Annotated in this window: 51 protein-coding genes (2 of these 51 running past the window's edge); 29 read left to right on the forward strand and 22 right to left on the reverse strand. The window is 72.6% G+C overall.

Annotation, left to right across the window (positions count from 1 at the left end):
* On the forward strand, positions 1–175 hold the end of the coding sequence (locus tag QSK30_RS08290; RefSeq protein WP_285500972.1) for an alpha-amylase family protein. Its footprint begins 1457 nt before the window's first position; only the last 175 of its 1632 coding nucleotides appear in the window; its start codon lies off the left edge, out of view; the stop codon is at positions 173–175.
* Positions 172–387, forward strand: a complete 216-nt coding sequence (locus QSK30_RS08295; protein WP_285500976.1) for a hypothetical protein — start codon at positions 172–174, stop codon at positions 385–387. The genes QSK30_RS08290 and QSK30_RS08295 overlap by 4 nt, the downstream gene beginning before the upstream one ends.
* A gap of 503 nt (positions 388–890) precedes the next feature.
* On the opposite strand, the gene QSK30_RS08300 is transcribed toward QSK30_RS08295, so the two are convergent.
* A complete protein-coding gene (locus QSK30_RS08300) occupies positions 891–1430 on the reverse strand; it encodes a CGNR zinc finger domain-containing protein (protein ID WP_285500978.1) in 540 nt (179 codons plus the stop codon).
* 25 nt (positions 1431–1455) lie between these two features.
* Between QSK30_RS08300 and QSK30_RS08305 the strand changes: the two genes are divergently transcribed.
* The 10 genes from QSK30_RS08305 (at position 1456) to QSK30_RS08350 (ending at position 10025) form a co-directional block, all read left to right on the forward strand.
* Positions 1456–1935, forward strand: coding sequence for a GNAT family N-acetyltransferase (locus QSK30_RS08305; RefSeq protein WP_285500980.1), 480 nt, complete (start codon positions 1456–1458; stop codon positions 1933–1935).
* A gap of 298 nt (positions 1936–2233) precedes the next feature.
* On the forward strand, positions 2234–2377 hold the full coding sequence (locus QSK30_RS08310; RefSeq protein WP_285500982.1) for a hypothetical protein: 144 nt from the start codon (positions 2234–2236) through the stop codon (positions 2375–2377).
* Positions 2378–3329: 952 nt separating this feature from the next.
* A complete protein-coding gene (locus QSK30_RS08315) occupies positions 3330–4094 on the forward strand; it encodes a YqcI/YcgG family protein (RefSeq protein WP_502871805.1) in 765 nt (254 codons plus the stop codon).
* Positions 4091–4909: an arginase family protein gene (locus QSK30_RS08320; RefSeq protein WP_285500985.1), complete on the forward strand. Its 819-nt coding sequence runs from the start codon at positions 4091–4093 to the stop codon at positions 4907–4909. The genes QSK30_RS08315 and QSK30_RS08320 overlap by 4 nt, the downstream gene beginning before the upstream one ends.
* A gap of 55 nt (positions 4910–4964) precedes the next feature.
* Entirely contained in the window at positions 4965–5966 is a 1002-nt protein-coding gene (cysK, locus tag QSK30_RS08325) for a cysteine synthase A (protein WP_285500987.1), read from the forward strand.
* Positions 5967–5971: 5 nt separating this feature from the next.
* Positions 5972–7087 (forward strand): homoserine O-acetyltransferase MetX, encoded by a 1116-nt coding sequence (gene metX, locus QSK30_RS08330; protein ID WP_285500989.1) that lies wholly within the window; start codon positions 5972–5974, stop codon positions 7085–7087.
* Positions 7088–7120: 33 nt separating this feature from the next.
* The gene (locus QSK30_RS08335; RefSeq protein ID WP_285500990.1) at positions 7121–7867 is read left to right on the forward strand and encodes an SDR family oxidoreductase; all 747 of its coding nucleotides are present in this window, start codon (positions 7121–7123) and stop codon (positions 7865–7867) included.
* Positions 7864–8763 (forward strand): D-cycloserine synthetase, encoded by a 900-nt coding sequence (gene dcsG / locus QSK30_RS08340; protein ID WP_285500991.1) that lies wholly within the window; start codon positions 7864–7866, stop codon positions 8761–8763. Before QSK30_RS08335 ends, dcsG begins: the two co-directional genes overlap by 4 nt.
* A 27-nt stretch (positions 8764–8790) precedes the next feature.
* Positions 8791–8982, forward strand: coding sequence for a hypothetical protein (locus QSK30_RS08345; protein ID WP_285501193.1), 192 nt, complete (start codon positions 8791–8793; stop codon positions 8980–8982).
* A gap of 140 nt (positions 8983–9122) precedes the next feature.
* On the forward strand, positions 9123–10025 hold the full coding sequence (locus QSK30_RS08350) for a DMT family transporter (protein WP_285500993.1): 903 nt from the start codon (positions 9123–9125) through the stop codon (positions 10023–10025).
* 300 nt (positions 10026–10325) lie between these two features.
* Here the strand turns inward: QSK30_RS08350 and QSK30_RS08355 are convergent, their stop codons facing one another.
* Positions 10326–11234: a LysR family transcriptional regulator gene (locus tag QSK30_RS08355; RefSeq protein WP_285500996.1), complete on the reverse strand. Its 909-nt coding sequence runs from the start codon at positions 11232–11234 to the stop codon at positions 10326–10328.
* 106 nt (positions 11235–11340) lie between these two features.
* On the opposite strand from QSK30_RS08355, the gene QSK30_RS08360 reads away from it, so the two are divergent.
* The 3 genes from QSK30_RS08360 (at position 11341) to QSK30_RS08370 (ending at position 12589) form a co-directional block, all read left to right on the forward strand.
* The gene (locus QSK30_RS08360; protein ID WP_285500997.1) at positions 11341–11478 is read left to right on the forward strand and encodes a hypothetical protein; all 138 of its coding nucleotides are present in this window, start codon (positions 11341–11343) and stop codon (positions 11476–11478) included.
* 96 nt (positions 11479–11574) lie between these two features.
* On the forward strand, positions 11575–12072 hold the full coding sequence (locus QSK30_RS08365; protein ID WP_285500998.1) for a pyridoxamine 5'-phosphate oxidase family protein: 498 nt from the start codon (positions 11575–11577) through the stop codon (positions 12070–12072).
* Between the two features lie 52 nt (positions 12073–12124).
* Positions 12125–12589, forward strand: coding sequence for a VOC family protein (locus QSK30_RS08370; RefSeq protein ID WP_285500999.1), 465 nt, complete (start codon positions 12125–12127; stop codon positions 12587–12589).
* 36 nt (positions 12590–12625) lie between these two features.
* On the opposite strand, the gene QSK30_RS08375 is transcribed toward QSK30_RS08370, so the two are convergent.
* The 6 genes from QSK30_RS08375 to QSK30_RS08400 form a co-directional block, all read right to left on the reverse strand.
* Complete coding sequence (locus QSK30_RS08375; protein WP_285501001.1) at positions 12626–13006, reverse strand: hypothetical protein; 381 nt, start codon at positions 13004–13006, stop codon at positions 12626–12628.
* Positions 13003–14004 (reverse strand): metallophosphoesterase family protein, encoded by a 1002-nt coding sequence (locus QSK30_RS08380; protein WP_285501003.1) that lies wholly within the window; start codon positions 14002–14004, stop codon positions 13003–13005. Before QSK30_RS08380 ends, QSK30_RS08375 begins: the two co-directional genes overlap by 4 nt.
* Positions 14001–14306, reverse strand: a complete 306-nt coding sequence (locus tag QSK30_RS08385; RefSeq protein WP_285501004.1) for a plastocyanin/azurin family copper-binding protein — start codon at positions 14304–14306, stop codon at positions 14001–14003. The genes QSK30_RS08380 and QSK30_RS08385 overlap by 4 nt, the downstream gene beginning before the upstream one ends.
* 132 nt (positions 14307–14438) lie before the next feature.
* On the reverse strand, positions 14439–15110 hold the full coding sequence (locus QSK30_RS08390) for a QcrA and Rieske domain-containing protein (protein WP_285501006.1): 672 nt from the start codon (positions 15108–15110) through the stop codon (positions 14439–14441).
* Entirely contained in the window at positions 15110–15718 is a 609-nt protein-coding gene (locus QSK30_RS08395; RefSeq protein ID WP_285501008.1) for an RNA polymerase sigma factor, read from the reverse strand. The genes QSK30_RS08390 and QSK30_RS08395 overlap by 1 nt, the downstream gene beginning before the upstream one ends.
* 186 nt (positions 15719–15904) lie before the next feature.
* Positions 15905–16885, reverse strand: coding sequence for a LysR family transcriptional regulator (locus QSK30_RS08400; RefSeq protein WP_285501010.1), 981 nt, complete (start codon positions 16883–16885; stop codon positions 15905–15907).
* 779 nt (positions 16886–17664) lie between these two features.
* On the opposite strand from QSK30_RS08400, the gene QSK30_RS08405 reads away from it, so the two are divergent.
* Complete coding sequence (locus tag QSK30_RS08405) at positions 17665–19116, forward strand: amidase (protein ID WP_285501012.1); 1452 nt, start codon at positions 17665–17667, stop codon at positions 19114–19116.
* 190 nt (positions 19117–19306) lie between these two features.
* Here QSK30_RS08405 and QSK30_RS08410 read toward each other — a convergent pair whose 3' ends face one another.
* The 3 genes from QSK30_RS08410 to QSK30_RS08420 form a co-directional block, all read right to left on the reverse strand.
* Positions 19307–21145 (reverse strand): hypothetical protein, encoded by a 1839-nt coding sequence (locus tag QSK30_RS08410; RefSeq protein WP_285501015.1) that lies wholly within the window; start codon positions 21143–21145, stop codon positions 19307–19309.
* Positions 21146–21692: 547 nt separating this feature from the next.
* On the reverse strand, positions 21693–25097 hold the full coding sequence (locus QSK30_RS08415; RefSeq protein ID WP_285501018.1) for an NACHT domain-containing protein: 3405 nt from the start codon (positions 25095–25097) through the stop codon (positions 21693–21695).
* Positions 25098–25420: 323 nt separating this feature from the next.
* Positions 25421–26287 (reverse strand): DUF4394 domain-containing protein, encoded by an 867-nt coding sequence (locus QSK30_RS08420; RefSeq protein WP_285501020.1) that lies wholly within the window; start codon positions 26285–26287, stop codon positions 25421–25423.
* A gap of 152 nt (positions 26288–26439) precedes the next feature.
* Between QSK30_RS08420 and QSK30_RS08425 the strand changes: the two genes are divergently transcribed.
* A complete protein-coding gene (locus QSK30_RS08425) occupies positions 26440–26841 on the forward strand; it encodes a hypothetical protein (protein WP_285501024.1) in 402 nt (133 codons plus the stop codon).
* A gap of 3 nt (positions 26842–26844) precedes the next feature.
* Here the strand turns inward: QSK30_RS08425 and QSK30_RS08430 are convergent, their stop codons facing one another.
* Complete coding sequence (locus QSK30_RS08430; RefSeq protein ID WP_285501026.1) at positions 26845–29964, reverse strand: AfsR/SARP family transcriptional regulator; 3120 nt, start codon at positions 29962–29964, stop codon at positions 26845–26847.
* Between the two features lie 440 nt (positions 29965–30404).
* Here QSK30_RS08430 and QSK30_RS08435 point away from each other — a divergent pair, with 440 nt between their 5' ends.
* Entirely contained in the window at positions 30405–31040 is a 636-nt protein-coding gene (locus QSK30_RS08435) for a hypothetical protein (protein ID WP_285501028.1), read from the forward strand.
* A gap of 148 nt (positions 31041–31188) precedes the next feature.
* Positions 31189–31695 carry a hypothetical protein gene (locus QSK30_RS08440; protein ID WP_285501030.1) on the forward strand — a complete coding sequence of 169 codons (507 nt, stop codon included), beginning with the start codon at positions 31189–31191 and terminating at the stop codon, positions 31693–31695.
* 271 nt (positions 31696–31966) lie between these two features.
* Here QSK30_RS08440 and QSK30_RS08445 read toward each other — a convergent pair whose 3' ends face one another.
* Both QSK30_RS08445 and QSK30_RS08450 read right to left on the reverse strand, forming a co-directional pair.
* Positions 31967–32779 (reverse strand): maleylpyruvate isomerase family mycothiol-dependent enzyme, encoded by an 813-nt coding sequence (locus tag QSK30_RS08445; RefSeq protein ID WP_285501032.1) that lies wholly within the window; start codon positions 32777–32779, stop codon positions 31967–31969.
* A 269-nt stretch (positions 32780–33048) separates the two neighbouring features.
* Complete coding sequence (locus QSK30_RS08450) at positions 33049–34026, reverse strand: alpha/beta fold hydrolase (RefSeq protein ID WP_285501034.1); 978 nt, start codon at positions 34024–34026, stop codon at positions 33049–33051.
* Positions 34027–34195: 169 nt separating this feature from the next.
* Here QSK30_RS08450 and QSK30_RS08455 point away from each other — a divergent pair, with 169 nt between their 5' ends.
* Positions 34196–35155, forward strand: a complete 960-nt coding sequence (locus QSK30_RS08455; RefSeq protein ID WP_285501036.1) for a helix-turn-helix transcriptional regulator — start codon at positions 34196–34198, stop codon at positions 35153–35155.
* An 18-nt stretch (positions 35156–35173) separates the two neighbouring features.
* Here QSK30_RS08455 and QSK30_RS08460 read toward each other — a convergent pair whose 3' ends face one another.
* The 4 genes from QSK30_RS08460 to QSK30_RS08475 form a co-directional block, all read right to left on the reverse strand.
* A complete protein-coding gene (locus tag QSK30_RS08460; protein ID WP_285501037.1) occupies positions 35174–35380 on the reverse strand; it encodes a hypothetical protein in 207 nt (68 codons plus the stop codon).
* Positions 35381–35484: 104 nt separating this feature from the next.
* Positions 35485–36693, reverse strand: coding sequence for an MFS transporter (locus QSK30_RS08465; protein ID WP_285501038.1), 1209 nt, complete (start codon positions 36691–36693; stop codon positions 35485–35487).
* A 17-nt stretch (positions 36694–36710) separates the two neighbouring features.
* The gene (locus QSK30_RS08470) at positions 36711–38024 is read right to left on the reverse strand and encodes a preATP grasp domain-containing protein (protein WP_285501041.1); all 1314 of its coding nucleotides are present in this window, start codon (positions 38022–38024) and stop codon (positions 36711–36713) included.
* Positions 38025–38068: 44 nt separating this feature from the next.
* Entirely contained in the window at positions 38069–39346 is a 1278-nt protein-coding gene (locus tag QSK30_RS08475; RefSeq protein WP_285501043.1) for an amino acid deaminase, read from the reverse strand.
* A gap of 103 nt (positions 39347–39449) precedes the next feature.
* Here QSK30_RS08475 and QSK30_RS08480 point away from each other — a divergent pair, with 103 nt between their 5' ends.
* From QSK30_RS08480 to QSK30_RS08490, 3 genes are all read left to right on the forward strand, one after another.
* Positions 39450–40358: a TauD/TfdA dioxygenase family protein gene (locus QSK30_RS08480; protein WP_285501044.1), complete on the forward strand. Its 909-nt coding sequence runs from the start codon at positions 39450–39452 to the stop codon at positions 40356–40358.
* Positions 40359–40448: 90 nt separating this feature from the next.
* Positions 40449–41543 (forward strand): fatty acid desaturase family protein, encoded by a 1095-nt coding sequence (locus tag QSK30_RS08485; protein WP_285501046.1) that lies wholly within the window; start codon positions 40449–40451, stop codon positions 41541–41543.
* Positions 41543–42658 carry an aminotransferase class V-fold PLP-dependent enzyme gene (locus QSK30_RS08490; RefSeq protein WP_285501048.1) on the forward strand — a complete coding sequence of 372 codons (1116 nt, stop codon included), beginning with the start codon at positions 41543–41545 and terminating at the stop codon, positions 42656–42658. Before QSK30_RS08485 ends, QSK30_RS08490 begins: the two co-directional genes overlap by 1 nt.
* 90 nt (positions 42659–42748) lie before the next feature.
* Here QSK30_RS08490 and QSK30_RS08495 read toward each other — a convergent pair whose 3' ends face one another.
* A complete protein-coding gene (locus QSK30_RS08495) occupies positions 42749–43981 on the reverse strand; it encodes an MFS transporter (RefSeq protein WP_285501050.1) in 1233 nt (410 codons plus the stop codon).
* Between the two features lie 126 nt (positions 43982–44107).
* Here QSK30_RS08495 and QSK30_RS08500 point away from each other — a divergent pair, with 126 nt between their 5' ends.
* Positions 44108–44959: a GNAT family N-acetyltransferase gene (locus tag QSK30_RS08500; protein WP_285501052.1), complete on the forward strand. Its 852-nt coding sequence runs from the start codon at positions 44108–44110 to the stop codon at positions 44957–44959.
* Between the two features lie 308 nt (positions 44960–45267).
* On the opposite strand, the gene QSK30_RS08505 is transcribed toward QSK30_RS08500, so the two are convergent.
* Genes QSK30_RS08505 through QSK30_RS08515 form a run of 3 tightly spaced genes read right to left on the reverse strand, consistent with a single transcriptional unit; the run spans position 45268 to position 50685 of the window.
* On the reverse strand, positions 45268–46458 hold the full coding sequence (locus QSK30_RS08505; RefSeq protein WP_285501054.1) for a hypothetical protein: 1191 nt from the start codon (positions 46456–46458) through the stop codon (positions 45268–45270).
* A gap of 25 nt (positions 46459–46483) precedes the next feature.
* Entirely contained in the window at positions 46484–47665 is a 1182-nt protein-coding gene (locus QSK30_RS08510) for a cytochrome P450 (RefSeq protein ID WP_285501055.1), read from the reverse strand.
* Positions 47662–50685, reverse strand: a complete 3024-nt coding sequence (locus tag QSK30_RS08515) for a non-ribosomal peptide synthetase (protein WP_285501056.1) — start codon at positions 50683–50685, stop codon at positions 47662–47664. The genes QSK30_RS08510 and QSK30_RS08515 overlap by 4 nt, the downstream gene beginning before the upstream one ends.
* A gap of 119 nt (positions 50686–50804) precedes the next feature.
* Between QSK30_RS08515 and QSK30_RS08520 the strand changes: the two genes are divergently transcribed.
* The 5 genes from QSK30_RS08520 to QSK30_RS08540 form a co-directional block, all read left to right on the forward strand.
* Positions 50805–53723 (forward strand): type I polyketide synthase, encoded by a 2919-nt coding sequence (locus tag QSK30_RS08520; protein ID WP_285501059.1) that lies wholly within the window; start codon positions 50805–50807, stop codon positions 53721–53723.
* 92 nt (positions 53724–53815) lie between these two features.
* The gene (locus tag QSK30_RS08525) at positions 53816–55843 is read left to right on the forward strand and encodes a non-ribosomal peptide synthetase (protein WP_285501061.1); all 2028 of its coding nucleotides are present in this window, start codon (positions 53816–53818) and stop codon (positions 55841–55843) included.
* The gene (locus QSK30_RS08530) at positions 55840–56586 is read left to right on the forward strand and encodes a thioesterase II family protein (protein WP_285501063.1); all 747 of its coding nucleotides are present in this window, start codon (positions 55840–55842) and stop codon (positions 56584–56586) included. The genes QSK30_RS08525 and QSK30_RS08530 overlap by 4 nt, the downstream gene beginning before the upstream one ends.
* A gap of 29 nt (positions 56587–56615) precedes the next feature.
* Entirely contained in the window at positions 56616–57599 is a 984-nt protein-coding gene (locus QSK30_RS08535) for an alpha/beta hydrolase (RefSeq protein ID WP_285501064.1), read from the forward strand.
* A protein-coding gene (locus tag QSK30_RS08540) for an ATP-grasp domain-containing protein (protein WP_285501067.1) crosses the window boundary here: on the forward strand, positions 57596–57671 show its 5' portion. It continues 1145 nt past the right edge of the window; the window shows 76 of its 1221 coding nt (coding positions 1–76); its start codon is at positions 57596–57598; the stop codon falls past the right edge of the window. The genes QSK30_RS08535 and QSK30_RS08540 overlap by 4 nt, the downstream gene beginning before the upstream one ends.

The following is a 57671-nucleotide window of genomic DNA, read 5'->3' on the forward strand; positions in this document are numbered from 1 at the left end:
CGATGGCGTCTCCATCACCGCCATCCACAACTTCACCGAGCACGAGGCAACCACAGCCCTGCCCCTGCCCGAGGGGCCTCACCTCGACCTCCTCACCCAAACCCCGATCCCCTTCCCCAACGGCGAGCTCACCGTCGCCCCCTACGGCTCCCTCTGGTTCCGTCACCCCGCTTGACGGGATCCGTTCACGACCTCACCCGGCGCGTGGCCGCGGGTAGCTGCTGCGCGCCGGTCGGGTGTGGTAGTCACGGCATCACCCGCCTCACCCCCGACCACCGGGGCGCCGTGGTGATGGACATCTGGCGGATCCAGGACGGCCTCCTGGCCGAACACTGGGACGTCGGACAACAGGTACCCGACGACATCTCCCCCGACGACATGCTCTGAGCCCCGACACGCGATCCCGTCGGCGAGGCGTGGTCGGCGGGTGGTTCGAGTACGGGTCGGCGGGCCCCGCTCCAGGGTGGAGGGCGACGGGTCCAGCCGGCGGGTGCCCGATCCGGGCACGTGTGGCTGGATGCGGTGCGTGTGACCGGTATCGGGTGCGGCTAGGGACGTGCATGACCCGGGATGGTCGGGTATGGGCGTGTGCGACGTGGGCCGTGTGCAGACCTGGGATGGCCGGGGCGGCGGTGGTGATCACCGTGGTGGCGCGCTGGTCCTCCCGACAGGACCGGCGCGCTGGTCCTCCCGACAGAGCCGGCGAGATACCGCTAGCGCGGGTTCGCATGGCGGGTGCAGCGAGATCTCGCTAGGGGATTCTCCCGGCAGGACCAGCGAGATCCCACTGGCGGGATCTCGGCGGGGATCCCGCTCCGGGAGATCCGCTGGCGGGTCCTACTTGCTGGCGGGTCCTACTGGCAGGGCCGGCGGGATCTCGGCGGGTCCGGTCAGTCAGCCTGGTCGTTCGCCGCGCTGGTTCGGGTGCGGTGTCTGCGCACGGCGTCGCGGTTGGCGCACTGGTGGGTGCAGTAGCGCTTCCGGCCGGTGCGGGTAGTGTCGGCGAAGATCGTGTCGCAGTCGGTCACGGCGCAGCGTCGTAGTCGGTGGATGCCTCGTCCGGTCAGGTGCAGCGCGGTGCCGACGGAGATGATCGCGCACAGCACGGAGCCGAGCGGAACGCCGTGGTCGCGGTAGTGCAGGTGCCAGCCCGCGTCCCCGTGGTCGGTCAGCCGCGGGTGTGCGGCCGATTCGCCGAGCATGTGGTTGAGGAGCCGGGCGCGCTCGTGCTCGGTGGTGGCGTCCACGACGCTCTCCCACGCGTTCAGCATCGCCTGGGTGCGAGTCAGGTCGTTGCCGGTCGCGGCCTGTTCCACCACCAGGCCGGCGGCGCGGCAGCGGTCGACAAGCTCCTCGACGGTCGTGGGACGTCGGTTGGCGAGCTCGGCGGCCAGGTGCACGACGTCCGCGCCGTAAGGGTTGAGGTGCACAAGCCCATTACAACACGCTGGTGGGATGCGGGAACAGATCGCGGTGCGGCAGGCGTGCGAGAACGACGTCGGAGAGTTGGTGCGCCTACGGGCCTCACTGTTCGACGACCTAGGTGGCGACTTCTTCAACCCCCCGGCGGCCGATGGCGCCTGGCGGGCCGCGCTGGCCAAGGTCCTGACCAGGAAATTAGCCGCCGACGACGCGCGGATCCTCGTCGTTGACGGCGAGGCGGGCCTGGCCGCCTGCGGTATCGGGACCATCGAGGAGTGGTTCCCCGGCCCGCACTCGCGCAATGGCCGCATCGGCCACGTCATCGGCGTCGTCACCGACCCCGCCTACCGGCGACGCGGCTACAGCCGCGCGATCATGCACGCCCTACTCGACTGGTTCACCGCGGGCGATGCCGCGCGGGTGGACCTCTACGCCTCACCCGAGGGCGAACCGCTCTACCGCGATCTCGGCTTCACCGAACACCCCGACCCCGCCCTGTGGTGGCGCCCCTGACAGTCCCACCCCCGATGGGCGATGCTGTGATCACACCAGCCGGGGTTGCGTTGACTCGCGTTCTCTTTGGTGGACAAAGACTTAAGACCATCAACCCTCCACAATAGACGGAGTATCGGCGTGCCCGGACGCATGCCGGGGCCGACCCGGGCGGGGTGCGTACCAACCCCCGCACCAGGCCGAACAGTCGGCGCCGCCGAGAACCTGGGGGGCCAAGAAGCCGGTGTGTGAGCCGTCCGGCGGTTGGGCTCGGTGGTGGCCGGGTATGTCCGGAAGGAGAAGAGCGAAGGAGACGCCAATGGCAGGGTTGTTGAACCGGATCAAGTCCTTCCTGCGCAGCCCGCGCGGTCAGCAGTTGACGACCAAGGCGCGCGACCTGGCCCGAGACCCGCGCAACCGCGAGCGGGCCCGCCAGGCCGCGCAGAAGTTCCGCAAGCGCTGACCCGAGCGCACCTCAGACCAGACGCCCCGTTGACCACCTCACCCGGTGGTCAGCGGGGCGTGGTGGTTCCAGACCCGCACAACATCGCCACTCTCCACAAACGCTTGCGCTGACAAGGCCGCCACCTCGGTCGCGAGGGGCGGCCTCCTCGTGTCCGGCAGGCGTGGAGCGGTCTCGGACCGGGCGCCGGACGAGTCCGCCGGGGACCTTGGTGGTGCGGATGGGTGCCGCTGGTGCGGCGCTTGGACGATCGGTCGGGTCGAGTGCGGCACCCGGGAGCGGATCGCCCATTCCGCAAGCACTTCCGCGTTCCACCGCGCTCGCCTGCCCTCGTCCGGACGATGTCCTCGCGCGCTCCCGGCGTCCCGGGGTGGGGCCGGAGTGGACAACGCCGCGCGCACCGCCGCGGCCACCCGGCAGGCCCGCCACCGGTGACGCGCCGCTGTCTCCCCGTCACCCGTTCAGCGGTACATCGAGAAGTGCGCGGAACCCAATAATAATTCGCTGGCACACGATGATTTGTGCACGCAGGGTAATCGGCGGGGGCTTTTGGGCAAGCGACTCGTTTCATCTTGGGAGAATGGTGAAAATCTGCGGGTTGTCGCGCGCGTCCTTGATCGCACCGGTGCGGGCCGCGTCGGTGGGCGGGTCGTCCCGCGCGCACTCGCCCGCGCTGTTGTGACTGTGGCAGTTGTTGTGACTGTGGCATAAGCCTTCTGGTGACTGGTGGCGCACACCGCGCGCGCCCCGTCGCCGGGGGACGATCGGATCTCCGCGCGGCGGAACACCGTCGTGCTTCCCGGTCCTGCCTTTTCCGCCTGGGTCCGCCAGGTGGTTCGGTGGGCGTCGAATCCCGGCCGGACTCTGGCGACCCGGCGTCCGCGGATCCGCACGACTCGGTATCGCGAAGGTGACCGCACCACATTCTTTCGGTGATGAATGGATGTATCAGGTGATCGAGACGGATGCGAAACTAATCTCCCAGGAGCAGGTCGGCGCGAGCGGGCCGGACTGGCACCTCGACGCTCTGCGCGACCTCGAGTCCAGGCTCCTCGACCCCGGGTTCCCGTGCGTGTTCGCCAAGAACGCGGCGCGGAAGAAGATCGTCACGATGCTGTTCGTCGAGGACACCGGGAGCAGTGGCATCAGGCACCTGGCGGCGGGCCTGGCCGACTTCGTCGAGCGGTCGCGCGACTGGGACGGCAGGTTGGACTCCGCGCCGCCGCTGGTCGTGGCGTTCGCGCCGGACGCGGTGTACGCGCGGACGGTCGGCGAGTACCACTCGTTCGGCTGGCGGGTGCTGCGCTCCCTGCACGCCCTCGACCCCCGGCCGTGGCCCGCGGCGATCAGCCGGGACCCGGACACCGACTCGTGGTCCATGTGCTTCAACGGGATGGCGCTGTTCGTCAACATGAGCAGCCCGGCCCACCACGTCCGCCGCAGCCGCAACCTCGGCAGGCACTTCGTCCTGGTGGTCAACCCGCGGGAGCGGTTCGACGTCTTCGCGGGCGACACCCCCAGCGGGCGCAAGGTGCGCGCCAACATCCGGGCCAGGATCGGCCGCTACGACGGCGCGCCGCACGCCTGGCAGCTGGGCTCCTACGGCACCGGCGCGCTGGAGTGGCGCCAGTACGGCCTGGTCGAGGAGAACGTCGAACGCGCGGACCGCTGCCCCTTCCGGCTCCGCACCCCCGATCCCCGAGGAGGTACCCCGTGATCGACCTCATCGTCTCCCAGGGCCGCGTCGCCGACCGCGCGGCCAGGATGATCGAGGGCGCGGCGCGCACCGCGCGCGCCCTCGAGGACCGCTACGGCACCAAGGGCGACTACATCGGCGTGCCCGCGCCCGCCGAGCGCGACGACTGGACCGCCAGCCTCCCGCAGGCGCGCGAGACCCTGCTCGGCCTCGGGGCGGCCGTCGGGGCGAGCCTGCGCGGCGGCAACACCCCGGTGATGGTCGCCAACACCTGCTCGGCGAGCCTGGCCACGCTGCCGGTCGTGGCCGGTGAGCGCCCGGACGCCGTGGTCCTCTACATCGACGCGCACGGCGACTTCAACACCCCGGACACGACCGACTCCGGCTACCTCGGCGGCATGGTGCTCTCCGCCGCCTGCGGCCTGTGGGACAGCGGCCACGGCAGTGGCCTGCGGCCCGCGCAGGCCGTCCTGGTCGGCACCCGCGACATCGACGACACCGAGCGCGAACTGCTTCGCGCCAACGGGGTCCGCGTCATCCCGCCCCAGGAGGCGAGCGCGGCGAACGTGCTGGCCGCGGTCGGCGACGCGCCGGTGTGGGTGCACATCGACTGGGACGTGCTCGACCCGCGGTACCTGCCCGCCGACTACGTGGTCCCCGACGGCATGTCGCCCGCGCAGATCCGGGCGATCCTCGAGGCGATCCCGCCCGCCCGGCTGGTCGGCCTCGAGGTCGCCGAGTTCAACGCCCCGGTCGACGAGCGCGGTACCGCCGAGGCGGTGGCGACGATCCTGGACATGCTGGCCCCCGTCTTCGAGACCGCCGCGAACACCTGATCCCCCCGGCCCGCACCGAGATCCCGGCCCGACCCACCCGCGAAGGACGACCACCGTGCCCCTGTACGACAGCATCCTCGACACCATCGGCCGCACCCCCATCGTCCGGCTGCACCGGCTCGCGCCCGCGCACACCACCGTCTACGTCAAGGTGGAGTCGTTCAACCCCGGTGGCTCGGTCAAGGACCGCCTCGCGCTGGCCGTCATCCTCGACGCCGAGCGCAAGGGTCTGCTCAAGCCGGGGGACACCATCGCGGAGTGCACCTCCGGCAACGTCGGCATCGCGCTGGCCATGGTGGCCGCGGCCCGCGGCTACAAGTTCGTGGCGCTCATGGGCGACACCTACTCGGTCGAGCGGCGCAAGCTGATCCGCGCCTACGGCGGCAAGATCATCTTGTTCCCCGGGGCCGAGGGCAGCTCGGGCGGCAACCGCCGGGCCGACGAATTGGCCGCCAAGCACGGCTGGTTCCGGGCCAACCAGTTCGACAACCAGGCCAACCCGGCCTACCACCGGGAGACCACCGCCGCGGAGATCCTCAGCGACTTCGCGGGCAAGCGGCTGGACTACTTCGTCACCGGCTTCGGCACCACCGGCACCCTGACCGGGGTCGGGCAGGTGCTCAAGCTCGCCCGACCCGAGGTGCGCGTGGTCGCCGTGGAGCCGGAGAACGCCGCCGTGCTCGGGGGCAAGGAGTGGAACGTGCACCGCATCCAGGGCTGGGCGCCCAACTTCGTGCCCAGCGTGCTGGACCAGACCGTGATCGACGAGCTGCGGACCATCGGCGAGGTGGAGGGCCGCGACACCGCCCGCCGCCTCGCCGAGCAGGAGGGGATCTTCGCGGGCGTCTCCGCGGGCGCCACCCTCGCCACCGCGCTGCAGGTGGCCGAGACCGCCCCCGAGGGCTCGGTGCTGCTGGCGATGCTGCCCGACACCGGCGAGCGCTACCTGTCCACCTTCCTGATGGACGGCGTCGAGGAGGGCTCCGACGACGAGTGGCTGGCCTCCCTGGACACCGAAGACACCGAAGACACCTTGGACACCGTCGGAGGGGAGTGAGTCGGATGGGGGAGTTCATCCCCAGGGCGACCCGGTTCGTCGACCTGCCCACCCCCTTCCCGATGCACCGCGGCGGCGCGCTGCACGGGGCCCGGATCGCCTACGAGACCCACGGTGAGCCGAACGCGGCCCGGGACAACGTCGTCCTGCTGCTCACCGGGCTCTCCCCGAACGCGCACGTGGCCGCGCACCCGCTCGACCCCACCCCCGGCTGGTGGGAGGCGATGGTCGGCCGGGGCAAGCCGGTCGACACCGACCGGTGGCACGTGGTGTGCGTGAACTCGCTGGGCAGCTGCAAGGGCTCGACCGGGCCGCCGTCCACCGACCCGGCGACCGGCGAGCCCTACCGGTTGACCTTCCCCGACCTGTCCGTCGAGGACATCGCCGACGCGGCCGCGTTCACGGTGCGGGCGCTGGGGTTCGAGCGGGTGGCCTGCGTCATCGGCACGTCCATGGGCGGGATGAGCGCGCTGTCCCTGCTCACCCGCCACCCCGGGTTGGCGCGCAGCCACGTCAGCATCTCCAGCGCGGTGCACTCGCTGCCGTTCTCGATCGCCATCCGCTCCCTGCAGCGCGAGGCGATCCGGGCCGACCCGGGGTGGCGGGCGGGCGACTACGCGGACGAGGCGTACCCGCACCAGGGCATGCTGGCGGCGCGCAAGCTGGGCATGGTCACCTACCGCTCCGCGGGAGAGTGGGACGTGCGGTTCGGCCGGTCGCGGATGGCCGCGGAGCACCGCCCCGGCGGCGACCCGTTCGGCCCGGAGTTCGCGGTCGAGGGCTACCTCGAGCGCCAGGCCCAGCGCTTCGCGCGCCAGTTCGACCCCAACAGCTACCTCTACCTGAGCCGCTGCATGGACTGGTTCGACCTCGGCGAGTCCAGCGGGTGCGCCACCGCGGCGGCGCTGGCGCGGGTGGAGGTCGAGAAGGCACTGGTGGTCGGCGTGCAGACCGACATCCTGTTCCCGCTGCGCCAGCAGCGCCAGATCGCCGACGGCCTCGGCGCCGGGCGCGCCGACGTGCAGTTCCTCGCGCTGGAGTCGCCCGAGGGGCACGACGCGTTCCTGGTCGACACCGCCCGCTTCAGCCCACCGCTGGCGAAGTTCCTCTCGGAGCTGTGACCCGGGCCCACCACCCACGAGTCGGGAGACGAGTTGAGCACACCACAACCCAGGCTGGCGCTGGTCACCGGCGCCACCCGCGGCATCGGTCACGAGATCGCCCGCCAGCTCGCCGAGCAGGGCGTGCGGGTGCTGCTCAGCGGCCGCGACCGGGCCGCCGCCGAGGCCGCCGCGCAGGCGATGCGCGGCGAGGGCCTCGACGTCGAGGGTCTCGAACTCGACGTCACCAGCACCGCGGGCATCGCCGCCGCGCTGGCGGTGGTCGAGCGCGAGCACGGGCGGCTCGACATCCTGGTCAACAACGCCGGCATCCGGGTCGAGCAGTACGGCAGGCAGCCCTCGGAGCAGCCGATGCGGCACTGGCGCGAGACCTTCGAGACCAACCTGTTCGGCCTGGTCGAGGTCACCACCGCGTTCCTGCCGCTGATCCGCCGGTCGGACGCGGGCCGCGTGGTCAACGTGTCCAGCCTGCTCGGCTCGCTGACCGCGCACAGCGACACCGGCTCCTACACCTACAGCGACGCGTTCAAGTCGCTGCCCGCCTACAGCGCCTCCAAGAGCGGGGTGAACTCCTGGACCGTGCACCTGGCCTACGAACTGCGCGACACCCCGGTCAAGGTGAACTCCGTCCACCCCGGCTACACCAAGACCGACCTCAACGACGGCGCGGGCGAGTTCGACGTCACCGCGGGGGCCAGGACCAGCGTGCGGATGGCGCTGCTCGACGACGCCGGGCCGAGCGGGACCTACCAGCACCTGGGGGAGGTGCTCCCGTGGTGAGCCCGGCCACCGCGCTGGTCACCGACGTGGCGAGCCTGCCGATCGACTTCGACATGCCGCTGCTGCTCGAGGCGTGCCGGGAGGCGGGCGTGCGCACCGAGGTGTGCCAGTGGGACGACCCGTCGGTCGAGTGGTCCGGCTTCGCGGCCGTGCTGCTGCGCTCGCCGTGGAGCTACGTGGACCGGCTGCCGGAGTTCCTGTCCTGGTGCGACCGGGTCGCCGCCGAGACCCGGTTGTTCAACCCGGTGTCGGTGGCGCACTGGAGCCTGGACAAGACCTACCTGGCCGACCTCGCCGCGCGCGGTGTCGCGGTCGTGCCGACCACCTTCCTCGGACCGGATGACGATCCGCGGGAGGTGCTCGCCCAGTTCCTCGCCGAGCACCCGGGGGCAGGCGAGATCGTGGTGAAGCCGACCGTCGGCGCGTACTCCAAGGACGTCCAACGCTTCGCGCGGCTGTCGGCCGACGAGGCCGCCCACTACGCGGCCCGCCTGCGGGACAAGGGTTCCGGGGTGATGCTCCAGCCGTACCTGGCCGCGGTGGACCGCGACGGCGAGACCGACATGATCTTCTTCGACGGCGTCTACAGCCACGCCATCCGCAAGAGCCCGCTGCTCCTGCCGGACGGCACGGTGAACGTCCCCACCCAGGACGCCCGCAGCCCGCGCGCGGCGGACGCGGCCGAGCGCGCGCTCGGCACCGCCGCCCTGGACGCCGTCGCGGCGCACCTGGGCCTGGACGCGCCCCTGCTCTACGGCCGCGTCGACCTGGTCCGCGACGACGACGGCGCGCCGGTGGTGCTCGAGGTGGAGCTGTGCGAACCCTCGCTCAGCCTGCCCTTCACCGACCTCGGCGCGACCCGCTTCGCCCACGCGCTCGCCCGGCGGTTGGACTGATCTCCCAGCGCGGAACCGGGTGTGGACGTGTCGGAGCGCGATCCCGGCTCGGCGACGGGCGGCGCGCCCGGTCGGATACCGACCGAACAACCGTGGGTCCCACTCCGCCTGGAACGTGTCGTCGAGGTCGCCTACGAGCACACCGAGGGCGGCTACCCGAGCCGATTCCGGCACGCCGCCCCGCTACGCCTGAACTCAGTCCTGCGCCGCGCTTGGTGAGTGGGGGCAGCGCGGGCGAGAGCGCAGTAGCGCTCACCCCCTGAGCACTAACCGGCGCTGACCGCTGTTTCCCCTTGTCAGGCAAGGGTTCTCTCGTTTAAGGGGTGTCGGCGACAGCGCGCGCGTTGCTACTGTCCGACATGGGATCCAACAGCAGCGCTGTCATTGAGCGGCGAGTTTCAGCACGGTCGAGCGGGACGCTGCTCGCCGCGCTCGGTGTGGTGGCCTTCTCCTTCAGCTTCCCCGGCACGGTGTGGGCGCTCGACGGCTTCGGCCCTTGGAGCGCCACCGGTGTTCGCGGTGTCCTGGCCGCCGCCATCGCGGTCGTCGCCCTCCTGGCCACCCGCTCCGAGCTCCCCGACCGTGCCGACTGGCCCGCGCTCGCGGTGGTGGCGGGCGGCTGCGCCATCGGTTTCCCGCTGTTGACGACCCTGGCGCTGCAGACCTCGACCACGGCCCACTCCGCTGTCGTCATCGGCGCGCTCCCGATGGCCACGGCGGTGATCTCCGCGCTGCGCACCCGCGTGTACCCATCGAAGGTGTTCTGGGCCGCCGCGGGTGCCGGTGCGGCCACCGTGATCGCCTTCACCCTCGCCCAGAACGGTGGCACGCCCACCGTCGCCGACCTCTACCTGTTCGCGGCATTGCTGGTCTGCGCCGCGGGGTACGCCGAGGGCGGCAGGCTCTCCGCCCGCCTGCCGGGCTGGCGCGTCATCGCCTGGGGCGTCGTGCTGGCGGCCCCGGTGAACGTGGCCGTGTCCGTGCTCGCCCTGGCCGAGGAACCGGTCGAGCTGACCGCCAAGGCGGTCGCGGGCATGGCCTACATCGCCGCCGTGTCCCAGTTCGGCGGGTTCGTGGTGTGGTACCGCGGCATGGGCCTGATCGGTGTCGCCAAGGCCAGCCAGCTGCAACTGGCCCAGCCCCTGCTGACCCTGCTGTGGGCCGTCCTGCTGCTCGGCGAGGAGCTCACGCCCGCGGTTCCGGTGACCGCCGCGATCGTCCTGGCCTGCATCGTCGTCACCCAGCGGTCCCGGGCGTCCTGACCGCGGGCCGCCGAATCGTCCACAGTGGAATTTCCGGACGTGGGCCCGCGGTCGTGGACTGCGCGTGGTCGGTGTTGTGGGGCATCGACCGCTTCCGCGCGGCGGGGGCCAGCCGTCGCCCTGGCGGCGGCGGCGATCGAGCCCCAGTGCCCCACGGCGGATTCGAGGGTGGCCGGGTTGGCCGGGTCGAGTGGGAGGTGGCGCACCCGGGGACCCGGGACCGGATCGCGGCCGCGAACAGCACCGGCAGAGCCGAATCGGTCAGCGGCCGTCCGGCATCGCCTGGTGGACTCGGTGGATCTACTCGCCTCGCTGGTCGGGCGTGGGGGGACTGGGCTTGCCTGGTCGGGTCTGGTCGACGGCGTGGCGCAGCGCGGTGACGAAGGCGGTGGTCGCGGGTGGGTCCGGCGGGTCGCCGTAGGTGGCCAGGTAGACGTGCCGCTGGAAGTCGCGCAGGAGGCTGGCCTCGATCCCGGGGGCGTGGTGGGTGCGCAGCGCCAGTCCCGGCATGGTGGTCACGCCCATGCCGGCGGCGACCAGCGCCTGCTGGACGATGATGTCGTCGCTGGTGTAGGTGATCGGTGGGACGAAGCCCGCCTTGTCGCAGGCGTCGAGGAACTCGCGGCGGCAGTTCTCGCAGCCCGCGATCCAGGCGGCGTCGCGGTTGCCCGCCAGTGTCTGGCCGGGTTCGAGGCTGAGCAGGTACACCGGGTCGTCGAACAGGTGCGTGGCGCGGATGTCGTCCGGTGGCGGGTCGTCGTAGTGGAAGACGACCGCGACGTCGACCTGCCCGGCCCGCAGCAGGTCGAGCGCCACGCGCGGGTGGGCCTCGACCAGGTGCAGCTCGACGCCGGGGTGCGCACGGCGCAGGGTGCCCGCGGCGGGTGGCACCAGGGCGGCGAGTGCCGACTGGAAGCCCGCGACCCGGACCCGGCCGGTGCGCAGGCCCACCATCGCGGACAGTTCCGCGGCGGCGGTGTCGACCCGGCCGATGATCTCGGTGGCCCGGCGGGCCAGGTGCTCGCCCTCCGGGGTGAGCCGGATGCCCCGGCCGACCCGCTGGACGAGCCTGGCCCCGGTCTCGGCCTCCAGCCTGGCCAGGTGGTGGCTGACGGCGGGCTGGGAGTAGTTCAGGTGCTTGGCGGCCTTGGTGACCGAGCCGTGCGCGGCGATCGCCGCGATGACCCGCAACCGCAGGATGTCCAGCATGTATAAAGCATACGCATGGGTCAGCCCAAGTATTGTCATTGGACGAATGAGTCGACTCGCGAGAGGCTGTGCGGGACGCACCCGCTCGGCGCAGGAGGACGCGACCATGCCCCGGTCACTGGTGACGCTCACCGATCTCGTCGCGGCCGTGCGCCAGGCGGTCGACGCGCGGACCGACTGGGCGGACACCGCGGGGCTGGTCGCCGACCAGCCCCGCGCGCACCTGCCCGGCCCGGGATCCTGACCCCCGACCAGCGCCTCGGCCTGCTCGACCGGGTCGCGGGCCACACCCGCGTCGGGTCCAGCGCCCGCCGCTACTACGACTGAAGGGCACGACACCGTGGACCAGCACGCCATCGACGAGGTGCTGAACCGCCCGCTCAGCCGGGAACTGCTGGCCCGCGACCTGGCCAGACTGGCGTTCATCGCGCTGGACGGCACCCCGAGGGCGATCCCGATCGGGATCGTCTGGAACGGCACGGAGATCGTCATGTGCACCGCGACGAACGCGCGGAAGCTCCCCGCGTTGCGCCGCGATCCCACGGTCGCGCTGACGATCGACACCGAGTCGCACCCGCCGAAGGTCCTGCTCCTGCGCGGCAACGCCGAGTTGGACGTCGTCGACGGCATCCCGGACGAGTACTTCCAGTGGAACGGCACCTACGAGATGACGCCCGAGCAGCGGGCCGAGTGGGAGGTGGGCGTGAAGTCGCTCTACGACGGCATGGTCCGGGTCGTGGTGAAGCCGACCTGGGCCAAGCTGATCGACTTCGAGACCACCCTGCCCACCGCCATTGAGGAGCTCATGCGGCGGCAGCGGGAACGCGACCGCGCCTGAACAATCGCCCGCGCCGCCGACCGGGCGGCGCTCGCCACTGAAGGAGATCACCATGACCGACATCGCCCCCGGGCGCGGGACGATCCGGCGGATGGACAACATCGCCGTCGTCGTCGACGACCTCGCCGCCGCCAAGGCGTTCTTCGCCGAGCTCGGACTGGAGCTGGAGGGCGAGGCGACGGTCGAGGGCGACGCGGTGGACCGCCTCGTCGGGCTCGCGGGGGTCCGCTCGGCCATCGCGATGATGCGCACCCCGGACGGCCACGGGCGGATCGAGCTGACCAAGTACCACTCGCCGTCGAGCCGGGACGGCGACCCGCGCGCCCCGACGAACACGCTGGGCGCACATCGCGTCATGTTCGCCGTCGACGACATGGACGACATCCTCGACCGCCTGCGCCCGCACGGGGCCGAGCTCATCGGTGAGCTGGTGCGGTACGAGAACAGCTACCGGCTCTGCTACCTCCGCGGCCCCGCGGGCATCGTCATCGCGCTGGCCGAGCAGATCGGCGGTTGACCACGACCGGACGCCCCTACCCTCCACAGTGGAGGTTCAGGCGCGTCTACCGTGAGCGGCGAACAGCACCGGCAGGGCCAACAGTGCCAGCGCCACCACCTCGACCACGACGCTGACCAGCGCCTGCGGCGCGGGTTGCCAACCGTGCTCGGTGAAACCGAACAGGCCGGTGGTGCGGGACAGGGCGAAACCGCCCAGGGCGCCCGCCATCAGCCCCGCGGCCGCGAACCGCAGGACCGGCGGGTCGGCGAGCAGCACGAGCAGCGCCAATGCGAAGGAAGCACCCGCCTGCCAACGGAACGACTCCCCGATGACCGGGATTACCCGGTAGCCGTTGACGTAGAGCTCCGCGTGCACGTATCCGCTCACCGCCAGGCATAGCGCGAGGGCGAACCGGGTGATGGTGGCGGCGCTCACGCGAGTCTCACATCCTTCACCGCGAGCAGTCCACTTCCCTTGCGGTAGGTCACTTCCCGGATGCCGAGCGCGTCCTTGAGCTTCCCGGCGGGCAGCGTCACCGGCGCGGGTGCGGTGCCCTGGCCGGGCGGCGGGAGCGGGTAGGCGGTGGTGGTGGCGCTGTGGAAGGTCACGTTCCCCTCGGTCTTGGTGAACAGCTGGTGCACGTGCCCGTTCAGGCAGGTCACCGAAGCGAAGCGGCGCAATAGGTTGAGCACCGCGGCGGCGTCGTCGGTGCCCCAGCCCCAGGCCGGGTACATCGCGAACAGCGGGATGTGGCTGAACACCACGATCGGCGTGTCGCTGGACAGGCCCGCGACGTCGGTGCGGACGAACTCGATCTGGTCGGCGCCGAGGTGGCCGAGCTTCTCCAGGCTCAGGGTGTTCACCAGTGCGATGAAGTGCACGCCGCGCAGGTCGAAGCTGTACCACCCGTCGCCCCGGCTGCCCGCGCCGAACGCCTGCCGGTACTTCTGCCCGGTGTCGTCGACCGAGTCGTGCTCACCGGGGACGGTGAGCACCTTGCCGGTGCGCAGCTCGCCCATCATCTGCTTGACCTGGTCGAACTGGGCCGGGGTCGACAGGTGGGTGAGGTCACCGGTGTGCACCACGAAGTCGGGCCGCTGGGGCAGCGCGTTGATCTGCCTGATCGCGGCCGCGAAGGAGTCCTCGACCGCGGTGTTCGCCGCGCCCTTGAAGCCGAGGTGGCTGTCGCTGATCTGCGCGAACCGCAGGGCGTTCGGGTCCTCGGGTGGCACCGCGACCGCGTCCGGGGTCGCGACGTGGCTGATCACCTCACCGCCCACCACGGTGAGCACCACGGCGGAGCCGAACCACGCCGTGTGCCGCAGGAGCTGCCTGCGGGTCATGCCCTCGGGACCGAGGTCCTGCTCGTCGGCGCTGCTGTTCTCAGTGGCGCTGTCTTTCTCGGTCGCGCTGTTCTCCTCGGTGGCGCTCACGCGGTCACCACCACGGTCGCGGTCATGAACGGGTGGATGGTGCACAGGTACTCGTACTCGCCGGGGCTGGTGAAGGTGTAGCGGTAGGTGTCGCCGGTGTTCATGGTGGTGGACTTGAGCGGGCCACCGGTACCGGAACTGGTGACCGTGTGCGGTTCCTGGTCGCTGTTGGTCCAGGTGATCGTGGCACCCACCTTGACCGACACGCGCGCCGGTGCGAACGCGAAGTCCTCAATGGACACCGCGTCGGTGGTGACCGGCGCGGTGTCCGCGGCGGCGGTGCCCATCGGCATGCCGGACATCGGCGGTCCCGCCGCGGGCGGGGCGGTCGTGCCACAGGCGGCGAGCAGGGCAAGGCCGGCGGTGGCTATCGGGATCCGCTGCGCAACAAGGGAAATCCTCATGCCAACAGATACGCGGGTGGGTTACGGTGATCAGGTCTGGTCGGCGGGCACGAACACCTGGACCACCCCGCCGGACTCCCGCACGAGCACCCGCGGCAGCGGTGGCAGCGGGATCGGCAGCCGGTGGTGCAGCACCGAACCGTCCACAGCGAACGCGGCCCGGTGGCACGGGCAGTCGAGCCTGCGGGCGGGCGCGTCGAGGGTGAGCTTGCACCCCAGGTGTGTGCACGTCCCGGACACCGCCCGCACCTCGCCGCCGGTGCGCTCGACGAACCCGACCACGGTCCCGAGGTCGAACGGCCGCACCCCGCCCTCGGGCAGGTCCTTGGTCGCCACCACCGGTCGCCACTCACCCGCGTCCGGCACGACCGTCGCCCGCGCCACCGGATCGCCGGAACCGCCGCTCTGGTCGCCGAGCACCCGGTCGGCCGCCACCCCGAGCGCCGCGGCGGCCGCGGCCACCGAGGTCGCCCGGACGAACCGGCGCCTGCTGCCGCCCCCGGGCTCGACCCCGGCCCGCTCGGCGGCGACGCGCCCGCGCAGCCGCTCGACGAACTCCGGGTCCGCCGCGCCGCTGTCCGGCCCGGCGGCCCGCAGCTCGATCGCCGCCCGCAGCTCGGCCGCCTCACCCGGGGTCGCCCGGAAGGCGCGGGGCCTGCGCTGCCGCAGCAGGTCCTTGACGAACCGGGGCACCCCGCGCATCACGTCTCCACCCTGTCCGCCACGGCGGCCGCGTGGCGCAGCGCCCGGTGTTGCAGCACCTTCGCGTTGCCCACCGTCACCCCGAGTTCGGCCGCGGCCTCCTTGAGCGAACGGCCCTCGAGGAACCGCAGCCGCAGCACCCGCCGGTAGCGCTCGGGGAGCTCGGCCAGGATCGCCTCCGCCCGGATCACCGGCGCGGTCGAGGGCTCGACGGGGACACCGGTGACGAACTCGGCCGCCACCCGCTCGTCGTCGAGCGTGGTGACCTCGCGCCCGAGGGTGCGCCGCCAGTAGGTGGCGAGCACCGTGCGCGCGGTCGCGAGCAGGTAGGTGCGCACCTCGCCCACGCTGGCCGAGATCCGCATCGGCCGCAGCGCCGTGAGGAACACCTCCGCGGTCAGGTCCTCCGCGTCGGAGCGGTTCCCCACCTTGGCGAACATCAACCGATAGACCCGGTCGACGTTGTCGCGGTAGACCGCCTCCCAGTCCGGGTAGGCGTCAGCGGAGACCACGCGCAGACGCGCGGGCACGTCCACAGGCTGCCCGGTCTCGGTCCGCTCGGTCTCGTTGTCCGGTTTGCGCCGAACCCGGAACCGTTCTCCCCCCACGTGCCTCCCCCCATCGCGGACGACCTCCTCCAGTGATACGCACCCGGGTTACACGAGGGCGAGAAAAGATCGTCGAACGGTGGCCGTCCCTGGGTGCGGGTGCACTCCTTTGGCGCCCGGCACACCCCACCCGATGCGCTACCAGCGCGCACCGGTCGGCCGATCGCGGTGTCCGGCCCATCAACACTATCCGCGCTGGACTGTCCTCTTACTACTATCCACTAAGGACTTTCGAATGCCTCCCGCCACGGAGCCCGGCACCAAGCCGCTGGTCGCCATGGCGACGGCGAAGCGGCAGAAGGCGTCGACGATCGGGCGGTGGTCGTCGTGGCGGCGCGCGACCACGGCCGTGCTGGCACCGGCCTCCGGGAAGTCCAGGAACCGCAGTGGCGCCCCCGGTGCGGGTGGGAACCGGCGCGCGATCTCCGAGCACATCGCCACCACCTCCGGGTTGTGCACCACGGTCTGGGCGATCTCCGGCACCAACCACGCCTCGGTAATGCGACCGTCGGCCGCCATGCCGTTGCGGAACTCGTTGAGCAGGCAGTGATCCGTGACCTCCGGCGGTGTCCGCTCGGGACTGGTCGACAGGATCGGCAACGGCAGGACATCGTTCAGCGTGACCGAGTCGGCGTCGGCGAGGTGGTGGTTGTCGTGGACCACCAGCACGCGCTGCTCCTGGTACAGCGCCGACCAGGCGTGCCGCTCCGGGTGCAGGGGCAGCCGGGTGAACGCGACGTCCACCTCGCCGTCCAGGAGCGCGGTGTAGGCCTGCGCCACCGGCAACTCGGCCCGGAACTCGAGCCGGAAGGCCGGGAACGCGTCCGCGAAGGCGATCAGGATGGGCTGGGTCACCACCCCCGCGCCACCGTAGATCAGCCCCACCCGCAGCGGACCGGTGGCGCCCTGCACGGCTTCGCGGGCGGCGCGCAAGCCGTCGGCCACGACCGCGATCGCCGTCCTGGCCGGCTCCAGCAACGCGTATCCCGCCGGTGTGAGCGCGGCGCCGGTGGGCGTGCGGTCGAACAACGGGCCACCGACCGTCTTCTCCAGGGCACGGATCTGCTGACTGATCGCGGGCTGGCTGACGTGCAGCCGGGCCGCGGCCCGGGTGAACCCGCGTTCCTCGGCCACGGCCAGGAAACAGCGCAGGCGATGCAGTTCCACCAGGATGACCCCCTCCAGGAGTGCCCGGACGCCGATACTAGCGGCCGTCGGCGCGAATAAGCTGGGCTTATCAGGTCATTGCGATTGCCTCTTGGACTGTGGGCCAGGTGATGGTCGACCCTTGCTGTGGCAACCCGCGCGTCGGCGCGAATGTATGGACATGAAACGGTAAAGTGGTGAGGAGATGTCACTGGTCCGCAGATCTCTGAAGTACGCGGCACCCGCGGTCGCGGCCCTGGTGCTCGGCTTTGCCTTCGACACATAGGAAAATCCCGACGTACACCCGTTTCTGGATACTGTTGGTACAACAGCGGGAGGTGACATGCAGCGTTCGGTGCGTGCGTTGGCGGCGGTGGTGGGGGTTGCTTTGATCGGGGCGGCCTTGGTGGTGTGGTGGGCTGCTGAGAGTGCGCTGCCGCGGGCACCGGAGGTCCACTGGTCGTCGCGGGGTGGCATGTCGTGGTGTGCGGGGGCGACGGACTGCGCTCCGCCGGTGATCTCCGGCGGGACGGTTGCGGTGATCGTGGTCTTGGCTGTCCTGGGTGTGGCTTTGGTGGCCGCCGTCGTGGTGGACGTGGCGGTGCGGCGGAGGGCTGGGCCTGCCGCAGCTGGATGAGCAGGCGCTCGGCACCGGATTCGTGGCTGAACCGCCGGAGACAACGCGTGGATCGACGGCCGGAAACGGTGTCGGCACCGCGCTCGGCATGAGTTGAGACTTCTATCCCGTTGTGCGGATCGGTATTTTATGGCCGGCTTGGGAGGTCGGTAGCGTCGGATTCATGGAGTGGACCTTTCAGACAGCTGAAGCGTTGGCTGCCGCGTTGCGTGCCGGTGAAGTGACCTCGGTGGAACTGGCCGAGGAGGCGATCGCGCGTATCGAGCGCGACGACAAGGTGATCAATGCGATCTGCGTGCCGGACTTCGACCGTGCGCGGGACGCCGCGCGCGGTGCAGATCAGGCGCGCGCCCGCGGCGAGGTAGGGCCGCTGCTCGGTATCCCGGTGACGGTCAAGGAGTCCTACAACGTGGCAGGCCTGCCCACGACCTGGGGCATGCCGCAGCACCAGGATTATGTGCCCGCCGAGGACGCGGTGCAGGTGTCGCGGCTCAAGGCCGCGGGCGCGGTGGTTCTGGGCAAGACCAATGTTCCCTTTGGGCTGCAAGACATCCAGAGCTTCAACGAGATCCACGGCACCACCAACAACCCGTGGGACCACGACCGCACGTCGGGCGGATCCTCCGGCGGATCAGCCGCGGCCCTGGCGTCCGGATTCGGTGCGCTGTCCATCGGGTCCGACCTCGCCGGTTCGTTGCGCACCCCCGCGCACTTCTGCGGGATCTACGCGCACAAGCCGACGCTCGGACTGGCGGCGACCCGCGGCATGGTCGCGCCGGCCGGGCCTGCGTTGCCGGTCGACCTCGACCTCGCCGTCGTCGGTCCGATGGCGCGCACTGCCCGCGACCTGGCGCTCCTGCTCGACGTCATGGGCGGGCCGGACCCGCTGACGCTCGGCAAGGCGCACGACTTGACGCTGCCGCCCGCGCGGCACGAGCGGCTCGGGGACTTCCGGGTCCTGGTCATCGACGAGCACCCGCTCATTCCGACCGGGTCCGCTGTGCGGGCGGGCGTGCGGCGGGTGGCCGACGCGCTCGCCGACAGTGGCGCCCGCGTCGAACGGCACAGTCCCCTGCTGCCCGACCTGACCGAAGCCGCCACGCTCTACACGCAGTTGCTGTTTTCTGGCTCTGTCGCGCGTTTTCCCATCGACGCCTACGAACAACTGCGGACCCGCGCCGCCGGACTGAGCGCAGGCGACCAGAGTCTCGACGCGGCGCGGTTGCGTGCCATGGTGTTCACCCACCGCGACTGGATCGAGGCCGACAACCGCCGCGAACTCCACCGCCACGGCTGGCGGCGACTCTTCGCCGAGTTCGACGCCGTGGTGTGCCCGATCACGCCCACGCCCGCGTTCCCGCACGACCACAACCCCAATCCGCTGGAACGCCGGATCGACATCGACGGCGTCGAACACCCGTACTTCGACCAGCTGGTCTGGGCCGGTGTGGCCACCATGCCCGGCCTGCCCGCCACCGCCATACCGGCGGGCCGGTCCCCCGAGGGCCTGCCGGTGGGGGTGCAGCTCATCGGCCCGATGTTCGAAGACCGAACCCCGTTGCGGCTGGCCGAACTGCTCGAGCAGGAGATCGGTGGCTTCCAGGCACCGAGGTAGGGCGCGCCACCACGCGCCCGCCGACGACGAGGTGCGGCGGGCCGGCTGGACCAAGAAGGCCTGGCACCCCGCGTGGTCTGACCCGCTCGGACAAGGTCGTCGAGCGGGTCAGACCACCACGTACACCGAACCCCGCCGGCGGCGCCGAGCACCATCCCGGAGGCGGCGGTGTCCGGAGCCACTTCTCGTGTCAGGGGCGGATGTAGAAGGGCATCTCCGGGGTCAGTTCCTTGTTGTCGTAGGCCTTGACCGTCACCTCCAGGTCGCCGCCCGCGATGCAATCGGTCGACTGGCCAACGCTGTCGCAGTAGCCGGGCGTGGTGCGGTAGTAGAGGTCGATCCAGGCGGCTTTGTCCTTGGTCACCTTGACCGCCTTCGGGTCGGCCGGTGCGCAGGAGTAGACGCCGCCGATACCGCCGACGCAGTTCGTCTTGACCTTCTTGCCCGCGTACCAGATCTGGCCCTCGAGCAGGTCCACCGGCGACTGGCCCAGGGCCGCGCTCCCGGCCAGCCGGGTGAAGGTGAACTCCCGCTTGTCCGTGCGCAGCCGGACCGTCTGGGTCTCCACCGAGTAGGACGGACCCGCCTGGATGAACCCGTCCTGGTCGGCGCGCTCCCACTCGAACCGGGCGCCGTCCTTGACCAGGTCGGCGACCGTGGGGGGTTTGGGTTCGGTGACGGTGCCGACGATGGCCTCGTAGATCAGTTTCCCGATGCCGTAGAGGGCGGCGCCCAGCGCGATGCCCGCGCCGCAGGGTGGGCAGGTGATGCCGACCGCGAGGGCACCGAGGGCGACGGTGGCGAGGATGATGCCCTCGATGTCGCCCTTGCGGGCGGCGTTGCCGAAGGCGACGATCGAGCCGAAGATCGGGATGATGTCGGCGACCACCTCGGCCACGTCCAGGTAGTCGATCTTGCCGCTGACGATGTCGTCGTAGTTGGTGGCCAGCAGCACCATCCCCACGCCCCAGGACGCGAACCCACCCGCGTCCGGTTTGACCTTGCTCAGGGCCTTGACCGCCTTGAAGGTGGTCGCCTTGCCCATCCAGTTCTTGAACACCCGCTTGGCCGCTCCGGGGGTGGCGCTCTGCAGGACCTTCTTGTTGGTGTCCTTGAACTTCTTGAGCTCCTTGGCGAGCTGGTCGCCCTCGGCGAGGGACTCGGTGACGGACTTGACCTTGTCCTGGGTCTCCTTCCAGTCCGCGTCCGACAGCTTGCACGCGGGGTTCTTGGGGTTCTTGGCGCAGTCGTTCTTGACCTTCTTGAGGTTGTCCCGGGCACCGGCGACCGGGTCGCCGTTCGCCCTCGCCCGGAAGTCGCGGTAGCCGCCGAAGACGAAGTCCACGGTCACCTTCCCGGTGGCCCGCACCTTCACCCCGTCGGGCACCGGGTCACTGGCCGCATTGGTCTCGGCGAGGTTCCACGGGACGAGGATCCGCTCCTCGGCGTCGTTCTTGCCCGTGTAGCGGACCAACCGCAGGACCGTGTTCTTCTTCCCGAAGAAGTCGAGCAGCGATTCCCCCGCCTTGACCCCGCGGTGCCTGCGCAGCTCGGAGATCACCTTCTCCTCAGTGGCGAAGTCGGCGCCGTACTCCACCCGGTAGACGTTGCGGGGCACCCGGTAGACGACGCGGGCGACACCACCGGCCTCCATCCGCTTCTTCCCGTCCTTGTGCGTCACCACCTCGACACCCTCCGGCGCGGCGTCGCGGGCCGAGGCCGCCAGTTCCAGGCCGTCGCATTGCTTCTCCAAGCCACCGCAGGCTTTTCCTGTCGGACGGGTGAGCAGACCGCTCTTCACCCGGTCGACCTGCGAGGGCGCGATCCCGCGATAGCCGTACAAGCTGGTGGACGTGCCCTCGTAGTAGCTGGTCGGGGTACCCGCGCCGAACTCCGCCAGCTGCGCGGACGCGCTGGGGGCCGGGACCGTGGTCAACGCCAGGGCCAGCGACAACAGGACGAGGGCGACGATGGCGCGGCGCAGTGCGGTGGCGAAGGGGGTTCTGGCGTGGTGGTGGACAGCGGGCATGGCGGTATCCATTCTGGTGCGGGAGATTTCGGCGGATTCAGTGCGTGCCGAAACCTATCGACCACCCGGAAATGCGGTCAATTCCTCGAACGGGCCCAAGATCTTCACCAATGAGATTTGTCAGTGGTCCCCAGAGCCACGAACTACCGCCAGCCGGTATCGGGAGGGTGAACCGGTTGATCTCACGGGCGGACTCGGGCCCGGAGACGTTTACCGCCGACACCGAACGATCCTGGGGCGTGCCGACCGGAAGTGAGTGGAACTCCGCACCTTGACGTCGACAGGCGAGCCGCTCGCGACAGTGGTGGGCGCGGTGATCGTGGCGATGAGGTCGGCCCTGGGCGGGCCGGGGGGCGGTGACCGTCGCGGTGAAGGTCACCGGGGCACCCACGACATCCGCGAACTGACCGGATCCCCCCGGGCTTGTCCAGGCGGCCTCTCGTCGGGAGTGGGGTGGTTCGGCGTCATCGAAGACCAGGATTCCCGTGCGCCCGTCGTCAGGCTTCTCGATCCATAGTGGACTGATCCGGGTGAGTCGCGCCCGTTCTCACCGCGCGGACGGGAAGGGGTCGGGCCCGCGCTCGCCTTCGGCCGCGAGCCTTACGGCGTGGTGGCGCACAGCGGGGGTGAACCGCTCGGTGTCCGCGACCCAGGCAGCGAGCGTGCGGCCGGGTTCGGGCAGCCGCGCCGCCAGTTCGCCTGCCGCCCCGAGCGCCAACGGGCCGTCCGCGGCCTCCGCGATGGCGACGTAGAGCGCGCAGATCTCCCCAGGCCCCAGCGCTTCCGCCACGTGCGCCGCCGCTCGCAGTCGGCACGCGGCCGAGCGAGTGGGCGATACCGATGGGTCGGCGACCCGGCGAGCGGCCTGCGCCGGGTCGACCTTCCGCAGCGCCAGCACGACCTCCAGATACCGGTCGTCGTCGAGTACGCAGCTGTCGAGGACGCTGCCGAGTACTCGGGCGCCCGCCGCGCGGTCGACCTCCGCCACCGCGCGCCCCACCCGCGTCCGCAGGTCCGCCGAGAGGCCCCGGCGCAGCCCGATCCGGGTCAGCAGAGCGGTCCTCCGGGTCGCGGGCTCGACCCGGAGGACGAGGTCGAGCCGGACCTCGTCGGGCACGGTGTGGTCCCGGATCATCAGGTCCCTCGCGTATCCGGCGCGTTCGGCGTCGAGTCGGTCGAGCAGGGCCAGCGCGCGCAGCCGCAGGTGGATCGGTGGCTCCCGATACCGGGGGTTCACCTGGGCGTAGGCGAGTTCGACCGCCCACCGGGCGTCGACCCCGCACAGGTGCTCCGCGACGGTCAGGTGGATCCGGGGGTCGTTCTCGTGCCGGGTCAGGAACGTCCGGAGCGCCTGCCAGGCGCTCCGGGCGCCCGGCCAGGTCGCGTAGGCCAGGTGCACCAGCTCGTCCGGCGCGTCCGCCAGCTCCGCCGCAGGCACCCGGTACACACCCATCGCCGGGTCGCGCGCGAGTTCCCGCAGTAGGCGGGGACCGTCCGAAGTGTGTCTGTTGAGCAGGTCCGCGCTCTGCAGCCGTCTGACCGGAGGGGTCGCCGGGTCGGTGGCCAGGACGGCCATCAGCTCGACACCGCCAGCCGGGTCCTGCGCGTGCACCTCGGTCACCGCCGCCCACCACCGCGCGCTGTCCCCCCGCTCCGCTCGTCGGGCGATGGTCCGGATCTCCGCCGCCGCGCCCGCGGGATCGATCATCCACAACTGGCGGATGGTGACCCGCCAGTCCTCGTTGCCCTGTGCCCGCCTGATCAGCGCCAGCAGGTGTTCGACGCAGCCGCGGTGCACGTCCTCGGGCAGATCCACGCCGCGCCGCACCAGTTCCACGAGGAACTCCACGTTCGCCGGGCCGCCGCGCCGCCACATCCGCCGCAGCGCGGGGTCGACCCGGGCACCGGAACGTGCCCAGCGCGCGGTGAGGAACATCCGCACTTCCAGGTGTGGCCACGGCAGCTCGGACCTCGGCGCCAACCACCGGCGGCTCGCGGGGCTCGACCAGGTCGGCCCGACCGGGTAGCGCGCGGCGAGGTGGTCGGCGGCCAGGTACTCCTCGATGGTGTAGTGCAGGAACTGGAATCCGCCCCGCCGCTCGGTGACCAGCCCGCACGAGCGCAGCACCTCGGCCAGGATGGCGCGCCGCTCCGGCTTCGCCACCGCGTCCGGCCAGGTGATTCCCCGCCACCGTTCGGCCAGCTCCAGCATCGGCGCGGCGCGCACACGATCGTCGAGGCCCTGCCGTTGGAAGGCGATCTCCCGCACCAGCGGCAGGACCCGGTCGCACAGCCGCGCGACCACGTCGTCCACCCCGCGGCCCCGGCCCAGCCCGCGCGTGATCTTGTCGCGGTGCTCGGGGTGCGCGAGCTTGCCGGTGGCCCAGTCGATGAAGCGGCCGAACAGCTCGTCCTGCCCGCGCGGCAGCCTGGCCCGCGGGTCGTGGTCGAGCAGGATGCACAGCATGGTGGCGAACAGCGGGATGCGGCCGAGTTCGTGGGTCCGGTGGTCGTCGAGGCCACGCACGAGCTGGGCGGCCATCGCTGCCGGGTCGGACCTGCCCAGCGCCCCGAACCAGGCCACGGCCAGGCTCACCAGGTTCTCCGTGCTGAACGGCTCGATGGTGTAGGTCGGGCACCGGCTGCCCACCGGGCTGGTCAGCGCCTGTGCGAGGTCGATACCGAGTGGCCTGCTGGTGACCAGGAACCGGTAGCGCGAGTCCAGCCGGTGGTCGGCGATCGCGCGCAGCGCCCGGCCCCGGCCAGGGTCGAACACCTCGTCCATCCCGTCCACCAGTACCAGCCACGGCACGCCGGGGATCGGCTCGTTCCGGAACAGCCGCACCAGCTCGGCGTGGTCGAGGCCGACGCTGATCTCGTTGGCGACCCCGTGCGCCAGCGCGTCGGGCAGGCCGTGCCCGCGGGCGAACGCCGCCGCGGGCACCGGCACCGGGACGAAGTCACCCGCCCCCTCGGCCAGCCACCGCCGTGCCTGCTCGGCCGCCAGATACCGCACGAGGCTGGACTTCCCGGTGCCCGGGGCGCCCTCCACCTGCGCGCCGCCCGGGTGGTTCCGCAGGATGTCCTCTGCGGGCATACCGTGCACCACGGTGTGCAGGCGCGGATCCCGGTCCGGCGGCGGCTCCCACGTGGTGGCCGTGGTCTCGCGCCCGCTCACGTACACAGTCGACAGCGAGGGTGCGTTGTCGACCAGGTGGCTGTAGGGGTGCCGGTGCCCCGCGCGCAGCACGGAGGTCAGATACCGGCGCACGGCGTCGCCGGGGTACCGGTGCGCGCCCGCGCGCAGGCGGGCGTCGTCGAGCAGACCAAGCCACGCCGGGTTGACCGCGGGGAGCAGCAGCGCGGGGAACCGCCCCACGACCTCGGTCACCGGGACCAGGCGCGGGCCCCGGTCGAGCAGGCCGCAGATCACCCCGGTGCGCTGGTCGAGCACCGGGGCGCCGATCGCCGAGGCCGGGACGTGCCCGCGCAGCCGGACGCCGTCCGCCGCCTCCGCGCCGCGGTCCAGGGTCAGCAGCTCGGCGCCGTCCGGCGTCGGTGCCCAGGCCTCCAGCGGGTCGCCCGGGACCGGTGGCGCCCCGATCCAGCCGTGGAACCCGTCCCCTGCGGGGAAGTGCAGCAGGGCCCAGCCCGCGAGCTCGAGGTAGACCGTGGCAACCACGTCCGAGCCGGCGACTCCGCGCACCGACACCTCGGTACCGGGTGTTCTCGAGCGCGCGGGGGCCAGCACGGTCCCTGGCGCGACGAGGAACCCAGCCGTCGGGCCCGCGGTGACCGTGACCCGCCGCAGCGCGTCGCGCAGGCGCAGACCCGCCTCGTCCGGCGTGCCCGGGCGGCCCGTGTACAGGTGGACGTGGTCCACTCGCCCCGCCATGACCGGGTTGCCGATGACGGTGCCGGAGATCTCGTTGACCGTGGCCGAGTCAGCCATGATGGTGCACGATAACCGGTCGTGCCCACCCGTCCGCGCCAGGATCGTCGGAGCGGGGTTCGAGGCTGTCGATACCCGCGAACGCCGTGTCGCGCAGGCGTTGGAGGGTGCGTCGTCGTGCGTTCACCCCAGGACGCTGTCGGCGAAGCGGACGGGGCTCTCGGTCCCCTCGTCCTCGTCGTCTCCCTACCGACGAGCAGGACACCGAGGTGGCGGCAGGCTGCCGCCACCTTGGTGTCCGATGTAGACGCTTTCCGGCCGCGTCGGTGCCGTGGTCGGTGGCGGGCCTGTCCCGGCGTCCGGGGCGGGGCGTCGCCGGGGGTTCAGTTGGTGTCGAGGGCGATGGCGATGTCGGTGATGCCCAGCGGGAACTTCCCCACCGCGGTTGCCGCGCCGGTCAACAGGTTCACGTTGTACAGCGCGGTCTCGTTGCTGTTCCCGGAGGTCAGGGTCGCGAACGCGGTCGCCGAGACCGGCTTGCCGTTGACCAGGTCGCTGTAGATGTCGAGGCCCGCGTTCGGGCCCGCGTCGATGCCGAGGGCGCCGGTTGGGGCCAGGGTGCCGTTGTTGGCGGGGGACTGGACGACCACCTGGTCGGTGGCCGTGTTGATGTCGAAGAGCGTCGTCGCGGTGTCCGGGTTCAGGTCGTTGTTCGTGTACGCGGCGGCCGTGACGCCCCGGGTCGGCCCGAGGGACGGCGGGGTCGTGAGGATGGCGTCCTCGGTGGTGCTGCCGTCGGTGAGGTTGTGCCGCAGGTTCTGGCCCTGGTCGCTGATCACCCGCAGCCGGTCGGCGGCCGGGTTGAAGTCGACGTCGAAGTTGTTGCCCCACAGCGGAACGCTCAGCTGCGAGACCTTCTTGACCACGACGTCGGGGGTCGTCGGGGGAGTGGTGATCGCGTAGACGCCGCCCGCGTTGCCGACGCCGTACAGCAGGCCGTTCTGGACGCGGAAGTCGATGCCGATCAGCGCCGTGTCGCCGTTGAGGCCGGTGACGACCCGGACCCAGTCGAGCACCTGCGGCCGGTCGGTGCTGAACACGACCATCAGCGTGCCGTCGGCCGTGATGCCGAACGCGCGCAGACCCGTGGTCTGGGCCGCGCTGCTGCCCGCGGCGCCCACCGAGACCGCGCCGACGACCGACAGGAGCGCGGCCGTGGCGGCGATCCTTCTCTTGAGCCTTACCTTCATCCTTCGTCCCTCCCAGGGCTCCGTAAGCCATCCGACGCTATCCACGCGAACTGGACAGCCATTGGACGTCGACTGGACTCGCCACATCGGCGCCTTGCGGACCCCGCGCGCAGCCAGGACATTCGCAGTGACAAGGAAATGAGGGGGTAGTCATGCGAAGAGCAGGGGCACTCACGGCCGGATTGCTCGCCGTCGTCCCGTTCATCACGGGTGCGGCAGCGGCGCGGGACGGGTGCTGGTCCACCGCGCCGATCGAGCTGACCAACCAGGGGGTGTGGAAGTACACCAACCAGATCTCGTGGTGCGCGCGGGGATCGGGGATCACGTCGGTGGCGATGACCGTCACGCACCAGGTGCTCGACCAGGCTTGCCGGTGGGTGGGCCGGGTCGAGGAGTCGGACGCGCCCGCGAAGGACGGCACCGGCCGGACCGTCTACGACCAGAGCGAGTTCGAGTGCTCCGGCACGATCGGCACCGGCGGCGTGAACCCGTGGGTGGTGGTCACCGTCCAGCCGAACGGCACCTACACGGTGGACATGAGCGGCATCGGGTGACAGTCACCTCGCCAGTCGCAGCCGGGCGAGCAGGGAGAGCGTTCGCGTCTCGCCCAGCCCGTGCCCGGTCTCCAGGTGCACGGCGAGCGCGCCCCGCGCGTGCTCGGTGGCGGCACCGGGTTCGCCGCGGCTGAACAGGGCGCCCGCCAACGTCGTCAGGGCCTGACCCTGCAGCGCCCGGTAGCCCGCCTGCTCGGCGAGCGCGAGAGCCTGCCGGGCGCGCCCCGGGTCCGCGGTGACCGCCGCCAAGCCGATCAGCGCGTCGACCTCCGGGTAGCGGTCGCCGGTCTCGCGGATCAGGTCGAGGGCCTGGCCGTACCGGCGGACCGCTTCCGGCCGGTCGCCGAAGCGGGCGAGCACTGCCGCCAGGGCGGCCAGCGCCTCCGCCTCGGTCCGCGGGTCGCCCGCCTCCCGGGCGAGCGCGAGGCCCGTGCCCGCGCACTCGAGGGCCACGGCCCGGTGGCCGCGGTCGCCGTGTGCCAGGGCCAGCCTGCTGCGGGTCTCGGCTTCGCCGCCCCGGTTCCCCGCCTCGCACTGCAGGTCCAGGGACCGGCAGAGCAGCTCCACCGCCTCGGCGGTCCGACCGCGGGCGCGCTGCGCCTGCCCGAGGTTGGCGAGGTTGATCGCCTCGCCGTACCGGGACCCGATCCGGCGGTACCGGTGCAACGCCTGGGTGTAGTGGGTGGTGGCCTCGGCGAGCCTGCCCATCTCCCAGTGGACGAGCCCGAGGTTGCCGAAGGCGACGGCCTCGCCCGCGGGCTGGCCGATCCGCCTGCTCAGGGCCAGTCCGCGACCGAACCGGGACGCGGCGTCGGCGAGCCGCCCGGACTGCCAGTAGACGCACCCCAGGTTGCCGAGCACCGCGGCCTGCGCCTCGACCCAGCCCGCCTGCCGCGCGAGCAGCAACGCGGCCGTGTACTGCCGGACCGCCTGCCGGTACTGCCCCTGGCGGAAGTGCAGGTCGGCGAGGCTGAGCCGGGCGGCGGCCCGCGCGCGGGGCGAACCGTCGGCGTCGGCGGCGCTCCGGCCCGCTTCGGCGACCGCGAGCCACTCGACGCGGCGCATGCACATCCAGAAGTAGCCGCGCAACGCGTCGGCGAGCCGCCACGCCATGGAGCGCGGGCCGTGGTCCGCCGCGAACCGCACGGCGGCGACGAGGTTGGCGCGTTCGCCGTCCAGCCACGCCGTCGCCTCGCCCAGGCCGGGGAAGGCGGGCGGGACGCCGGACACCGGCAGTCGCAGCATGTGCGGGTAGAGGAGGCGGGCGGCGCCGTCCACCGCCGCCAGGTACCAGTCGTAAAGCCTGCCCAGTGCCCGCTCGCGGTCCGCGGCGGGCTCCAGCCGTCCGGCTTGCTCGGCGGCGTAGCGGCGAAGCAGGTCGTGGAAGCGGTACCGGCCCGGCGTGTGGTGCTCGACCAGGTGCGCCGCGGCGAGCCGGTCCAGCGGCGCGAGCACCCGCGTGGGCTCGGTACCGGCCAGCGCGGCCACGGCCTCGGCGCCTACATCCGCACCGGGGACCAGGCTCAGCAACCGGAACAGCCGCTGGGCGTCGGCGGGCAGGGCGGCGTGGGACAGGTCGAACGCGGTCCGCACCGCCGTCTGCTCGTCACCGGGCACCGCGAGGGCGGCGAGGAGGTTGCCCTCGCGCAGTTCCGCGACGTAGTCCTCGATGCCGTCGCCGGGCCGATCGGCGAGGTTGGCCGCGGCGATCCGCAGCGCGAGCGGGAGGTGGACGCACAGCTTGGCGAACTCGAGGACCGCCCCCGGCTCGGCGCGGACGCGCCCGCGGCCCAGGACGCCCGCGAGCAGTTCGACGGCGTCGTCGGGGCTGAGCACGTCGAGCGTGAGCTGGCGTGCCCCGTGCACGGCGACCAGGCCGGTGAAGCGGTCGCGCCCGGTCACCACGACCAGGCACTCGGGTCCGGCGGGCAGCAGCGGCCGGACCTGGTCCGGGCCGACGGCGTTGTCCAGCAGGACCAGGATCCGCCGGTCGGCCGTCAGCGTCCGGTACAGGGCCGCCGCCGTTTCCTCGTCAGCGGGTACGCGGTCGGGCGAGATCCCCAGCGCCACCAGGAACTGCGCGAGGATCTCCACCGGTGTGGCCGGGGCGCCCGACGAGTGGCCGCGCAGGTTCGCGTACAGCTGCCCGTCCGGGAAGCGGGACCGGACGCGGTGGGCCCAGTGCACGGCCAGCGCCGTCTTGCCGACGCCCGCCGTGCCGGAGACCGCGACGATGCCGCCGGTCACCGTACTGTCCAAACTGGACAGTACGGCCGTCCGGCCGGTGAACCCGCGCGGTTCGGCGGGTAGCTGCTTCGGGACCCGGTGCGCCTGCCGGGGCTCGGCGGCCACCGCGGCGACGGGTTCGCGCAGCACGGCCGCGTGCGCGGCCAGTAGTTCCGGTCCCGGGTCGATCCCGAGTTCGTCGACGAGCCGCGTTCGCACTCTGCCGTAGAGCCGCAACGCCTCGCCCCGTTGCCCGAGGGCTTGGTGGGCGCGGATCAGGAGTGCCTGCGCGGCCTCGTCGAGGGGCTGTTCCGCGGCGGCTTCGGCGATGCCGGACAGGACTTCCGCCGCGTCGCCCGCGTCGATCATCGCCCCGGCGTACCGGGAGAACACCTCCCGGCGCTCGGCGACCAGCGAAACGACCTTGGGGTGGCTGGTGAGCGGCGGCAAGTCGGCCATCGGCCTACCGCGCCACAGCCTCAGCGCGGCACCGAACGAGGCCACGGCGCGGGCGGCGTCGGCGGCGCGGTGCGCGTCGTTCGCCTCGGCGATGAGCTCGCGGAACCGCCACAGGTCGACCTCGACGGCGTCCCGCCGCACGGCGTAACCCCCACCGAAGTGCGGCAGGACCCCGCTGCCCGCCCGCGGCGCGCGCCCGGGTTCCAGCAGCCGCCGCAGGTGCTTGACGTGCGTCTGGACGATGTTCACCGCGCTCGGCGGCGGCCGGTCGCCCCACAGCGCGTCCACGAGGTCGCGCCGGGCCACGGCGTCGCCGCCCGCGAGCGCGAGCAGCCCGAGGACCGCGCGCCTGCCGGGCGGGCCGAGATCGAGTTCGGCGTCGTCGTGCCACGCCCGAAGCGAACCCAGCACCTGGATGCGTACCGACCTCGTTGTCACCGCGGGTCCCCCGCCATCGGCTGCCGACCACCAAAAAAGTAGTGGGGCCGGCCGCCGACGCACAAGGAAGTCGCACCGCTCGGGCTAGGGGCGCCGGGCAGGTCGACCAGTGCGACCAGACATTCGCGCCGTTCGAGGCAGGCAAGGGGCGCCGGTAGCACCAGGATCGCTCGATCACCACGCTGATCACCACCTGATCACCGCCCCGGTGCCCGCCGGGCCGCCCCCGGACCCGTCGTCCCACTGCCGCGCGCTTTCGTCAAACCCTTCGCGGGTAACGTATTCCCGCAGGCAGCAGGTCGCTGTCCAGTCGCGGTCCAGTCGCCATCCAGTGCTTCCTGATGAGGTGTGTGGCGACGGCGCAAGTCGTTGAACGCCCGTATCCAGAAAGGCGCGGCCCAGCGGGTCCGCCACACCCCCCGGATATGAAAGAGGCAGACATGGGCAACCGTGCATGGAAAGCGTGCACCCGAGCAGCGCTGGCGATCGCCGTCAGCGTCGTGACCGTGGCCACGAGCGGAGCCGTGGCCTCCGCGGGTCCGGTCGGCGCCGTCGGCACGCCGGGCTCGTTCACGATCGCTCCGAACCTCGGCCAGTTCACCCTCATCTCCCCGACCGTCCAGCTCTCCGGGGTCCCCGGCGTCAACGGTGATGTCGCCGCGTACCACGGTTTCAGCACCCTGCAGAACCTCAAGATCCAGTCGCAGGGCTTCGACCTGGAGGGGCGCATCCAGGGCAGGCTGCGCAGCTACGACTTCAAGAGCCTGTGGCAGGTCTACAACCTCCCGTCGTCCTCCGGCTGGAGCCTGTGGGTGCTCAACTTCAAGCGGGACACCAGCCAGAGCGTGCTGAAGGAGACCTTCCGCAGTGAGCAGCTGATCGACGTCAACATCGACATCAAGTTCAAGGTCTCGGCCGCCAACCTCCGGGGCGTGTCGACCCTGCGGGTCGGTTTCGAGACGCTGCGGCTGACCTTCGACGGGACGACCAAGGACTTCACGGTCGTCAACGGGGCGTCCGGCGGTGCCCGGGACCAGAACAACAACGAGGTCCCGGTGGACTTCGAGCCCGTCTGACCGAGGACTCCCGGTCATCGGGCCAACCGCTGAGGCGTTGACGATGGAAGCGAGTGGCGCCGGGCGGACACCGCGCCGGCCGGCGCCACCTTCCCGCAGTGATACCGGACAAGGGGCCAGCGTGCTTTCCAGCAGAGAGACTCGTGCGTTGATCACCAGGCGTCCGCCGGGTGTTCCGAGCGACCGCGGACCGTCGGGAGCGGCACGGCGGGGTCTGGCACGACTCGCCGCGGCCGCCGCGACAACGGTGGCGCTCCTGCTCGGTGGCTCCGGCACCGCGCTGGCGGCCACCGCGCACTTCGTGCCGGAGGCCACCGAAGTGAGCTGGGACGGCGCCGTCGCCACCGTCTCGTTCCAAGAGGTGGACGTGGCGGTCGGCGGCGACGCGACCACGATCTCGGTCAAGGTGACCGTCGACGTGCGGGTCGTCTGCACGCGGGACCAGTCGACGCTCAACATCCGCAAGTCCACGACCGCCTTGGAGGTGACGGAATATCCGATCGGTGACGTCGGCACCGTCACGGGTACCGCCAAGTTGCCGCTCGAGTTGACCGGACTGCAGGTCCCCGGCTACACGTGCGCGACCAAGCACTTGTCGATCACCGCGGTCCTGGAGGACTTCTGGACCGGCGCGATCCTGGTCCACAAGACCTGACCAGCAGGCACCTGCTCGCAGACGGTCCTGGCACGGGCATCGGTGCCACGACGACGACCCGCACCGGTGCCCGCGCACGCACGAAACCCGCGCCAGAGCGCAAAATCCCGCTCTGGCGCGGGTTCCATGGTCCAGCGACCAGGAGCGCAGTTGCCCTTGGCGGCGCCGCGCACGCCCCAAGATGGCGGCGGTCCGGCCGGAGCTCTCCGCTTGTCGAGGACGCCGGTCCGGCATGGCGAACGTGCTGGGTCCGGCCTAGTACCGGTGCCGGTCAGTCGCTGGCGTGGGCGGTGTTGTCGAGCCAGTGCTGGGCGAGGTCGGTGTCGCCCTGGACGGTGATGTCGGTGATGTCGGTGGCATCGCCGGCGGTGAGAGGGCGTCGTCGGGTCAGGGTCAGCAGCAGTGATTGCGCCGGGCCAGTCACCGTAACGTCAGCCGGCTGGGTCGCCGGCTGCCACGTCGCCCCGTCCGGCTGCCGTTCGACGAACCACGCGCCCGCGTCGTCCGCGGTGTCGGTTGCCTGCCACTGCAGGGTCTGCCCGGTGCCGCGGATGGCGTCGGCGGACTCCGACCGCTGCATCGCCCAGGTGGGGGAGGTCAGCATCGTGAAGTGGTTGGTGATGAGCGCGGCCGCGACGGCGGGCTCGATGTCGGCCGGGCGGTTGGCCGCGGTGGCGGCGTCGACGCCGTGGACGACTGCCTCGTTGACCATGGTGGTCAGCCAGAACCGCGCCCCGGTCCGCCCGTCGCCGGAGGCGTTGAACACCGGTGCGTCGAGCGCGTCGTCGGAGCAGGCGTTCGCGACCCGCTGCGCGGACTCCGAGAGCCACGCCTGCCACTCGCCGGGACCGGCGGGCGGTGCGGCCAGCTCCGCGGGCAGCTGGGTGGGGTCGCTGATGCGCCGCTCGATGATCTCCGCGACCCAGTTCTGGGTCTGGCCCACGTGCGCGACCAGGTCGGTGGTGGTCCACTTCGGCGCGGTGGGCACGGCGGCGTCGGGCCCGGCCGCGACGGCCGACTCCGCCAACCGCCGGGTGTGGTCGACGATCGCCCGCCGGGCTTGGTCCGCGGTCAGTTCGGTCATGGGATTGTCCTTCGTGTCTGGATAGCCGGGACGTTCACTGAGCCCCGCCCCCTGCGGGCGCCCTCGACTACGCGTCGAACGACGGTAGCCCGGATCGACACACCCGCCACCACCAGGTGGCCCCGCGGGCGTGAACCCCCCGGATGACCTCGTGGCTGAGACGCCCACGAGACCGTTCGGGTTCACGCCCGCCTGGTCAACCCCGACCCACCCACACCCCTGTGTGCCTGGATCGCCACGGGCACGACGCTGTCGTGCCCGTGGCCGGCCTACGCGTCCTGACTGGACCGGGTCGAGACCGGGTTCGCCGAACCCTGCCGCTCCAGCCACCCCAGGATCATCTGGGTTGTCTCCTCCGGCTTCTCTTGCTGGATCCAGTGACCACAGTCCAGGCTGGCCACTTCCACGTTGGGCACGAACTCCGCCAACCGCTCGGACCTCGCGATCACGTCCCGCTCGCCGTAGATCATGAGTGCGGGCCGCTGGATGATCGGGTCCACGTCCGCCAGCAGCCGCCAGTTGCGGTCGAGGTTCCGGTACCAGTTGACACCGCCGGTGAAACCCGATGATTCGAAGGCGGAGACGAAGACGCCCAGTTCGCTGTCGCTCATGATGGGCTCGCCGGGTGGTGTTCCCGCCCTGGCGAGGTTGATCAGCGCCATGCCCGGCTGGGGCTCCGCGGGGGGCAGGTCCTTCCGGTAGATGTTCCGGAGGAACTGGAACGTGTTGTCGTCGAACACGGCGTCCGCGACGCCCGGCTGCCGATTGAAGTGGACGAAGTAGAAGTCGCCGCCGAGCACGTCCTCCATGACCTCGATCCACGGCTTCTCGCCGCGCTCCTGGTAGGGCAGGCTCAGGTTGATCACCTTGTTCACCCGGTCGGGGTGCAACAGGGTCAGTCCCCAGACGACGAACGCGCCCCAGTCGTGGCCGACGAAGGTGGCGTCCTCGTACCCGTAGTGGTCGAGGAGCGCGACGAGGTCACCCGAGAGGTGTTCGATGTCGTAGTCCGCCACCTCGGTCGGACGGGACGAGTTGCCGTAGCCCCGCTGGTTCGGGGCGATGACGTGGTAGCCCGCCGCGGCGAGGGCGGGCACCTGGTGGCGCCAGGAAAAGGCGAGTTCGGGCCAGCCGTGGCAGAGCACGATGGGATTTCCCGCGTTGTGTCGGCCCGCCTCGAAGACCTCGAGCTCCACACCGTTCACCGGGATGAGGGTGGGCTCGGGAAAATCGGTTGGATCGACCATCGTATTTCCTTCCAATCCGGGTGACCGGGCGCCGAGGATCACGTCGGCGCACCCCCGACGGGCCGGGGCCACTCGGTCGCGACCAGTGGTCCCGCCGGTGGGGCATGTCGCCAGCTTGCCGCCCAAACCGGTCACCTCATGACCGGTTTTGTGTGCCAGTGTTGTCGGCGTGCGAACCGACAGGCTGGTGGCCATCCTCCTCTTGCTGCAACGGCGCGAGCACGCGACAGCGGCGGAGGTCGCCCGCGAGTTGGAGGTCTCCGAGCGCACTGCCCGCCGCGACCTCGACGCCCTGGCCATGGCCGGGGTGCCGGTGTACGCCACGCAGGGCCGAGGCGGCGGCTGGCGCCTCGTGGGCGGCGCCCGCACCGACCTGTCCGGGTTGACCGCGGGCGAGGCCCGCGCCCTGTTCCTGGTCGCGGGGCCGGCCTCGGCCGCGACGCCCGCCGTGCGAGCGGCGCTGCGCAAGCTCGTCCACGCCCTGCCGGAGCCCTTCCGGGCGCAGGCCGAGGCAGCGGCGTCGTCGTTGGTCGTGGACCCGCGACACTGGGGGACCAGCCGGGTCGAGCGCCGACCACCTCGCTTCCTCGACGAACTCCAGGACGCGGTGATCCGCGGCGTCCAGGTGCGGCTCGGCTACCTCGACCGCGACGGCGCCGAGACCGAGAGAACCGTCCACCCGCTGGGCATCGTGGCCAAGGGTCCGTCGTGGTACCTCGTCGCCAACACCGAGGCAGGCAGGCGGACCTTCCGGATCGACCGCGTGTCGTCCACCGACCCGACCGCCGACCCCGTGCACCGACCCGAGGACTTCGACCTCGCCGAGAGCTGGCGCGAGATCGCCGCCGAGGTCGACCGCAAGCGGATGCCCCTCGAGATCCAGGCGGTGTGCGTGCCCCACGGGATAGGCGTGCTCCGGATGGCGTTCGACGATCGGCTCGACGTCGGGGGTGCCACGACCGATGGTCGCATCGAGGTCGTGATCCGCGGCCACAGCGAGTACCTGCTCGCCGGTGAGCTCGCCGGGCTGGTCGAGTGGGTTGAGGTGACCGGACCCCCGGGTGTGCGAGACCACCTGGCCGCGATCGGCACCGCTATCGTCGAGCGGTACGCGCGGACCGAGCCCTAGGGCCTGTATCGAAGTCGGTCAGAGCCACCCGTTGATCGCGGCGATGTGCACAGTGGCCTCGTAGGGCACGGCGAGCTTGTCGTAGCGGGTGGCCACCCCACGATGGCGTTTGAGCCGGTTGACGCCGCACACCACGGTATGGCGCTGCTTGCAGTCCTCGGGGTCGAAGGCCGGTGGACGACCGCCCTTGGGCCCCTTGGCCTTGCGATGCGCGACCTCGCTCATTCTCGACCACCGACACACCGGACAACGCCCAAGCAGATCACGCCATCACGGCTGACTTCGACACAGGCCCTAGTACCGAGCCCGAGGTTCTCCACCCGGACTGCCTACCCGGCATCCCGCCCGTCTCGGGGGGCCGGGACCCGGTGGCTCCGCTTGCGTTCCGCCGCCGCGGCGGCGATGCCGATGGTCAGCGTGATCGCGCCGCTGCCCACGATCGCCACCGCGGGTGACGCGGCGGTCATGACCAGGGCGGAGGTGGCCGCGACGATGCTGTAGCCGATGCCGGTGGTGGCGTACATGATCGCGTAGCCCGCGGTGTGCGCCGAGGGCGGCAGTGCCTCGCGCAGGGACAGGTTCCGGGTGACCAGCACGGCGGACTGGAACACGCCGCCCACGGCGAGGGCCACCCCGATGCCGATCACCCCGGGGACGGCCGCCACCAGGGTGAGCGCGGTGGTGGTGACCAGCAGGCTCAGGAACGCCTGGACCCGGCGGCTGCCCGGCCAGTCGCGCCTGCCGTACAGGTAGCCGCCGAGGACGCCGCTCACCCAGAAGGCCGCGAGCAGCGGCGCCACCGCCCGCACCGAGATGCCCCTCGACTCGACCAGGGCGGGCAGCACCAGTTCGATGACCGCCACCATCGCCATGGACGCGGCGGCGGTCAGGTAGCTGGGCCACGCGGACGCGAGGATCCGCGCGGTGGAACCGCCGCCGCGTGCGGGGGCCGGGTCGAAGCGGCCCTCGGGCAGGAAGAACACGATCAGCAGGACCGCGACCGCGTTCAAGCCCGCGGCCAGCGCCATCGGCACGCCGGGGCCCGCGCCCAGCGCCACGAAGGCGACGAGCACCGGCGCGGCCGCCCACACCAGGCCGTTGAGCGAGACCTCGGCGCTGAGCACCTTCGAGACGTCGTGCTCCGGCACCAGCCGGGTGAGCGTCGCGCGCATGCCGCCCGGCGAGGCGGACGGCCCGAACCCGGAGAGGAACGTCAGCGCGAACAGCACCGGCAGCGGCAGCGAGTGGCCGAAGGCGAGGACCGCGTAGGCGAGCGCGCCGGTCCCCAGGCCCACAGCGAGGTGCAGCCGCGCGCGGTCCGGGTCGAACCAGACCCCCAGCAGCGGCGCACCGACCACTTCGGACAGCACCCACACCGCGGCGAGCGTCGCACCGAGCGCGTACCCGCCCGGCAGTTCCCTGGCCAGGAAGACGAACGCCAGTGGTGCCATCGCGATCGGCAGCTTGTTCGCCAGCGCCGCCGCCGTCCAGACCAGCACCGGCCTGGTGGCGATGCTGCGGTAGCCGACCGTGGTCATCAGTGCGGGATCCTTCGCTAGTCCGGGAACGCTTCCACCAGGGCGCGTTCGATGGCCTCGGCCGCCGCGTGGTCCGCGCCGACGACGCACGCCTCACCGCCCGTGCCGTCCGGCCGGGTGCCGCACACCGGGACGAGCACGCCGGTCCGCGTGCCCGGGTCGTAGGCGAGCCCCCGGTCGCGCAGCTCGCGGAGCGCGTCGGGAAACGCCGGGAAAGCGCACTCGCGGCGCTCGATGAGGCAGCGGTCGGCGAACCAGTCGCCGCCGACCACCCGCTCACCGATCCGGAACAGGTGGGTGGAACCGCCGTGGCGGGCGTTGAACTCGTTGAACAGCACCCGGCCGTCCGCGGTCAGCATCGCGTCGATGTTCGACAGCCCGCGGTACCCCATGGCGCGCATGGCCTCCGCGAGCGCCCGCAGGTCGGCCAGGAAACCGGGGAACGCCGCCGCCCCGGCCACCGCCGGGGGCACCGGGATGACCACCCCGTCCAGCACCGGCTTCAACCTGACCTGGCCGTGCCCCAGGATCTCCACGCCGTCGTCGGTGATCGCCGTCTCGCCCCACAGCGACACCGAGTCCGGCAGGTACTCCTCGATCACGACCCGGCGCCGCAGTCCGTCGGTGTACCAGGACCAGCGCTCGCCCACCCGCGCCTCCAGCGCCGTGCGGTCGGCGCACACCGTCGAGTGCAGCGCGCCCAGCGCCTCGACGTCCGCGGTCGGGGTGATGATCTCGTTGCCGAGACCCGCGACGTGCACGTCCTGCTTGACGATCGCCGAGCGGCCGCGGGAGAGCAGGTGCCACAGGAAGGCGGTCGCGTCCTCCGGCGAGTCGGTGACCACACCGGCGGGCAGCGGCAGACCGATACCCGAGGCCACCGCGCGGAACACGACCTTGCTGTTGAGCAGCTCGTTGCCGCCCTGCTCGGCGAAGGCGAAGCCGTCCGCGGTCAGGTCCAGGCGCCGGATCAGCTGGTTGACGTAGTCGTCGAGGTAGAACGCCTCGACCCGGTCGACGCCGCGCGCGGCGACCGCGTGGCGCACGACCTCGAGGAACGACTCGTCGGCCAGGCGGTCGCGGGTGAGCACGTCCGGCAGCTTGCCCGCGGGCGGCACCAGGACCTCGATGTCCTCGGGGCGGAACCCCAGGTGCTCGGTGGCGTAGGCGAGGAAACCGGGTGCTGGCTCGAACGGGAGCACCACCACCTCGCCGGGCTGGGCGCTCCAGACCATCCGTTGCCCCTGGCTGCCCACGTGCCTGCGGCCGCCGTCGGACATGTTCGCCAGTTCCGGCTCGTTCGACCAGTTGCCGATGAGCAGCCTCGGCATGAATGGCTCCTTTCGCGTGGGGCGTCCCATTGGAGTCTCTCGAATCAGAAGAAGGTGCGCACGAAATCGACAACGGTTTCACCGCGTAGGACCGGGATCAGCTGCCACTTGTCGAACGCGGTGCACGGGTAGGCGAGACCGAGGCCGACCCAGTCACCGACCCGCGGGTCGGCGTCCGGGCCGAGTCGGATGAAGGCGTGCTGGTCGTTGATCTCCTTCAGCACGCAGTCCCGCAATGCCAGCACCTCCCCGCCGTCGCGACGGATGAGCTGCGGTTCGGGCATCCAGGCGTCGAACGACAGGTCGCGCTTACCCGCGGTGAGCAGCGCCAGTCCGGGTTCCGGTCGGGACGTCACCCTGGCCCACGCCCGCAGGGCGGGGCGGAACCCGCCGGGCTCGGTGCGGGAGAACGGCGACATCCACCGGTAGAAGCCGTCGTCGTGCGCGACGTAGCAGCCGCTGCGCAGGATCGGCAGCACCGCCAGGCCGTCGGCCCACGGTCGGGTCAACCCGGCCGCCACCTGGTCGAAGAAGCAACTGCCGCCCGCGCTCACGATGACGGACTCGGCTTCGAACATCCCGTCCTCGTGCAGCCGGGTGGTGAGCAGGCGCAGCCGCTCGACGAACTCGTCGACCACGGCCAGGCTGTGCGGCGACGGGTCGTTCACCAGCACCCCCTCGTACCCCGCCACGCCGACCAGGCGCAACAGCGGGCTCGCCGCGATCTCCTTGGCGGTCGCGAGCGCGTCGTCCAGCGTCCGCGCGCCCGCCCGGCCACCGGTCCGCCCGATCTCTACCAGCACGTCCACCGGGCGCGTGGGCGGGCGGGCCGCCAGCGCCCCGGTCATCCGCCGGACCACCTCGGGGGAGTCGGCGAAGCAGCTGAACTCGAACCGCTCGTCCCGGTCCAGCTCGTCGGCCACCCAGTGCAGCGCGGGGGCGTCGACGAGCTCGTTGGCGAAGAGCACCCGGGAGACGCCGAAGCGGCGGTAGACGCGCAGCTGCGCGGCGTTCGCCGCGGTGAGCCCCCACGCCCCCGCCGCGAGCTGCCGGGCCCACAGCTGCGGCGCCATCGTCGTCTTGGCGTGCGGGGCGAGCAGAACGTCCCGCTCGGCGCACCACGCCGCCATGGTCTGGATGTTGTGCTCCAGCGCCCCCTCGTCGAGTGTGAGCACCGGGCCGAGGAAACCGTCGTCGAAGAGGTTGAGCCCCCTGGCGGCCACCTCGTCGACCGTGCCGCCCTCCGCGCCGACCGGCAGGCCCTTGAAGCGCCAGTCGACCACCTCGTGCCCGAGCGCGTCCACCGCGTCCCGATCAATCACCCGCAGCCTCCCCTCGATCGTCTTCCCGACAAAGGTTGCCAGACTTGGCACATGATGGCAATGTTGTTGGCAAATCCCTGTCAACCGAGAAAGGTGTGGATCTATGACGGACACCATCGCCACCGCCGTCGACATCGGGATCACCCCGTTGACCGGATACACCGGGGCCGAGGTCACGGGCGTGGACGCGACCGCCCCGCAGAGCGCGGAGACCATCGCCGCGCTGCGCGCCGCGCTGCTCAAGTACAAGGTGATCTTCCTGCGGGACCAGCGCCTGGACTACGCCAGCCAGGTCGCCTTCGCCCAGCGGTTCGGCGAGCTGACCCTGGGCCACCCGCTCTACGGCGGCCCCGAGGGCAAGCCGCTGCTGCGCGAGATGGACTCCAAGGGCGAGGGCACCCGGGCCAACCACTGGCACACCGACCTGACCTACCTGGAGCGCCCGCCCGCCTTCGCGTTCCTGCACAACGTGGTCTGCCCGCCGGTCGGCGGCGACACGATCTGGGCCAACACCGCCGTCGGGTACGCGAACCTGCCCGCGGAGCTGCGCGACCTCGCCGACCGCCTGCGGATCGTGCACTCCAACGACGCCGACTTCACCGACGACACCTACGACGGCGACTCGCGCACCAACTACCTGATGCACCAGTTCGAGGCCGAGCACCCGGCGGTGCGCGTGCACGAGGAGACCGGTGAGCGCTCGCTGCTGCTGGGCGGCTTCGCCCGGCGCGTGCACGGGTTCAGCCCGCAGGCGGGCCGCGACCTCATCCGCGTCCTGCACGAGTACGCGACCAAGCCGGAGTTCACCGCGCGCTGGAAGTGGCGCGCCGACGACCTGGTCATCTGGGACAACCAGGCGACCCTGCACTACGCGGTCTACGACTACCACGGCCAGCACCGCCGCGGTGAGCGTGTCACCGTCGGCGGGCCGGTGCCCGTCGGCGTCGACGGTCGTCCCGGTGTCGTGCTGCGCGGCGACACCTCGGCGTTCGCCGCCGGTCTCACCCGCTGACGACTCGCCCGCTGACGACTCCGCCGCCCGCACCGGGTGGTCCAGCCGACGGCCGGCGCGGGCGGTGTCACGATCCCTTGGGGGAAGCCCGTGAGCCTCTTGTCGCAAGACCAGCACGACCTCGACTTCAGCAAGCTCGCACCGCACATCCGCAAGCAGGTGCGGGCGCTGTGCGAACCGGACGACTACCACGGTGCGCTCGGCCTGCTCTTCGACTACGCGGTGGTCGCGGTGTCGATCTACCTCTGCGTCGGCGTGTCCTACTGGTTCTACCCGGTCTCGCTGCTGCTGATCGGGTCGACCCAGCGCGCCATGGTCAACATCCTGCACGAGTCGTCGCACAAGGTGCTGGCGCGCAACGGGAAGCTCAACGTCGCGCTCGGCACGGTGTTCTCCGGGCACCTCGTCTTCCACATGTACAACCCGTACCGCAGCTCGCACATCGGCTTCCACCACCGGTACCTGGGCGACCCGGACAAGGACCCCGACTACGGTTTCCACCGGGAGTGCGGCATCTACGACCCGGACTCCTCCAACCGGTCGTTCTTCCTGCGCAACATCCTGTTCGCGGTGCTGGGCCTGCGCACCCTCGAGTACGTCCGGTACGTGGTGCAGGACCGGCTGCTGTTCCGCCAGGACCAGGTCGCCGTGTCGATGCCGATCAGCCTGCGCGCCGAGCGGTGGGTGCTGGGCGGGCTCTGGGCGGTGATCATCGGGGTGTGCGCCGCCTTCGGCTTCCTGCCGGAGCTGCTGCTCTTCTGGTTCGTGCCGATGTTCACCACCGCGGTCACCATCGGGTGGCTCTCCGAGCTCGCCGAGCACTACCCGCTACCGGAGAGCGAGGGCAAGCAGATCCTGATGACGCGCAACCGGCACGGGTGGGCGGTCGAGCGGTTCCTGCTCGGGCGGCACAACGACAACTACCACCTGGTGCACCACCTCAACACCGGCGTGCCGTTCTGGAACATGAAGAAGGCGCACCGGGTGCTGCTCGGGGACCCGGCCTACGCCCGCTGGGACAGCCTGTGGGCGGGGATCCTCACCCGCTCGCCCGGGCGGCGCGACCGGGAGACCCTCATCAGCTACGCGGGCAAGTACCGGGACTGGCGGCGCGCGGGCGGCGACCCGCGGGCGCTGGACCGCAGCTTCGCCGAGTCCGCGGCGGCAGGCCGGGAGGCCGCCTGATGATCCACCTCAACACCGCGGGCGCCGGTATCCCGGCGCCCGCGGTGCCCGTCGTCATGGCCCGCCACCTCGCCGAGGAGGCCGAGCTCGGCCCGTACGAAGCCGAGGCCGCGCACGCGCACGACCTGGAACACCGGGTCTACGAGGTGCTCGCGCGGCTGGTCGGCGCGCCGGTGGACGAGATCGCGCTGTTCGCCAGCGCCACCGACGCGTGGTGCCGGGTGGTGTGCAACCTGCCCCTGCCAAGGGGAAGCCGGATCTGGGTCACCCCGTACGAGTACGCGGGCAACCTCATCGCCTTGCAACGGGTGGCGCTGCGCCACGGCTGCGTGATCGAGGTGGTGCCGACCGACTCGGCGGGCGAGCTCGACCTGGAATGGATGCGCGCCAACCTCGACGACCGGGTGAGCCTGGTGTCGTTGGTGCACATGCCTTCCGGCGCGGGCGCGGTGCTACCGGTCGCCGAGGTCGGCGCCCTGCTCGCGGACTCGGCCGCGGTCTACGTCGTCGACGCCTGCCAGACCGTCGGGCAGCTCCCGGTGGACGTCCGGGAGATCGGCTGCCACCTGCTCACCGCGGCGGGGCGGAAGTTCCTGCGCGGACCGCGGGGGAGCGGGTTCGCGTTCATCTCGCGCGCGCTGTGGGATCGGGTCGAGCTGCCGTTCCACGACTTGCACGTGGCCGAGGTCGAGTCGCTGACCGCCCACCGCCTCACCACTGACCGGGCGATCAGGTTCGAGACGGCTGAGCGCAACGGCGCGGTGGTGCTGGGACTGCTGGCCGCGGCCGAACACGCCGCGACCCGACCGGACGGCGCGGCACCGGAGGTGTTCGAGGCGCTGTCGCGGGTGGTGGCGGAAATCCCGGGGACCCGGCTGCTGGCCCCGAGCGGAACGCGGGCGGGCATCGTCTCGTTCGTGCACGAACACGTTTCCGCGCAACACATCCGGCACGAACTCGCGGCCGACGGCGTGACGGGGTGGGTGGCGATCGGATCGCACACACCGCTCCACCTCGCCGAGTTCCCGCGGTTCGTGCGGCTGTCCGTGCACCACTACAACGACATCGACCAGATCGAGGCGACCGGGCGATCGCTGCGCCGCACCCTCCGGTGACGGTCTTGGCCGCGATGCTAACCATCCACATTGGACACATCGACGCCGTGCTCCGGTGCACCGCTCGGCCACGCGGTCCGGGTGACTGAGCTAGCGAAGTGCCGGGCGCGCCCGCGAGGTCCAGGCCAGGGCCACGGTGACAGCGAAGACCAAGACTGCCAGCACCAGCCAGTAGGTGTGGTGCAGTCCGTCGTGGTACATCGTGAGGAACACGCTTCCCCCCGCGAGCGAGCCCAGTGCCTCGCCGACGGTCCAGCACACCTGCCGCAGGTTGAACGCCTCGAACTTGGACTGCACGGCCAAACCCGCGAAGGCGGTGCTCTGCATCGGCGTGAAGACCATCTCGGCGAGCGCGAAGAGCGCCACCGCCACCGCCGTGCCCCACAGCACCGGCACGTCCAAGCCCAGCGTGACCAGCGCCAGGGTGAAGATGACCGTGCCGTGGACCAGCACGGTGAACGGGGTCGCGCCGCCGCGCATCAGCCTGGTCACCAGGACCGTGACCGGACCCTGGAACACCGCGATGGCCAGGGCCGGGCCCGCGATCAGCGCGCCGCGCAAGAACTTGGACTCCGCGAAGTCCCGCGCGACCAGCAGCGCGATCGCCGAGTAGAAGTGCCCGTAGACGAACGCGCCGGTCGCGCCGATGAGCACCAGGCGGCGGGTGGGCGGGTCGACGACCGCCCAGCGCAGGACCTCGCGGCTGATCGGCCACCGCGAGACCGCGGGCGCCGGGCGCAGATCGGCTGGGACACCGAAGAACAGCGCGACCCCCGCCAGCACGTAGCAGGCGGCCACGGTGGCGAGCAGCAGCCGGGCGTCGACCAGGATGAGGAAGCCGCCGATGAACGGGCCGACCGCGGCCGCGACGTTCACCGCGATCTGCAGCATCGAGTACATCCGGTTGCGGCCGATGTCGCTGCGCAGCTCCTCGGCGACGAGCACCCGCGACATCAGGAAGTGCACGCTCACGCCCAGCCCGGCGACCACCAGCAGCCCGCACCGGGCGATCGGCGAGCTCACGTGCGGCAGCAGGCCGAACGCGACGCCGCTCAACACCATGCTGCCCGCCATGCCGCGCAGGTAGGTGAGCCTTGTCAGCCAGCGGTTGAGCAGCATCGCCGACAGGCCCGCGGACGCCGAGTAGCTGAACAGCCCGATGCCGACGAACGCGGCGCTCGACCCGCTCGCCAGCAGGACACCCAGCACGGGCAGCACCGAGTAGAGCCCGAGGCATCCCAAGCCCTGGTCGACCGCGAGCGACCAGCGGAGCCTGCCACCGAGGACCTCGGTCGTGGGTGTGCCGACCGCGTTGGTGGTCACCACGCACCAGCCTCCTGCCTTGTTCCCGACACCTCTCGGTCAGGTTGCCATACTGTGGCAATACCAGGCAACTGTCCTGACACTTTGGTAAAGTGCCTGGTCATGGAGTCTGTGCAGGTAAGGCCCATGCGCGAGGAAGACCTCCCCGGCGCGGAGTCCGCGTCCGCGGTGACGTTCCTCGACGGCGACCGGCGCACCCGACGGGTGAGCGACCCGGAGCCGGAGCCGCGCTCGGCGGAAGCCTCGAAGCTGTGGATCGAGCGCATGCGGTTCCTGCTCACCACCGACCCCGGGGGCTGCTGGATCGCCGCGGCCGGGGACGAGGTCGTGGGGTTCGCGATCTCGCAGAACCGGGAGCGGTTCTGGTACCTGGCGACCTACGGGGTCCTGCCCGACCGCCAGGGGACGGGCATCGGCAAGCGGCTGATCGACGCCACCCTGGCGCACGCGGGCGACCGCCCGGGGATGTTCTCCTCGACCGTGCACCCGGGCGCCACCCGGCGCTACCGGGTGGCCGGGTTCACCCTCTACCCGCAGATGCGCATGGTCGGCACGGTCGACCGCGCCACGCTGCCGTCGGGCACCGGACTCGTCGAGGGCGCCTCGGGAGACCTGGACTGGATGGACGCGCTGGACCGAGATCTGCGCGGGGCGGGCCATGGGCCAGACCACGGCTACCTGCTGGAGAACGCGCGACTGGTCGTGTCCCGGCAGTCGGACCGGCCGGGGTACGTCTACATCGACGGCGGCCGGGCGGTGCTGCTCGCCGCAGCGCACGTCGAGACCGCGCAGGCCCTGCTGTGGGAGGCGTTGGCCAGTTCGCGGGGGAACACGCTGGTCAACTGCATCACCACCGCCAACCACTGGGCCGTGGACGTCGGTCTGGCCGCCCGGCTCGACATCGGCCAGGAGGGCTACCTCGCCGTGCGCGGGATGGCGGACCCGGCTCCCTACCTGGCCAGCGGGCACTTCCTCTGACCGGCACACGCGTTGCCTGCCTCGGCAAGCCAGGGCAACCTCTGGTCCGCTCCGGCGAGGCGCCCGCGCGTGGCCGAACGCGGCCTAAGCCCGGTCGGGGCCGCGCTCGGTTCCACCGCTGCCCCGTTGCGTGAATCCGCTGCGGTACAAGGGTTCCCGTTCTTCGTCAAGCCCGTCGCGACCACGTGGTCGAGTGCGGGGTCACCACTGGCTTCGACCACCCGTGGCACGACAACCTGTGGCACCGACAAGGCAAACGGGTGCCCGTGCCAGCTGGTACCGACCCTCCGGCCAGCGCGCGCGGGCGGTCAGCGCAGCACGGACTCGTCGCTGAACCACCGGGCGAGTTCGCGGATGCGGTCCGCCGTCTGCTCCGGGCCCGACCCGGACACCACGGCGAAGCCGGCGCAGGCGCTGGAGGCCGTGGCGCGGTCGGCGAGCACGGCACCCGGCTCGGCGAGGACGACCGCGTGCTCGACCCCGGGGCGCGCGAGCAGCGCGGCCACGTCCGGGCAGGACACCAGCTCCCCGGGAGGTGTGTCCAGGAACAGGTCGCCGTACCAGCGGTCCGACACCACCGGAGCGGCCGCGCCGGGCAGGCCCAGCACGGCCCGTGCCCACTCGTCGTGCAGGTCGACGCCGTGTTGGCGGCGGATCATCTCGTCCCACGACCCGCCGCCGATCCGGCCGCCGCACTCGCCGAACACCAGCCGGTCGCCGTCCTCGAACAGTTCGAGGTGGAACACCCCGTCGCGGTGGTCGAGGGCGGTCATCGCCCGGTCCGCGAACTTGAGGCAGGCGTGCTGCAGCTCCGGGTAGGCCCGCGGGTGCTGCACGACGGTGCCGACGAGGCCGCCATCCCTGATGGCGAGCACGTTCTGCAGGTAGCGGCCCACGGACAGGAAGCGGACCTCACCGCCGCGCACCACGCCGTCCAGGTGCAGCTCCGACCCGTCCACCCACGCCTCCGCCAGCCACGGTCCCGGCAGCGCGCCCAACTCGTCCGCCAGCGCGCGGCGCTGCTGAGGGCTCTGCCAGTGCCGCACCCCACGGGTGGAGGAATCGGCCAGCGGCTTGATCACCCCGCGCGGGTAGCCCACGTCCCCCACCTCGCTCGCCCGGGTCAGCACCCGGCAGTCCGCCACCGGCAGGCCCGCCTCGCGGACGCGCCGCTTCTGCAGGTCCTTGTCCCGCAGCAGAAGCGCCTGCTCCGGCGTCTGCGGGCACCGGCTCCCGCCGAGCACCGCCGCGGTGACCATCGTGAACTCGAACTGGCTGCACACCACGTCGAAGGCCGTGGGCGGGGTACCCGCCCGGTGCAGACCCGCGAGGGTCGACTCGGCGTCGGCGGCGTCCTCCACGACGACGGTGTGCGCGTCGTCGAGCAGCCCGGCCCGCGCCAGGTCATCGGCCGCGGCGAGCGCGCAGGTGACCTCGGCCCCGTGCGCGCGCAGCGCCGCCACCGCCTCCGGCCGCCAGCCGACCAGCAGCACCTTCATCCTGTTCCCCTGATCTGTTCGGTGGTCACACCGGTCGCACCGGCAAGGTCTCCGGTCCCGCCACGGCCAGCGAGCGCACCCGCTCGCCGCGCCCGGCCCGCTCCAGCCGCCACGGCGCGTCGAGCAGCTCGGTCAGCAGCGCCCGCCCCTGCGCCCTGGCCAGGATCGACCCCAGGCAGAAGTGCGGGCCACCGCCGAGGGCGACGTGCCGGTTCGGGCCGCGGCCGACGTCGAAGCGGTGCGGGTCGGCGAACACCGCCGGGTCCCGGTTGGCCGAGGGCAGCCAGACGACGACGCGCTCACCGGCCCCGATGGGCGTACCCGCCACCTCGACCGGCCGGGTCGTGGTGCGCATGCTGTGCACCGCGCTGGACGTCCAGCGCAGCACCTCCTCCACCGCGCCCGCGAGCAGCGAGCGGTCGGCGCGCAGCCGGTCCCACTCCTGCGGGTGGTCGAGGAACGCCTCGATCCCGCCCGCCAGGGCCAGCCTGCCGTTCTCCGTGGCACCGATGAGGTTCTCGCAGTTGAGCAGGATCTCCTCCTCGGCGAGCAGGTCCCCGTCCACCTCGGCGCCGACGAGCGCGCTCACCACGTCGTCGCGCGGCTCGGCGACCCGCAGGTCGATGAGGTCGGCGAAGTAGCGCATCAGCTCTTGGTGCCCGGCCAGCGAGATCCCGGCGGCGAACGCCTCGTCGGTCCAGCGGACCAGGGCGGCGTGGTCGGCCGCGGGCACGCCGACGATGTGCCCGATCGTGGCCATCGACAGCGGCCCCACCAGGTCGTGCACCACGTCGAAGGTGCCCCGGTCGACGGCCTCGGCCAGCACCCGGCGGGCGGCGGCGCGCAAGAAGTCCTCGAGGTCGCGCACCGAGCGGGTGCTGAACCAGTCGGCGACCGCCGCGCGCAGGTCGTGGTGGCGCGGGTCGTCGGTCAGCGCCAGGGTCAGCCCCGCCCCGGGGTCCGCGCCCAGGGCGGTCGGGCGCAGCAGCACGCCGTGCGCCGAGCTGAACACCGCCGGGTCCCGGTAGGCGTCGCGCACGTCGGCGTACCGGGTCAGCGACCAGAACGACGGCAGCGCGCCGTCCTCGTGCCGGTGCACCGGCGCCTGGTCGCGCATCCAGGACCAGACCGCGTGCGGGTCGCCCTCGGCGTGCAGGTCGGGGTCGAGCAGCCGGTCGGGGTCGACCACGAGTCCGGGTGCGCTCATCGGGCTGCCTCCTCGGTGCGGTGCGTGGTCGCGTGCTCGGTCAGCTGGGGGGTCAGGTGGGTCGTCGGTTGGTTGGTCAGCCGGGCCTTCATGGCCTCGGCCAGGGCGGCGGCGGTCCGGTCGGGGACCGCGTCGCGGCGGTGGTACACGGTCAGCCGAGTCCCGCCGCCGGGCAGCGGCCACAGCTCGGCGTGCAGTTCCAGCGGCAGGTCCAGGTACGGCTGTCGGACGAACCGGGTGGCCACCCCGCGCAGCGGCAGGTCGGCGGGCGGGTTGTCCTGCACGGCGAACAAGGTCTGGAACAGCGGGGGCCTGCCGCCGCCCGTGGTCGCCGCGACGGCCAGCGCCTCAGTGAACGGGACGTCCTGGGTTGCCAACGCCGCGGCCAGGGCCTGGTCGGCCGCCTCGGCGTCGCCCGCCAGGGCGGGGCCGCGCAGCCGCACGCACACGGTGGTGATGTGGCAGCCGACCGCGGCGGCGAGCCCGGCGGTGCCGCGTTGCGCGACCGGGACGCCCACGGCGACGTCGTCGACCCCGGTGACCTCGGCCAACGCGGCGCCGTAGGCGGCCAGCAGCGGTGCGACCCGGTCGGTCCCGACCCCGGGCAGGTCCACCTCGACCAAGCCGGGCGCACGGCCTGCGTGCGCCGCGGGGCGCTCGGGCCAGCGCAGGTCCGGCACGCCGGCCAACTCGGCGCGCAGCCGACCGGCGGCGGCCGGGTCTGCGGCGGCCAACGCGTCTGCCCGGTCCGCGTGCGCGCGGGCGAGGGTCGGCGGCGGGTCGCCGAGGGGTTCGCCGTTGTAGGCCGCGGCCAAGTCGTGGGCCAGCACCGATTCCGACGCGCCGTCGAAGGCCACGTGGTGCACCGCGATCCCCAGTACGGCGCCGGAACCGGGCCGGACCTCGGCAAGCACGACCCGCCACACGTCGGCCGCGGTCGGGTCCAGCTTCTCCGCCAGCACCCCGCGCACCGCGGCCAGCGCGGCGTCGGGCGAGGCGCACTCGGCCAGCAGCTCCAGCGGGGGCGGCTCCACCTCCGACGGGCGGGCGCACGGACCGGGATCGGGCAGGTAGGCCGCGCTGAGCGCCTCGTGCCGCTGGTGCACGGCGGCGATGGCGGCGTCCAGCGCGTCCAGGTCGACCTCGCCGTCGAGCACCCAGGTGAGCAAGCAGTGGCCGGTGCGGTCGGCCGGCTCCACCAGGTGGTGGGTCAGGTGCGCCAGCTGGGTCGGCGTGAGCGGGACGTCACCGACCGGCGGCGGGGTCGGCACTGTAGCGGTGGCGGTGGCCAGCCAGTCCGCGAGTTCGGTCGCCGTGCTGTGCCGGTGGAACCGCGACAGCGGGATCGGCACACCGGTCGCCGCGCCCAGCCGGGCGCAGACGCGGCCCGCGTCGAGGGAGCCGCCACCGAGGTCGCCGAACCGCGCGGTCGGGGAGACCCGGCCCCGGCCCAGCACCTCGCCGATCTTGTCGACGACCAAGCGCAACGTCGCGTCCTCGGGTGCCTCGGCCGGTTCGTCGTCCGCATCGGGTCGTAGCAGCGCGAGCAGCGCGCGCTCGTCCAGCTTTCCCTGTGGTGTCAACGGAAAGGCGGCGACGGTCACCACCTCGGCCGGGCGGTGGTGGGGCAGCAGCGCGTCGCGCAGCACCTCCTCTGCGCGGGCTGGGGGGCTACTGCCGGCGTCGTCGACGCAGAACGCGACCAAGTCGCGCACAGCACCGCGGTCGTCGTGCCGGGCTACGACTCGGCACCCGCGCACACCGAGCAAGGCCTGGACGCGCTGCTCCACCTCCGCGGGTTCCACCCGGTGGCCGCGCACCTTGACCTGGCGGTCCGCCCGGCCCCGGTAGGTCAGCACGCCGTCGGCGCGCCGCGCGCCGAGGTCTCCGGTGCGGTAGACGCGGGTCGGGACGCCGTCGAGGGTGACCTCGGTGAAGCCGCCCTGGTCGCGGCCGCCGAGGTAGCCCAGGGCCAGTCCGGTCCCGGAGAGGCAGATCTCGCCGACCTCGCCGGGGCCGCACGGCCGGTCGCGGTCGAGCACGTGCACGTTCGTGCCCGGTACCGGTGTGCCGAGGGGGATGCCGTCGGGGTCGTCGCAGTCGGCGAGCGCGATGGGGTGGGTGGTGGCGAAGACGGTGTTCTCCACCGGCCCGTAACCGTTGAGCAGCGGGATAGTGGGGTGGGCGCGCAGGAACCGGCGCACGTGGTCGGGGGAGAGGCGCTCGCCACCGGTGATCACCTGGCGCAGACCGGCGAACGCGCCAGGGTCCTCGTCCACGGCCAGGTTGAACACGCTGCTGGTGAGCCACACCGTCGTCACCCCGTGCCGGGCGACGCAGTCGCGCAAACCGCTGGGGGACAAGTACTTCTCGGCCACGACGACGGCAGTGCCGCCGGTGAGCAGCGGCGCCCACAGCTCCAGGGCGAACGCGTCCCACGGGGTCGGGGCGGCCAGCGGCACGACCGCATCCGGCCCGAACTGGCCGAAGGAGCCCGGTTCGACGAGTCGGGCGATCGCGCGGTGCGGGGTCTCGACCCCCTTGGGCCTGCCGGTGGTGCCGGAGGTGAAGAACACGCAGCAGGCGTCGGACCCGCCGCGCGGCACCGGGGTGAAGTCCGCGGCGACCGGCTCGGTGGGTGTTCGCCAGACGGGCACCCCGAGGTCGAGGTGGACCTCGGGCGCGGTCACGACCAGGCGCGCGTCGAGGTCCGCGGTCATCTCCGCGACGCGCTCGGCGGGCCAGGTCGGGTCCAGCAGCGCGTACGCCGCCCCGGTCTTGAGCACGGCGAGCAGCGCGACCACGGCGTCCGCGCGGCGCGGCAGCAGGATGGCGACCCGCTCGCCCGGCCGGACCCCGGCGGCCTGGAGCCGGGCCGCCCAGCCGTCGGCGACGCGGTCGAGCTTGGCGTAGTCGAGCACGCGGTCGCCGTCGACGACCGCGGCTCGGTGTGGGGTCGAGCGTGCGTGCGCGGCCACGACCTGGTGCAGGCCGAGGGCCGGTGGGGGTGCGTGCGTCACGGTGCCTCCCAGGGTGTCGACCGCGCCGTGCCAGCCATTGGCAAAAGCTTGCCATCATGTAGGCAACAATGGCAACCTCGGTGCGGTACGCGTGGCGCTCGCACCGGCTAGGGGGATCGATGGAACGCGATCAGGGACTCGACGTCGCCGTCACCGGGCTGTCCGCGCGCCTACCCGGCGTGCACGGCCTGGACCAGTGGTGGGCGGCGATCACCGAGGGCCGCAGGCTGTTCACCCGGCTCGACCGGGACCGGCTGCGGGCGAGCGGCCTGTCCGACGACCTGGCCGAGGACCCCGGCTGGGTGCCGGTGCACGGCGTGCTCGAGGACGCCGACCGGTTCGACAGCGCCCTGTTCGGCATCTGCGACCGCGACGCCGAACTGATGGACCCGCAGCACCGGCTCATGCTGGAGGTCGCCTGGTCGGCACTGGAGGACGCCTGCGTCCGCCCGCACGCCGACCGCGGCGCGGGCACCGCCGTCTACGCCTCCGACAGCGGCAGCGGCTACCTGCGCGCCATGCTGACCGGCGGCCCGCTCGACCCGCAGACGCTCGACCAGGCCCTGCACGGCACCGAGCCCGACTTCATCGCCAGCCTGGTCTCCTACAAGCTCGGCCTCACCGGCCCGGCCATCGGGGTGCGCACCGCCTGCTCGTCCTCCCTGGTCGCCCTGCACCTGGCGGTGCAGGCGCTGCAGAACCACGAGTGCGACCGAGCCGTCGTCGTGGCGGCGGGCATCGATCACCCGCAGGCGGGCCACCTGCACGTGCCCGGCGCGATCCAGTCCGAGTCCGGCGACTGCCTGCCCTTCGACGAGCGCGCCGACGGCGTGGTCGCCGGGTCGGGCGCCGTCGCGGTGGTGCTCAGCCGCCTCGGCGACGCCTTGGCGGACGGACCGGTCCCGTACGGGACCGTGCTCGGCACCGCGATCAACAACGACGGCGCGGCAAAGGTCGGCTACTACGCGCCCTCGGTGTCCGGCCAGGAGGCGGTCATCCGGGCCGCGCTGGCCGCCGCCGACGTCGACGCCGCCGACCTGGGCTACCTGGAGGCGCACGCCACCGGCACCCGGGTCGGCGACCCCATCGAGTGGGCGGCGGCCTCGGCCGCCCTGGCGGGCGCCGGGCCGGGCAGCATCGCCGTCGGCGCGCTGAAGTCCGCGGTCGGCCACCTCGACTCGGCCTCCGGTCTGGCGGGCCTGGTCAAGGCCCTGCTGGTGCTGCGCGCGGGCGTGGTGCCGCCGGTAGCCGGGTTCGGCCGGCTCAACCCGCTGCTGGAGGTCGACGGGTCGCCGTTGCGGGTGCCCACCGCCGCGGAGCCGTGGACCGGGCCGCTCCCGCGCCGCGCCGGGGTCAGCTCGTTCGGCGTGGGCGGGACCAACGCACATGCCGTGGTCGAGCAGGCCCCCGCTGAGGGTCCGCGGGCGCCGCGGCCGGACCGGCTCCGGCTGCTTGCCCTGTCCGCAAACGACCGCGACGCCGTGGAGCGCATGGCGCGGCGGCTGGCCGACCGGCTCGAAGGCGAGGACGCGCCGCCGCTCGCCGACGCGGCGCACACCCTGGCCACCGCCCGCGCCGAGCTGCCGCACCGGCTCGCCGTGGTGGTCGACAGCACCGCCGACGCCGTGGCCAGGCTGCGCGCGGGCGACGGCGTCGTGGTCGGCGAGCGCCCGGGTACCGGGCCGTCGCCGCTGGTGTTCCTGTTCCCCGGCCAGGGCTCGCAGCGACCGGGGATGGCCCGCCCGCTCACCGCGGCGCTGCCCGGCTTCGCCGAGGCCCTCGACGACTGCCTCGCCCACGTCCCCGAACCGCTGGTCAGCCGGCTGCGCGCGGCCCTGCACGACCCGGGCTTCCCCGCCGACGAGCTGGCGGCCACCGACCTCGCGCAGCCCGCGCTGTTCGTCGTCGAGCACGCCGCCGCCACCGCGCTCACCGGCGCTGGCCTGGTCCCCGCCGCGTACGCGGGCCACAGCGTCGGCGAGATCACCGCCGCCTGCCTGGCGGGCGTGCTCGACCTGCCCACCGCCATCCGCTTGGTCATCGCCCGGGGCGCGGCGATGAGCACCTGCCCGGACGGTGCCATGGTGGCCATCGCCTGCGACGAGCACACCGCGCTGGACCTCGCGGCAGCGGCGGGTGCGGACGTCGAACTGGCCGCGGTCAACGGCGCCGACAGTTGCGTGCTCGCGGGTCGACCGGACCAGGTGGACGCGGTCGCGGAGGCCGCGGCGGACCACTTCCGGGTGACCCGGCTCCGGACGTCCCGCGCGTTCCACTCCACCCTGATCGAACCGGCGCTGCCCGCGCTCACCGCCGCGCTGGCGGAAGCCACCACCCGGCCGCCGACGACCCCGTACGCGGCGAACGCCACCGGCGGGCTCGTCGAGCCGGGCACGCCGGTGCCCGTGCGGGCGTTCGTCGACGCCGCCCGGCGACCGGTGCGCTTCGCCGACAACCTGGCCGCGCTCGGCCGCCGGTTCCCGGGCGCGGTCGCCGTCGAGGTCGGCCCGGGGCGCGCGCTGTCCGCGGCCGCCGAGGCCGCCGACCTGCGGGCCGTCCCGCTGTGCGCGGGCGGGCACGCCGAACGGGACGTGCGGACCGCGTTCGGGGCGCTGTGGACCCTCGGCCAGCCGGTCGACCTCCCGGCCCACGCCGGCGACGGCGACCTCGCCCGGCTGCCGACCTACCCGTTCCACGGACCGCGCAGGCTCGCCCCCGAGCTGGCCAGGACCGTCCCCACCGCCCCCAGCACGGCCACCGTGCCCGCCGCCGACCCGGAGCCGGAGCGGCCCGAGGACGTGCCAGAGGTGCTGGCCAGGCTGTGGGCGCGGGTGCTCGGCCGCCCCGACGTGCGGCCCGACTCCGACTTCTTCGCCCTCGGCGGCGACTCGCTGCTGATCACCCAGCTGGCCCGCGCCCTGCACCAGGAGGTGGGCGTCCGGGTGCCGCTGCGCCAGATGCTCGTCGGGCGCACCCTGCGCCGCCAGACCGAGATCGTCACCGACCTGCTCGGCGCCGAGCGGGTGGGCACCGCGTGAGGGCCGAGCACCCGGGCCCGACCCCAGGACCGACCGCAGAGCCGACCGAGCCCGACACCCGATCGACCCCGACACCGATCGAAGGAGCGCCGATGTTCACACCGGAGGGCACCCCAGCACACGGCACCCCAGCACACGGCAGCACAGCACACGGCAGCACAGCAGATGCCAACGCCGCGGACGGCAGCGCAGCGGGCGGGACCACGGCCCGGGCCGACGCGGTCGCCGACGTCCTGCACCTGGGCCGCGGCGAACCGCTGCCGGACCACCCGCGCACGCCGGTGCACGAACTGGTCGCCGCGTTCGCCCACAGCACCCCGGACGCGGTCGCGGTGCGGTCGGACGGGGTCGCGCTGACCTACGCCCAGCTCGACGCGTGGGCCGACCGGGTCGCGGCCGCCCTGCTCGTGTCTGGACCGTGCCGCGGCGAACGGGTCGCCGTGCTCGTGCCGCCGTCCGTGGCAATGGTGGCCGCGGTGCTCGGTGTGCTGCGCGCGGGCGCGGCCTACGTGCCGCTCGAGGCAGCGCAGCCGGACGCCAAGCTGGCCGCCGTCCTGCGCGCCGCCGGGGTCACCCGAGCCGTGGTCACCGAGACCACCGCCGATCGACTGTCCAATGTGGACCTGGTGCGCGCCGACACGGCCGCGCATCGGCCGCGGGTCGAGCGCCCGGCCGTCAACGGCGCCGACACCGCCTACGTGATCCACACTTCTGGCAGCTCCGGCGAGCCCAAGGGGGTGCCCGTCGACCACGCCCGGCTCGCGGACTCGACCGCGGCCCGGCGAGCGGTCTACCCCGGCGCCCCGGTGTTCCTGCTGGTGTCCCCGCTGGCGTTCGACTCCTCAGTCGCGGGCCTGTGGGGCACGCTCACCGCGGGCGGCACGCTGGTCGTCGCCACCGCCGACCAGGTGCGCGACCCGCGCGCGCTGGGTGGGCTCATCGCCGAGCACGGCGTGACCCACCTGCTGTGCATCCCCTCGCTGCACGCGGTCCTGCTGTCCGCGGGCGCCGACCTGTCCTCGCTGCGGACCGTCATCCTGGCGGGGGAGCCGCTGCCGGAACGCTTGCTGGCCCGCCACTTCGCCGAGCACCCGGGGGTGGCGGTGGTCAACGAGTACGGCCCGACCGAGGCGACCGTCTGGGCCAGCTACCGCCGCTACACCGCCCCCGGTCCGGTCACCATCGGCGGACCGGTGCCCGGCGCGCGGCTCTACGTGCTCGGCGAGCACGGCGACCCCGTCCCGCGCGGCGTCCCCGGCGAGCTGCACATCGGCGGCCGCGGGGTGACCGACGGCTACCTCGGCGCGCCCGAGGCGACCGCCGCCGCCTTCGGCCCCGACCCGTTCGCCGACGAGCCCGGCGCCCGCGTCTACCGCACCGGCGACCGGGTCCGCTGGACCACCGGGGGCGAGCTCGAGTTCCTGGGCAGGCTCGACCACCAGGTCAAGGTGCGGGGCCACCGGATCGAGCTGGGCGAGGTGGAGACCGCGCTGCGCGCCGCCCCCGGCGTCGACGACGCCGCCGTGGTCACCGACGGCGCGGGCACGACCCTGGTCGCCTTCGCCGCCGCCGGGCCCGGGGCGACCGAGGACGGCATCCGCGCCCACCTGGCGGAATCGCTCGCGCCCGCCGCCCGGCCGGGCCGCATCCACCTGCTCGACCGGCTGCCGGTCACCTACCGGGGCAAGGTCGACCGCGATCGGCTGCGCGCCGAGGCCGACACGGTGGTCGAACCGACCGGGCCCGCGCAGGGCACCGCCCCCGCCGGACCGGACGGCCCGGTGGCCGCCGTGTCGGCCGCCTGGGCGCAGGTCCTGCACCGGGACCAGGTGCCGCCGGACACCAACTTCTTCGACCTCGGCGGGCACTCGCTCACCCTGTTCCACCTGCAGAACGCGCTGGAGGAGCACACCGGGACGCGGCCGTCGGTCGTCGCGCTCTACCGGCACACCACCGTGACCGAGCAGGCCCGCCTGCTCGCCGCGGACCCCACGCCGACCGCGGACCGCACCGAGAGCAGGCAGCTCGCTGCGCGCCGGGCCCGGGCCGTGCGCGCCCAGCGCTCGCGGCAGCAGCGCGCCGCGCGCACCGGGGCGACCAGGGAGGAGAACGCGTCGTGACCGCCGACCCGCAGACCTGGCTGCACCGCCCGCAGCCGCGACCCGAGGCCGCCACCCGGCTGGCCTGCTTCGCGCACGCGGGCGGCTCGGCGGCCTTCTTCCAGGACTGGCCGGACGCGCTGCCGGAGGTCGAGGTCGTCGCCGTGCGCTACCCCGGCCGGGCCGAGCGGATCGCCGAGGAGCCGCCGACCGACCTGGTGCTGCTGGGCCGCGACAGCGCCGACGCCCTCGCCGCGCTCGACGACCGGCCCCTAGTGCTGCTCGGCCACAGCATGGGCGCGGTGGTGGCGCTGGAGGCCGCGCGCCGGTTGGCCGAGCTGGGCCGCGGGCCCGCGCGGCTGATCGCCTCCGGCTCCCGGACCGGCCCGCTGCCCGACCTGTCCGCCGAGCCGGAGCCGGACGCGGCGGCGCTGGCCGCCCGGCTCGTCGCCCTCGGCGGCACCGACCCGGAGCTGGCCGCCGACCCGTACTTCCTCGAGCTGGTGCTGCCCTACGTCGAGGCCGACGGCGCCATGTTCCGGGCCCACCCGAACCCGCCGCTGCCCCGGCTGCGCTGCCCGGTCACCACCATCGTCGGCGACGCGGACGACGACGCCGACCGGCGCCCGTGGCCCGAGCTGACCACCGGCGAGCTGACCGAGCACGTCGTCGTGGGCGACCACTTCTACCTCGTCGAGCACCCGCCGCTGGACCTGGTCCGGGCGGCCCTCGACGCCGCCCGGCCCGACCGCCGGTCCGCCTGAACCCGATCCGCCGACCACCTGGGACACCCATGACGACGCAGACCAGAACCGCGCACCCGCCGCTGGACCCCGAGCTGGCGGGACCGCTGCGGGAGATCCTCGCCGGGATGCCGGTGCCGCTCACCCCGGAGCTGGTCGCCGACCGGCGCGCCCGCACCGCGGCGGGCAGCCTCGACGACGAGTCGATCCGCTGCGGCGGCGCCTTCGACGTCCGCACCGAGTCGGTGCCGGGCCGCGCGGGGGTCTCGGTGCTCATCTGCACCCCCACCGACCGGCCCGGCCCGCACCCGGTGGTGTTCAACACCCACGGCGGCGGCATGGTCGCGGGCGACAACCGCGGCGCCGAGCTGGTCGACGAGCTGGGCCGCGCGCGGGAGCTGTGCCTGGCGGTGGTGGCCGTGGCGTACCGGCTGGCCCCGGAGCACCCGGACCCGATCCCGCTGCTGGACTGCTACACCGCACTGAGGTGGACCGTCGACAACGCCGAGGCCCTCGGCGTGGACCCCGACCGGGTCGTCGTCAGCGGCAACAGCGCGGGCGGGGCCCTGGCCGCCGGGCTGGCGCTGCTGGCCCGCGCCCGTGGCGGGCCGCGGCTGCTGGGGCAGATGCTGCAGTGCCCGATGCTCGACGACACCTGCGGCACCGCGTCGATGGCGCAGCTGGAGCACGCCGGGCTGTGGGACGGGGCGTCGAACCGCGCGGGCTGGACCGCCCTGCTCGGCGACCGGCGGGGTACCGCGGAGGTCGCCGAGGCCTCCGCGCCGTGGCGGGCCACCGACCTGTCCGGGCTGCCGCCCGCGTTCATCGACGTCGGCTCGGTGGAGGCGCTGCGCGACGAGGCGGTCGGCTACGCGAGCCGGATCTGGGCCGCGGGTGGTGCGGCCGAGCTGCACGTGTGGTCCGGCGCGTTCCACAGCTTCGACGAGTGGGTCCCGGACGCGGTGGTGTCCGAGACCGCCCGCCGCGCCCGGGCCGACTGGCTGCGCAGGCTGCTGGCGGGGTCGGCCGCGTGAGGCCCGCCGTGCTGCTCGTCGGCGGTGCGAGCCCGATCGCGTCCAGCCGCGACATCGTCGGCGACGCGCTGC

Source organism: Actinokineospora sp. NBRC 105648, assembly GCF_030269645.1.
In the GTDB taxonomy this organism is placed as follows: Bacteria; Actinomycetota; Actinomycetes; order Mycobacteriales; family Pseudonocardiaceae; genus Actinokineospora.

Bases quoted from the DNA above. Each gene is read 5' to 3' on its own strand.
- QSK30_RS08305 (WP_285500980.1), top strand. From the start codon at position 1,456: ATGCGGGAACAGATCGCGGTGCGGCAGGCGTGCGAGAACGACGTCGGA.
- QSK30_RS08310 (WP_285500982.1), top strand. From the start codon at position 2,234: ATGGCAGGGTTGTTGAACCGGATCAAGTCCTTCCTGCGCAGCCCGCGC.
- metX (WP_285500989.1), top strand. From the start codon at position 5,972: ATGGGGGAGTTCATCCCCAGGGCGACCCGGTTCGTCGACCTGCCCACC.
- QSK30_RS08350 (WP_285500993.1), top strand. From the start codon at position 9,123: ATGGGATCCAACAGCAGCGCTGTCATTGAGCGGCGAGTTTCAGCACGG.
- QSK30_RS08355 (WP_285500996.1), bottom strand. From the start codon at position 11,234: ATGCTGGACATCCTGCGGTTGCGGGTCATCGCGGCGATCGCCGCGCAC.
- QSK30_RS08360 (WP_285500997.1), top strand. From the start codon at position 11,341: ATGCCCCGGTCACTGGTGACGCTCACCGATCTCGTCGCGGCCGTGCGC.
- QSK30_RS08370 (WP_285500999.1), top strand. From the start codon at position 12,125: ATGACCGACATCGCCCCCGGGCGCGGGACGATCCGGCGGATGGACAAC.
- QSK30_RS08385 (WP_285501004.1), bottom strand. From the start codon at position 14,306: ATGTCCGGCATGCCGATGGGCACCGCCGCCGCGGACACCGCGCCGGTC.
- QSK30_RS08390 (WP_285501006.1), bottom strand. From the start codon at position 15,110: ATGCGCGGGGTGCCCCGGTTCGTCAAGGACCTGCTGCGGCAGCGCAGG.
- QSK30_RS08405 (WP_285501012.1), top strand. From the start codon at position 17,665: ATGGAGTGGACCTTTCAGACAGCTGAAGCGTTGGCTGCCGCGTTGCGT.
- QSK30_RS08410 (WP_285501015.1), bottom strand. From the start codon at position 21,145: ATGCCCGCTGTCCACCACCACGCCAGAACCCCCTTCGCCACCGCACTG.
- QSK30_RS08415 (WP_285501018.1), bottom strand. From the start codon at position 25,097: ATGGCTGACTCGGCCACGGTCAACGAGATCTCCGGCACCGTCATCGGC.
- QSK30_RS08420 (WP_285501020.1), bottom strand. From the start codon at position 26,287: ATGAAGGTAAGGCTCAAGAGAAGGATCGCCGCCACGGCCGCGCTCCTG.
- QSK30_RS08425 (WP_285501024.1), top strand. From the start codon at position 26,440: ATGCGAAGAGCAGGGGCACTCACGGCCGGATTGCTCGCCGTCGTCCCG.
- QSK30_RS08435 (WP_285501028.1), top strand. From the start codon at position 30,405: ATGGGCAACCGTGCATGGAAAGCGTGCACCCGAGCAGCGCTGGCGATC.
- QSK30_RS08445 (WP_285501032.1), bottom strand. From the start codon at position 32,779: ATGACCGAACTGACCGCGGACCAAGCCCGGCGGGCGATCGTCGACCAC.
- QSK30_RS08450 (WP_285501034.1), bottom strand. From the start codon at position 34,026: ATGGTCGATCCAACCGATTTTCCCGAGCCCACCCTCATCCCGGTGAAC.
- QSK30_RS08460 (WP_285501037.1), bottom strand. From the start codon at position 35,380: ATGAGCGAGGTCGCGCATCGCAAGGCCAAGGGGCCCAAGGGCGGTCGT.
- QSK30_RS08465 (WP_285501038.1), bottom strand. From the start codon at position 36,693: ATGACCACGGTCGGCTACCGCAGCATCGCCACCAGGCCGGTGCTGGTC.
- QSK30_RS08470 (WP_285501041.1), bottom strand. From the start codon at position 38,024: ATGCCGAGGCTGCTCATCGGCAACTGGTCGAACGAGCCGGAACTGGCG.
- QSK30_RS08480 (WP_285501044.1), top strand. From the start codon at position 39,450: ATGACGGACACCATCGCCACCGCCGTCGACATCGGGATCACCCCGTTG.
- QSK30_RS08490 (WP_285501048.1), top strand. From the start codon at position 41,543: ATGATCCACCTCAACACCGCGGGCGCCGGTATCCCGGCGCCCGCGGTG.
- QSK30_RS08500 (WP_285501052.1), top strand. From the start codon at position 44,108: ATGCGCGAGGAAGACCTCCCCGGCGCGGAGTCCGCGTCCGCGGTGACG.
- QSK30_RS08505 (WP_285501054.1), bottom strand. From the start codon at position 46,458: ATGAAGGTGCTGCTGGTCGGCTGGCGGCCGGAGGCGGTGGCGGCGCTG.
- QSK30_RS08510 (WP_285501055.1), bottom strand. From the start codon at position 47,665: ATGAGCGCACCCGGACTCGTGGTCGACCCCGACCGGCTGCTCGACCCC.
- QSK30_RS08520 (WP_285501059.1), top strand. From the start codon at position 50,805: ATGGAACGCGATCAGGGACTCGACGTCGCCGTCACCGGGCTGTCCGCG.
- QSK30_RS08525 (WP_285501061.1), top strand. From the start codon at position 53,816: ATGTTCACACCGGAGGGCACCCCAGCACACGGCACCCCAGCACACGGC.
- QSK30_RS08535 (WP_285501064.1), top strand. From the start codon at position 56,616: ATGACGACGCAGACCAGAACCGCGCACCCGCCGCTGGACCCCGAGCTG.